Annotated in this window: 67 protein-coding genes and 2 riboswitches (1 of these 69 cut by a window edge); of the genes, 36 read left to right on the top strand and 31 right to left on the bottom strand. The window is 43.3% G+C overall.

What is annotated here, in order from left to right:
- The 7 genes from VF412_RS05315 to VF412_RS05285 form a co-directional block, all read right to left on the bottom strand.
- On the bottom strand, positions 1 to 63 hold the 5' end (the start) of the coding sequence (locus VF412_RS05315) for an HAD family hydrolase (RefSeq protein WP_331338175.1). It extends 393 nt beyond the left edge of the window; only the first 63 of its 456 coding nucleotides appear in the window; it begins with the start codon at positions 61 to 63; the stop codon falls past the left edge of the window.
- Position 64: 1 nt separating this feature from the next.
- Positions 65 to 628, bottom strand: coding sequence for a hypothetical protein (locus VF412_RS05310; RefSeq protein ID WP_331338174.1), 564 nt, complete (start codon positions 626 to 628; stop codon positions 65 to 67).
- Between the two features lie 41 nt (positions 629 to 669).
- Complete coding sequence (locus VF412_RS05305) at positions 670 to 1,587, bottom strand: metallophosphoesterase (protein ID WP_331338173.1); 918 nt, start codon at positions 1,585 to 1,587, stop codon at positions 670 to 672.
- Between the two features lie 75 nt (positions 1,588 to 1,662).
- Positions 1,663 to 2,274: a fused DSP-PTPase phosphatase/NAD kinase-like protein gene (locus VF412_RS05300; RefSeq protein ID WP_331338172.1), complete on the bottom strand. Its 612-nt coding sequence runs from the start codon at positions 2,272 to 2,274 to the stop codon at positions 1,663 to 1,665.
- Entirely contained in the window at positions 2,271 to 2,834 is a 564-nt protein-coding gene (locus VF412_RS05295) for a phosphatase PAP2 family protein (RefSeq protein ID WP_331338171.1), read from the bottom strand. Before VF412_RS05295 ends, VF412_RS05300 begins: the two co-directional genes overlap by 4 nt.
- 1 nt (position 2,835) lies before the next feature.
- Positions 2,836 to 3,375, bottom strand: a complete 540-nt coding sequence (locus VF412_RS05290) for an inorganic diphosphatase (RefSeq protein WP_331338170.1) — start codon at positions 3,373 to 3,375, stop codon at positions 2,836 to 2,838.
- A gap of 13 nt (positions 3,376 to 3,388) precedes the next feature.
- Complete coding sequence (locus VF412_RS05285; RefSeq protein ID WP_331338169.1) at positions 3,389 to 4,666, bottom strand: voltage-gated chloride channel family protein; 1,278 nt, start codon at positions 4,664 to 4,666, stop codon at positions 3,389 to 3,391.
- Positions 4,667 to 4,677: 11 nt separating this feature from the next.
- Positions 4,678 to 4,771: riboswitch (Fluoride riboswitch) on the bottom strand.
- 179 nt (positions 4,772 to 4,950) lie between these two features.
- A riboswitch (Fluoride riboswitch) is annotated at positions 4,951 to 5,014 on the top strand.
- Between the two features lie 33 nt (positions 5,015 to 5,047).
- On the opposite strand from VF412_RS05285, the gene VF412_RS05280 reads away from it, so the two are divergent.
- The 8 genes from VF412_RS05280 (at position 5,048) to VF412_RS05245 (ending at position 14,677) form a co-directional block, all read left to right on the top strand.
- A complete protein-coding gene (locus VF412_RS05280) occupies positions 5,048 to 5,869 on the top strand; it encodes a 1-acyl-sn-glycerol-3-phosphate acyltransferase (RefSeq protein ID WP_331338168.1) in 822 nt (273 codons plus the stop codon).
- Between the two features lie 72 nt (positions 5,870 to 5,941).
- Complete coding sequence (locus tag VF412_RS05275) at positions 5,942 to 7,420, top strand: MutS-related protein (protein ID WP_331338167.1); 1,479 nt, start codon at positions 5,942 to 5,944, stop codon at positions 7,418 to 7,420.
- Positions 7,395 to 8,969: a MutS-related protein gene (locus VF412_RS05270; RefSeq protein WP_331338166.1), complete on the top strand. Its 1,575-nt coding sequence runs from the start codon at positions 7,395 to 7,397 to the stop codon at positions 8,967 to 8,969. Before VF412_RS05275 ends, VF412_RS05270 begins: the two co-directional genes overlap by 26 nt.
- 218 nt (positions 8,970 to 9,187) lie before the next feature.
- Positions 9,188 to 10,576, top strand: a complete 1,389-nt coding sequence (locus tag VF412_RS05265; RefSeq protein ID WP_331338165.1) for a sigma-54 dependent transcriptional regulator — start codon at positions 9,188 to 9,190, stop codon at positions 10,574 to 10,576.
- Positions 10,576 to 10,827: a hypothetical protein gene (locus VF412_RS05260; RefSeq protein ID WP_331338164.1), complete on the top strand. Its 252-nt coding sequence runs from the start codon at positions 10,576 to 10,578 to the stop codon at positions 10,825 to 10,827. The genes VF412_RS05265 and VF412_RS05260 overlap by 1 nt, the downstream gene beginning before the upstream one ends.
- A gap of 12 nt (positions 10,828 to 10,839) precedes the next feature.
- Positions 10,840 to 12,375: an ABC transporter substrate-binding protein gene (locus VF412_RS05255; RefSeq protein ID WP_331338163.1), complete on the top strand. Its 1,536-nt coding sequence runs from the start codon at positions 10,840 to 10,842 to the stop codon at positions 12,373 to 12,375.
- On the top strand, positions 12,354 to 13,151 hold the full coding sequence (locus VF412_RS05250; protein WP_331338162.1) for a hypothetical protein: 798 nt from the start codon (positions 12,354 to 12,356) through the stop codon (positions 13,149 to 13,151). Before VF412_RS05255 ends, VF412_RS05250 begins: the two co-directional genes overlap by 22 nt.
- Positions 13,151 to 14,677: a HAMP domain-containing sensor histidine kinase gene (locus tag VF412_RS05245; protein ID WP_331338161.1), complete on the top strand. Its 1,527-nt coding sequence runs from the start codon at positions 13,151 to 13,153 to the stop codon at positions 14,675 to 14,677. Before VF412_RS05250 ends, VF412_RS05245 begins: the two co-directional genes overlap by 1 nt.
- 47 nt (positions 14,678 to 14,724) lie before the next feature.
- On the opposite strand, the gene VF412_RS05240 is transcribed toward VF412_RS05245, so the two are convergent.
- Genes VF412_RS05240 through VF412_RS05230 form a run of 3 tightly spaced genes read right to left on the bottom strand, consistent with a single transcriptional unit; the run spans position 14,725 to position 15,878 of the window.
- Positions 14,725 to 15,015, bottom strand: a complete 291-nt coding sequence (locus VF412_RS05240) for a helix-turn-helix transcriptional regulator (protein ID WP_331338160.1) — start codon at positions 15,013 to 15,015, stop codon at positions 14,725 to 14,727.
- Positions 15,002 to 15,379, bottom strand: a complete 378-nt coding sequence (locus VF412_RS05235; RefSeq protein WP_331338159.1) for a response regulator — start codon at positions 15,377 to 15,379, stop codon at positions 15,002 to 15,004. The genes VF412_RS05240 and VF412_RS05235 overlap by 14 nt, the downstream gene beginning before the upstream one ends.
- 43 nt (positions 15,380 to 15,422) lie before the next feature.
- Complete coding sequence (locus tag VF412_RS05230; protein WP_331338158.1) at positions 15,423 to 15,878, bottom strand: hypothetical protein; 456 nt, start codon at positions 15,876 to 15,878, stop codon at positions 15,423 to 15,425.
- A gap of 166 nt (positions 15,879 to 16,044) precedes the next feature.
- Between VF412_RS05230 and VF412_RS05225 the strand changes: the two genes are divergently transcribed.
- The 9 genes from VF412_RS05225 (at position 16,045) to VF412_RS05185 (ending at position 21,335) form a co-directional block, all read left to right on the top strand.
- Entirely contained in the window at positions 16,045 to 16,458 is a 414-nt protein-coding gene (locus VF412_RS05225; RefSeq protein WP_331338157.1) for a hypothetical protein, read from the top strand.
- 8 nt (positions 16,459 to 16,466) lie between these two features.
- Entirely contained in the window at positions 16,467 to 17,162 is a 696-nt protein-coding gene (locus tag VF412_RS05220) for a 2,3-bisphosphoglycerate-dependent phosphoglycerate mutase (RefSeq protein WP_331338156.1), read from the top strand.
- 135 nt (positions 17,163 to 17,297) lie between these two features.
- Positions 17,298 to 17,477 (top strand): hypothetical protein, encoded by a 180-nt coding sequence (locus tag VF412_RS05215; protein WP_331338155.1) that lies wholly within the window; start codon positions 17,298 to 17,300, stop codon positions 17,475 to 17,477.
- Positions 17,458 to 17,718, top strand: coding sequence for a hypothetical protein (locus VF412_RS05210; protein WP_331338154.1), 261 nt, complete (start codon positions 17,458 to 17,460; stop codon positions 17,716 to 17,718). Before VF412_RS05215 ends, VF412_RS05210 begins: the two co-directional genes overlap by 20 nt.
- A 481-nt stretch (positions 17,719 to 18,199) precedes the next feature.
- Positions 18,200 to 18,400, top strand: coding sequence for a hypothetical protein (locus VF412_RS05205; RefSeq protein WP_331338153.1), 201 nt, complete (start codon positions 18,200 to 18,202; stop codon positions 18,398 to 18,400).
- 15 nt (positions 18,401 to 18,415) lie between these two features.
- Complete coding sequence (locus tag VF412_RS05200) at positions 18,416 to 18,919, top strand: pyridoxamine 5'-phosphate oxidase family protein (protein ID WP_331338152.1); 504 nt, start codon at positions 18,416 to 18,418, stop codon at positions 18,917 to 18,919.
- 472 nt (positions 18,920 to 19,391) lie between these two features.
- Entirely contained in the window at positions 19,392 to 19,772 is a 381-nt protein-coding gene (locus VF412_RS05195; protein WP_331338151.1) for a hypothetical protein, read from the top strand.
- Positions 19,773 to 19,822: 50 nt separating this feature from the next.
- Positions 19,823 to 20,422 carry a hypothetical protein gene (locus tag VF412_RS05190; RefSeq protein WP_331338150.1) on the top strand — a complete coding sequence of 200 codons (600 nt, stop codon included), beginning with the start codon at positions 19,823 to 19,825 and terminating at the stop codon, positions 20,420 to 20,422.
- A gap of 10 nt (positions 20,423 to 20,432) precedes the next feature.
- Positions 20,433 to 21,335, top strand: coding sequence for a DUF3560 domain-containing protein (locus tag VF412_RS05185; protein ID WP_331338149.1), 903 nt, complete (start codon positions 20,433 to 20,435; stop codon positions 21,333 to 21,335).
- Between the two features lie 10 nt (positions 21,336 to 21,345).
- On the opposite strand, the gene VF412_RS05180 is transcribed toward VF412_RS05185, so the two are convergent.
- A complete protein-coding gene (locus tag VF412_RS05180; RefSeq protein ID WP_331338148.1) occupies positions 21,346 to 21,645 on the bottom strand; it encodes a hypothetical protein in 300 nt (99 codons plus the stop codon).
- A gap of 54 nt (positions 21,646 to 21,699) precedes the next feature.
- On the opposite strand from VF412_RS05180, the gene VF412_RS05175 reads away from it, so the two are divergent.
- Together VF412_RS05175 and VF412_RS05170 are read left to right on the top strand one after the other, a co-directional pair.
- Positions 21,700 to 22,473 (top strand): hypothetical protein, encoded by a 774-nt coding sequence (locus VF412_RS05175; RefSeq protein ID WP_331338147.1) that lies wholly within the window; start codon positions 21,700 to 21,702, stop codon positions 22,471 to 22,473.
- Positions 22,474 to 22,526: 53 nt separating this feature from the next.
- Positions 22,527 to 23,177, top strand: coding sequence for a hypothetical protein (locus VF412_RS05170; RefSeq protein ID WP_331338146.1), 651 nt, complete (start codon positions 22,527 to 22,529; stop codon positions 23,175 to 23,177).
- A 106-nt stretch (positions 23,178 to 23,283) separates the two neighbouring features.
- On the opposite strand, the gene VF412_RS05165 is transcribed toward VF412_RS05170, so the two are convergent.
- From VF412_RS05165 to VF412_RS05140, 6 genes are all read right to left on the bottom strand, one after another.
- The gene (locus VF412_RS05165; protein WP_331338145.1) at positions 23,284 to 23,652 is read right to left on the bottom strand and encodes a hypothetical protein; all 369 of its coding nucleotides are present in this window, start codon (positions 23,650 to 23,652) and stop codon (positions 23,284 to 23,286) included.
- A gap of 383 nt (positions 23,653 to 24,035) precedes the next feature.
- Complete coding sequence (locus tag VF412_RS05160) at positions 24,036 to 24,383, bottom strand: CZB domain-containing protein (protein WP_331338144.1); 348 nt, start codon at positions 24,381 to 24,383, stop codon at positions 24,036 to 24,038.
- Positions 24,384 to 24,410: 27 nt separating this feature from the next.
- On the bottom strand, positions 24,411 to 24,599 hold the full coding sequence (locus tag VF412_RS05155) for a YgaP-like transmembrane domain (RefSeq protein WP_331338143.1): 189 nt from the start codon (positions 24,597 to 24,599) through the stop codon (positions 24,411 to 24,413).
- A gap of 167 nt (positions 24,600 to 24,766) precedes the next feature.
- Complete coding sequence (locus VF412_RS05150) at positions 24,767 to 25,348, bottom strand: MarC family protein (protein WP_331338142.1); 582 nt, start codon at positions 25,346 to 25,348, stop codon at positions 24,767 to 24,769.
- Between the two features lie 40 nt (positions 25,349 to 25,388).
- Entirely contained in the window at positions 25,389 to 26,564 is a 1,176-nt protein-coding gene (chrA, locus tag VF412_RS05145) for a chromate efflux transporter (protein WP_331338141.1), read from the bottom strand.
- Positions 26,565 to 26,609: 45 nt separating this feature from the next.
- Positions 26,610 to 27,296 (bottom strand): hemerythrin domain-containing protein, encoded by a 687-nt coding sequence (locus tag VF412_RS05140; protein ID WP_331338140.1) that lies wholly within the window; start codon positions 27,294 to 27,296, stop codon positions 26,610 to 26,612.
- Positions 27,297 to 27,449: 153 nt separating this feature from the next.
- Here VF412_RS05140 and VF412_RS05135 point away from each other — a divergent pair, with 153 nt between their 5' ends.
- Both VF412_RS05135 and VF412_RS05130 read left to right on the top strand, forming a co-directional pair.
- Positions 27,450 to 28,007, top strand: coding sequence for a hypothetical protein (locus VF412_RS05135; protein ID WP_331338139.1), 558 nt, complete (start codon positions 27,450 to 27,452; stop codon positions 28,005 to 28,007).
- 115 nt (positions 28,008 to 28,122) lie between these two features.
- Positions 28,123 to 28,332: a hypothetical protein gene (locus tag VF412_RS05130; protein WP_331338138.1), complete on the top strand. Its 210-nt coding sequence runs from the start codon at positions 28,123 to 28,125 to the stop codon at positions 28,330 to 28,332.
- Here the strand turns inward: VF412_RS05130 and VF412_RS05125 are convergent.
- Entirely contained in the window at positions 28,322 to 28,705 is a 384-nt protein-coding gene (locus tag VF412_RS05125; protein ID WP_331338137.1) for a VOC family protein, read from the bottom strand. The genes VF412_RS05130 and VF412_RS05125 overlap by 11 nt on opposite strands.
- A gap of 15 nt (positions 28,706 to 28,720) precedes the next feature.
- Positions 28,721 to 29,857, bottom strand: a complete 1,137-nt coding sequence (locus VF412_RS05120) for an NADH:flavin oxidoreductase (RefSeq protein WP_331338136.1) — start codon at positions 29,855 to 29,857, stop codon at positions 28,721 to 28,723.
- 99 nt (positions 29,858 to 29,956) lie between these two features.
- Here VF412_RS05120 and VF412_RS05115 point away from each other — a divergent pair, with 99 nt between their 5' ends.
- Positions 29,957 to 31,633 (top strand): peptide ABC transporter substrate-binding protein, encoded by a 1,677-nt coding sequence (locus VF412_RS05115; RefSeq protein WP_331338135.1) that lies wholly within the window; start codon positions 29,957 to 29,959, stop codon positions 31,631 to 31,633.
- Between the two features lie 5 nt (positions 31,634 to 31,638).
- On the opposite strand, the gene VF412_RS05110 is transcribed toward VF412_RS05115, so the two are convergent.
- From VF412_RS05110 to VF412_RS05095, 4 genes are all read right to left on the bottom strand, one after another.
- Entirely contained in the window at positions 31,639 to 31,929 is a 291-nt protein-coding gene (locus VF412_RS05110; protein WP_331338134.1) for a KH domain-containing protein, read from the bottom strand.
- A gap of 106 nt (positions 31,930 to 32,035) precedes the next feature.
- Complete coding sequence (locus tag VF412_RS05105) at positions 32,036 to 32,608, bottom strand: hypothetical protein (RefSeq protein WP_331338133.1); 573 nt, start codon at positions 32,606 to 32,608, stop codon at positions 32,036 to 32,038.
- A 134-nt stretch (positions 32,609 to 32,742) separates the two neighbouring features.
- Positions 32,743 to 33,153 (bottom strand): hypothetical protein, encoded by a 411-nt coding sequence (locus VF412_RS05100; protein WP_331338132.1) that lies wholly within the window; start codon positions 33,151 to 33,153, stop codon positions 32,743 to 32,745.
- The gene (locus VF412_RS05095) at positions 33,150 to 33,530 is read right to left on the bottom strand and encodes a hypothetical protein (protein WP_331338131.1); all 381 of its coding nucleotides are present in this window, start codon (positions 33,528 to 33,530) and stop codon (positions 33,150 to 33,152) included. The genes VF412_RS05100 and VF412_RS05095 overlap by 4 nt, the downstream gene beginning before the upstream one ends.
- Before the next feature lie 226 nt (positions 33,531 to 33,756).
- Between VF412_RS05095 and VF412_RS05090 the strand changes: the two genes are divergently transcribed.
- Together VF412_RS05090 and VF412_RS05085 are read left to right on the top strand one after the other, a co-directional pair.
- Complete coding sequence (locus VF412_RS05090; protein ID WP_331338130.1) at positions 33,757 to 35,184, top strand: methyl-accepting chemotaxis protein; 1,428 nt, start codon at positions 33,757 to 33,759, stop codon at positions 35,182 to 35,184.
- 61 nt (positions 35,185 to 35,245) lie between these two features.
- Positions 35,246 to 35,953 (top strand): VC0807 family protein, encoded by a 708-nt coding sequence (locus VF412_RS05085; RefSeq protein WP_331338129.1) that lies wholly within the window; start codon positions 35,246 to 35,248, stop codon positions 35,951 to 35,953.
- Between the two features lie 5 nt (positions 35,954 to 35,958).
- On the opposite strand, the gene VF412_RS05080 is transcribed toward VF412_RS05085, so the two are convergent.
- Positions 35,959 to 36,681: a hypothetical protein gene (locus VF412_RS05080; protein WP_331338128.1), complete on the bottom strand. Its 723-nt coding sequence runs from the start codon at positions 36,679 to 36,681 to the stop codon at positions 35,959 to 35,961.
- A gap of 144 nt (positions 36,682 to 36,825) precedes the next feature.
- Between VF412_RS05080 and sohB the strand changes: the two genes are divergently transcribed.
- The 6 genes from sohB (at position 36,826) to VF412_RS05050 (ending at position 43,865) form a co-directional block, all read left to right on the top strand.
- The gene (gene sohB / locus VF412_RS05075) at positions 36,826 to 37,848 is read left to right on the top strand and encodes a protease SohB (RefSeq protein WP_331338127.1); all 1,023 of its coding nucleotides are present in this window, start codon (positions 36,826 to 36,828) and stop codon (positions 37,846 to 37,848) included.
- Positions 37,849 to 37,865: 17 nt separating this feature from the next.
- A complete protein-coding gene (locus tag VF412_RS05070; RefSeq protein WP_331338126.1) occupies positions 37,866 to 38,828 on the top strand; it encodes an ABC transporter ATP-binding protein in 963 nt (320 codons plus the stop codon).
- 12 nt (positions 38,829 to 38,840) lie between these two features.
- Entirely contained in the window at positions 38,841 to 39,827 is a 987-nt protein-coding gene (locus VF412_RS05065; protein WP_331338125.1) for a dipeptide ABC transporter ATP-binding protein, read from the top strand.
- Positions 39,828 to 39,850: 23 nt separating this feature from the next.
- Positions 39,851 to 41,542, top strand: coding sequence for a peptide ABC transporter substrate-binding protein (locus tag VF412_RS05060; RefSeq protein WP_331338124.1), 1,692 nt, complete (start codon positions 39,851 to 39,853; stop codon positions 41,540 to 41,542).
- A 129-nt stretch (positions 41,543 to 41,671) separates the two neighbouring features.
- Positions 41,672 to 42,643 carry an ABC transporter permease gene (locus VF412_RS05055; protein ID WP_331338123.1) on the top strand — a complete coding sequence of 324 codons (972 nt, stop codon included), beginning with the start codon at positions 41,672 to 41,674 and terminating at the stop codon, positions 42,641 to 42,643.
- Positions 42,644 to 42,650: 7 nt separating this feature from the next.
- Entirely contained in the window at positions 42,651 to 43,865 is a 1,215-nt protein-coding gene (locus VF412_RS05050; RefSeq protein ID WP_331338122.1) for an ABC transporter permease, read from the top strand.
- Between the two features lie 5 nt (positions 43,866 to 43,870).
- On the opposite strand, the gene VF412_RS05045 is transcribed toward VF412_RS05050, so the two are convergent.
- The gene (locus VF412_RS05045) at positions 43,871 to 44,722 is read right to left on the bottom strand and encodes a S1 family peptidase (protein WP_331338121.1); all 852 of its coding nucleotides are present in this window, start codon (positions 44,720 to 44,722) and stop codon (positions 43,871 to 43,873) included.
- 140 nt (positions 44,723 to 44,862) lie between these two features.
- Between VF412_RS05045 and VF412_RS05040 the strand changes: the two genes are divergently transcribed.
- Both VF412_RS05040 and tatA read left to right on the top strand, forming a co-directional pair.
- Positions 44,863 to 45,339: a hypothetical protein gene (locus VF412_RS05040; RefSeq protein ID WP_331338120.1), complete on the top strand. Its 477-nt coding sequence runs from the start codon at positions 44,863 to 44,865 to the stop codon at positions 45,337 to 45,339.
- A 103-nt stretch (positions 45,340 to 45,442) separates the two neighbouring features.
- Positions 45,443 to 45,694 carry a twin-arginine translocase TatA/TatE family subunit gene (tatA, locus tag VF412_RS05035; protein ID WP_331338119.1) on the top strand — a complete coding sequence of 84 codons (252 nt, stop codon included), beginning with the start codon at positions 45,443 to 45,445 and terminating at the stop codon, positions 45,692 to 45,694.
- Between the two features lie 143 nt (positions 45,695 to 45,837).
- On the opposite strand, the gene VF412_RS05030 is transcribed toward tatA, so the two are convergent.
- Genes VF412_RS05030 through greA form a run of 3 tightly spaced genes read right to left on the bottom strand, consistent with a single transcriptional unit; the run spans position 45,838 to position 49,128 of the window.
- Positions 45,838 to 46,617, bottom strand: a complete 780-nt coding sequence (locus VF412_RS05030; RefSeq protein ID WP_331338118.1) for a glycerophosphodiester phosphodiesterase — start codon at positions 46,615 to 46,617, stop codon at positions 45,838 to 45,840.
- Positions 46,617 to 48,587, bottom strand: a complete 1,971-nt coding sequence (locus VF412_RS05025) for a hypothetical protein (RefSeq protein WP_331338117.1) — start codon at positions 48,585 to 48,587, stop codon at positions 46,617 to 46,619. Before VF412_RS05025 ends, VF412_RS05030 begins: the two co-directional genes overlap by 1 nt.
- Positions 48,588 to 48,639: 52 nt before the next feature.
- Positions 48,640 to 49,128 (bottom strand): transcription elongation factor GreA, encoded by a 489-nt coding sequence (gene greA, locus VF412_RS05020; RefSeq protein ID WP_331338116.1) that lies wholly within the window; start codon positions 49,126 to 49,128, stop codon positions 48,640 to 48,642.
- A 137-nt stretch (positions 49,129 to 49,265) separates the two neighbouring features.
- On the opposite strand from greA, the gene VF412_RS05015 reads away from it, so the two are divergent.
- Positions 49,266 to 49,523: a (2Fe-2S)-binding protein gene (locus VF412_RS05015; protein ID WP_331338115.1), complete on the top strand. Its 258-nt coding sequence runs from the start codon at positions 49,266 to 49,268 to the stop codon at positions 49,521 to 49,523.
- Here VF412_RS05015 and VF412_RS05010 read toward each other — a convergent pair.
- The gene (locus tag VF412_RS05010; protein ID WP_331338114.1) at positions 49,515 to 49,952 is read right to left on the bottom strand and encodes a (2Fe-2S)-binding protein; all 438 of its coding nucleotides are present in this window, start codon (positions 49,950 to 49,952) and stop codon (positions 49,515 to 49,517) included. The genes VF412_RS05015 and VF412_RS05010 overlap by 9 nt on opposite strands.
- A 48-nt stretch (positions 49,953 to 50,000) precedes the next feature.
- Here VF412_RS05010 and VF412_RS05005 point away from each other — a divergent pair, with 48 nt between their 5' ends.
- Together VF412_RS05005 and gloB are read left to right on the top strand one after the other, a co-directional pair.
- Entirely contained in the window at positions 50,001 to 50,831 is an 831-nt protein-coding gene (locus VF412_RS05005) for a RimK family alpha-L-glutamate ligase (RefSeq protein ID WP_331338113.1), read from the top strand.
- Positions 50,815 to 51,570 (top strand): hydroxyacylglutathione hydrolase, encoded by a 756-nt coding sequence (gene gloB / locus VF412_RS05000; RefSeq protein ID WP_331338112.1) that lies wholly within the window; start codon positions 50,815 to 50,817, stop codon positions 51,568 to 51,570. Before VF412_RS05005 ends, gloB begins: the two co-directional genes overlap by 17 nt.
- A gap of 3 nt (positions 51,571 to 51,573) precedes the next feature.
- Here gloB and VF412_RS04995 read toward each other — a convergent pair whose 3' ends face one another.
- Both VF412_RS04995 and VF412_RS04990 read right to left on the bottom strand, forming a co-directional pair.
- Positions 51,574 to 52,941: a TIGR01777 family oxidoreductase gene (locus VF412_RS04995; protein WP_331338111.1), complete on the bottom strand. Its 1,368-nt coding sequence runs from the start codon at positions 52,939 to 52,941 to the stop codon at positions 51,574 to 51,576.
- A 14-nt stretch (positions 52,942 to 52,955) separates the two neighbouring features.
- Entirely contained in the window at positions 52,956 to 54,263 is a 1,308-nt protein-coding gene (locus VF412_RS04990) for a deoxyribodipyrimidine photo-lyase (RefSeq protein ID WP_331338110.1), read from the bottom strand.
- An 86-nt stretch (positions 54,264 to 54,349) separates the two neighbouring features.
- Between VF412_RS04990 and VF412_RS04985 the strand changes: the two genes are divergently transcribed.
- A partial coding sequence (locus tag VF412_RS04985; protein WP_331338109.1) for an AarF/ABC1/UbiB kinase family protein occupies positions 54,350 to 55,435 on the top strand: 1,086 nt, incomplete at its 3' end.

Below are 55,435 nucleotides of genomic sequence, written 5' to 3'. Positions count from 1 at the left end.
AAGAGTTCCGTTATAATCCATCACAACATCGTCTATTTCTTCGATGATTTCATATAGTGACACTTCATAACTCCTTGATCGTTTGAATCAGACTTAAAGGATGCCCTTTTAATATCTTGGCGAGTGAGACCAATTGTTCCTTTTCTTTTCCAAGCACCAATCTCTCGTTTAAAGTTTCTAAAAATTCATAGGTGTCATTCTTAGATAAATACGAAAGTGGAAGCTGGATATGCGGAACACTTGAGTATCTTAATCTCTCGTGCTCTTTGACTGGAATACCGTTCTCCTCAATTGCGATAAATACATATCCTCGGTCGGCAAGAAAACGTAAAAACTCTGACTTCTGATGGCTCATTCTAACGATGTCATCAAGGATTACAAATCTTCTAACATCTCTCGTAGGATACAACCGTTCATGACGAAATAGCTTTCTCTTAAGAGTGGCCGGAGGATCGTTCAACGAAAGCCTTTGAACGACGGGAGAGAAATCACGTACACTTTCAAGTGCAAGTCGCGTTTTTCCCATGCCGTAAGAGCCCGAGATAAGAACATGATTCCCTTTTTTTAGGCTTTCCCTAATTTCATTGAGTTCTTTTTTTCGACCACAAAATGAATAAATATGCTTCATTGTCGATTTCCAAACTATGCCCTAAAAGATCCGCTTCAGATCTACTCAGGTTGTAAAACTTTGTTAGATCCATCGGGAAAAATAATCTTAATCTGCGGATAGGCGGCCTGAAGTAATTGCGACGGATTAGTAAAAACTAGCAATGAACCCGGATGTGCCCCGGCTTCAGGAGCCATTCCATTATCTATCTTAATTAAACGTCCACCCATCTTTGCGGCTGATCTGCCTTTGATGCCAAAAGCTGACGGCTGATGTCCAAAAACAATTCCATAAAGACCATTGCCGTTCATTCGGTAAAGAATGGGATTTAAAGTAACCTCGCTCTTTTCCCAATCTTTTGCCTCTAGAATCGAAGTATCACCAATCAAAAAACCATCTGCATAGTTTTGCAATGTAGTTACCCGCTGAGCCTGTGTAACAAAGTCACTCCAATTCATGTTAGGATAAAACCCTGAATGACAGAATAGCCATTTCCCCATCTTTAGTGCGACGGGCTCGCTATGTAAAAAAACTCCTCTTGGCGTCTGAGTCGAAGTCAAATCCGTGACAGGAACATTCTGCACCTGCAATTCGCTGATCAACTCACTTGCCTTTTTATCGGCTTCAGGATTTGCCAAAAATTCTGCTTCGTGATTTCCAAGAGTATGAATGAGTAGGCCGCCAGCTTCCGAGGCTTGCGATTGAAGTTTGATCCATAAGTCCATGACTTCAAGACTTTTAGGACCTTTATCAATCGAATCACCAGTCACAACAAAAAGTGTATTTCCAGCTATCCAGTTATTTTGACGATCAATCACCTGACCTGCTCTCAACAGCCCAACAAGCCGGTCATACATCCCATGCACATCGCTTATGACAATAACCTGCGAATACTTTGTGGACTCGCCAAGTTCAACAACACCAGGATTTGCTATAACACTTTGTGGGTCTCGATTAGCAAATCTTCCCTGCAAAGCCAAACTCGCACAATCTGCCGCGAAGACAAGATTCACAATTATAGTACATGCAATTACGTACTTTTTCACAACCCACCACTAGTCCTTTTTATTGCACGTCGAACGATGCTCCACGAAATTCGGATATTGACAAGGTTCATAAGCTAACGAAGCCCACTCTCTGCCCTGATACACTCGAATGAACTCATCCATAGCTGGATGAAACGATTCGAAGTGCAAATACTTAGGCGACAACTGCTCTAGAGCCTTTGTCTTAGGCAATTTCATTTCTTCTATTTGATACAGAGCCGAAACCATGCCCGTGCGATCCGCGCCACTTCGACAATGAATTAAAATCGGCTTCGGAGCGCTATGGAGAAGATCTAAAAGTTCGTTAAGATCTTCCTTGCTAGGAAAATAGTCCATCTCTAAAGCGAAAGAATGCAGTGGCACCTTTAGCCTTTTAAGAGTGGTCTCTTCCGGCTCTTCATCAAAGATTGCGGGTGGATTGCCACGCAAACTAATGACAGTCTTGATTCCATATTCTCTGACGACATCCTCTAATTCAAATTTGCTAAGTTGAGCAGACCGATAGAAACTACCTTTATCTACCTCATAGAAATTCTTCGTAAATCGGAAAATCGACGTATAATAAAAAACACCACCTAATAAACCCGCAACTAACGGCCAAATAATTCTAGCGATTTTCATTGGGCCTTCGCTTTCACTTCGATTGGCTTTTGCTTTAAAACTCGATACTGCAAATAACCAATGTAGATCGCAATTCCGATTAGGATTCCTAAGATAACACCGCCAATAACATCGAGCGGATAATGATCAATAAGATATATTCTAGAAATCGCAACTAAGATGACAGACGGAATTGTCCAAATAGCATTTCGTTTATTATAAAGACAAAGCACCACAGCCACCGCCGCAACATTCGTGCAGTGGGAGCTTACAAAGCCCCAACATTTACTCATAGTGCAAGTAGCATCATGGACGAAGTTTGGCCGTGGCCTTTCAACGAAGAACTTTACAACACGACGACTAAAAAGATCTCCGCAGATCACAGCAAGAATACTCAGAACTGTCGGCGTTAAAAGCTTTCTCCAGCCAAACTCAATGCCCAGAGTAAGAGCAAACAAAAACAAAAGTGGGAAGGATTCTTTTTGATCAGACCAGAACTTAAAAAATTCATATAACATTCCGGTGTGGGGCAAACTTCTCGCCCATGTCATGATCGCTTCTTCCCAAGCATAAACTTCCATATTACTTCCTTAAGGTTTCGCGTCTTTCCTGATAGTCAGAAAGAGCCTTCTTTAAAATCACGAGAGCATCGGGCTTATCTTTAAATCCTTCGACAGAGACTTTTTTATTTTCAAGTCCCTTATAGATTTCAAAGAAGTTCTGAATCTCTTTTAGTGTATGTGATGCTAAGTCGTTAATTGATTGTATCTCTGCCATCTCTGGATCATCGGCATGAACCGCGATGATCTTATCGTCGATATCACCTTGATCTATCATGCGCATAAACCCGATAGGTCGGGCCTTCATGATAGAGAGAGGATAAACTTCGGCCTGACCTAAAACCAAAATATCGAGTGGATCTTTATCATCCGAATAGCTTTGTGGAATGAAGCCATAATTCGCCGGATAGTGAACGGAACTATAAAGAACACGGTCCACTTTGAGGAGTCCCGTTTTTTTATCAAGCTCGAACTTTGTTTTCGAGAATCTCGGAATTTCAATAATCGCGTTAATGACTTCAGGTGCTTTTTCACCGACTTCAACGTCATGCCAAGGGTTCATATCAATTCCTCCTTTAAGTGGTTGTTTCTCTGTCTCTGGTTGAAATCACACGATGCAATTTAAAGACTTTCAGAAGTTGGTCTTTTTTCGAGTAGATAATTTTCTGATTTTTGTAAATACCCAGATGTCCCGTAAGGTAATATGCAACCCAGCAACTAATGAACATATAGGGTGCCGTCTGCCATCCGAAGATTTCACAACCCATAATCGCACAAGCTATTGGTGTATTTGCAGCAGCTCCAAATACCGTGACAAAACCAAGAGCCGTGATAAGTGGCATAGAGATCGCTAGGAATTGCGATAAGAAACTGCCTAAAGACGTGCCAATAAAGACAAGAGGCACAAACTCACCGCCCTTAAATCCTGAACCAATTGTTAACGAAGTAAAAAATATTTTTAGTACCGGATCATACCAGTGGCTTGCTTCGGTAAAAGAGTGTTGAATAAATGGAATACCAAGACCGACATAATTGTAAGAGCCTTCCAGCCCATACAGAATCACCAACAAAATACCTGCAAGCAAAGGTCGCAACATTGGATTTTTAACGTACTTCTTTTGAAGCTTCTCGATGAAGTGCGTGAATTGCACAAAAAGATTGGCGGTTATTCCAAAGGCCGCTCCAGCTAAAATGACAGCTCCAAAAGTCACAGGATTGAATACGACATTAGCGACATATTCAAAATGAGAGTGAGGCGCTCCTAGCCAGACACAAGTATAATAAGCGACGAAGGAAGCCACAAAACATTCAAACAGCGCAAACAATCGAAGTCTTCCTATCTGAATCACTTCAAGACCGAAGATTGTTCCAGCAAGAGGAGCACCAATAGCTGCGGCAAAGCCAGCACCGGCCCCCGCAATGAGAAGAATCTTTCTCTCTTCGGCTTCGATATGAAAGATATTTGAAAGTTGATCTGCAAGGGTAGATCCCATTTGGACAGCGGTTCCTTCACGGCCTGCCGAGCCGCCAAAGAAGTGTGTGATGACGGTTCCGAGCAAGACAAAAGGTGCCATCCTAAAAGGGATGATATGTTGAGGGTTATGGATCTCTTCTAGAATGAGTCCCGTTCCCCCTTCCGAACGCTTGCCGTAATGGTGGTAACAGAATCCTATGAATAGGCCCGCCAAAGGAAGAAGCCAGATAATCCAAGGATTGTGATCCCGATAATTGGTTGCCCAATTGAGTGAGATCAAAAAAATAGCGGCGGCTACGCCTGATAAGATACCGATGATGACACTATAAAAAGACCATCTTACATATCGTCTAAAAATTTGTTGTGGTGATTTGCGCACGAACTCCTACTTTCTGTGTAGGAGTCATTAGCTAGTCTTCGCTGCATTCCGAGAATCGGAACCGGGACTTTGCGGTTAAAGGCGGAACCCATCGCCTTGCTTTAAAGCTATTGAATCCCCATTTGTTTGTCAATTTTTTGAGTCAATTTTGCCTAAAATTGGGCAAAAACACAGTTATTCGACCATTTTAACGCGACCACTGCCATTTCGAACGATTTCTCAGCTTTTGATCCATTATTACCAGAAATACATTTGAGTTTATACGCTCTTACGTTCTACCATTTACGTCTGAGGGTGATGGAGTTCCACCGATAACCGCCATTTCCGGCTGATGACTCCTACGTTGGGCGTTGAATTACAACGTCATTGTAGGAGTACGCTATGAGTCTGTCAGGTGGTAGTCAGCATCATCTAAGCGGCAAATCCAAATTGCTGTTATCCAGCGGTTCACTTGCCTCACCTTCAATATTTTCTAAAGCCTTCATTTACAAACACTTCCCTCATCTTTGCCTCTCAGCGCTGGAAAAATATTTTCGTGTTGAAGTTGAAGGAATAGAAAACATTCCACGACAAGGAAGTGGAATTCTGCTGCCCAATCATTCAGGCTACCTTGGAGTCGATGCACTCATCTTACAACATTGGATCTATAAAAATAAAAAACGCATCCCAAGAATTCTTCTCCATAAATTCTGGTACAAGGGGAATGTTTTAAATCTTCATGCCAATCGCTTCGGCTTTGTCAAAGCAAGCTACAGAGCAGGGCTGCGCACCCTTCTCAGAAAAAGATTGATGATTATTTTTCCAGAAGGAGAACGAGGGAATTTCAAACCTATTAACGAGAAATATTCCTTACAAACCTTTAGAACAGGTTTTGCGAGAATGGCCCTCGAAACTGACGCTCCTATTATTCCAATCATTATTATCGGAGCCGAAGAAAGTCATATTAACATCGGACAGCTCTCAATTATGGGACAGCTACTACCTCTTCCCTTGAATACGTTCCCGCTACCTGCGAAATGGAAAATTAGAATTTTAAAACCAATTCCGCTGAAAGAACTCTGCGGCGAAGAGACCAATGGGCAAGTCAACTGCGATGAGATCGCTAAGAATTTAAGATTACTAATGCAAGAAACCTTAAAGCTTGAACTAGCAGATAGGAAGTACATCTATTTCCCATCAGACCCTACGGGCAGAAAGGCTTGAATAACTATGTCATTTCAAAGTATCTTATTTCCGAAAGAACTTATCTCTTCAGAAATTGCATCTTCTGAGATTTTGATTGACCTAAATCTCGATCAAGTCATATCAGCAATTACTGCAAAACAATCTCCTGATCTTGTTTCCCTATTCAGTACACCCGTCTCGAATTTTGAAACAATCAAGTACCGGCAAGACATTATGCGGGAACTCGAAGATGACAATCTTATGGAGATCATCAAGAACTTCTCACACGATTTAAGATGGGCATTGCAATTAATTGAGACATCGCAGAAGTCCTACTTTAAGCATGAACAAGAACAAACTTTTTTGGAGTCTGTCTTAGTCTATTGCAGCTCTATCAATTCTCTGCAAGAATCAATTAAAAACTCTGACTTAAAATCCCTTGGACTCATCACTCTCCGTGACTTTTTAGAAGCGTACACCAAAGAGGCTACCTTCCAAAGACTTTTGGCTGATTCAACAGCTCTCAAAAATAGATATTCTACAATCCGATACAACATTGTCATAAAAGGCAGCAGCATCACCGTTCGAGAAAACAAGAACGAACCTGACTACACTCCTGTTATAGAAAAAACTTTTGAAAAATTCAGGCAAGGCGCGGTTAAAGACTATTCAGCAAAAATCTCCCCAGGTGGCAGCATGGATCATATAAATTCTGCCATCCTCGACCGAGTATCACTGCTATTCCCTGAGATCTTTAAAGAGATGACGGAGTTTAAAAAGAATCATGCGGACTTCACAAACGCTTTCATTTTACAGTTCGAAAAAGATGTACAATTCTACATCTCGTTTCTTGCCTACATCAAACCTTTACGCCATCACGGACTAAAATTCTGTTATCCCAATATTTTAACGTCGAGCAAAGCCGTCAAAGGAAAAGAAACATTTGATATTGCACTCGCAAGCAAATCTGTAACGGAAAAGAAAAAGGTCATCGTCAATGATTTCTATCTTCAAGGCCCCGAGCGGATCTTCATTGTCTCAGGGCCAAATCACGGCGGAAAGACTACGTTTGCTCGGATGTTTGGTCAACTTCACTTTCTGGCCTGTCTTGGTTGCCCAGTACCGGGAATAGAATCCGATCTATTCCTTTTCGATAAACTCTTTACTCATTTTGAGCGTAAAGAAGATATTCGAAATCTTCGAGGCAAGCTTCAAGACGATCTGGTCCGAATAAAAGAGATACTTACTCAATCAACTACAAATAGCATCGTTATACTCAACGAGATTTTCTCATCAACATCTCTGCAAGATTCAATTTTTCTGAGTAAGATGATTCTTCAACAGATTTCGGATCTCGATATGATCGCAGTCTGCGTGACCTTTATTGATGAACTCGCTTCTTTCAACGAGAAGACTGTGAGCATGGTCAGTCAAGTAGATCCAAAAGATCCTGCAATACGAACGTTCAAATTACAAAGACAGCCCGCAACTGGAATCGCCTACGCTCTTTCAGTCGCGGAAAAACACGGTGTCACCTATCAACAACTTATGAAACGGATTGGTTATGAAAGTCTTTCTTCTTCACCGTAACCAGGATTTTAATCCCAAAGCAGAACGCCCGTGGAATGAGTTTTCACTGGCAACAGATCTTGAGCTTGGAACGATCTTCAATGCGATGGCAGGAGAAGACAAGTATATGGACCGCGTTGTTCAGAACGTCTTCTTTACTGGCTTTAATAACTCCACTGAAACGATCTTTTATCGTCAGGAGATCCTAAAAGATTGTTTGATAAATCCTTCGGTTGTTCGAGAAATATATCAACTCACTGTAGATACCGCTGAGGAAGAAAGAAAGCATTGGTGGTTAGACCTTAGTAAAACGCCAACCGGCGTACTCGTGGAATCAATCGATATTCTCGATATGCTCACCAACATGCTTCGAAAACTTCGTCAAATTTCAGAAGTCAATGAAGGTAAATTTAACTCTGAAGGATTCAAACGATTCTTTTCAATGATTCAAGCAGAAGTCGGAGAAAACTATCTACAAGAGGTGAGTAAAGACATTGACGAACTGAGATTTCGCCGGGGACTTCTTTTTAGCGCTGATCTGAAAGTAGAGGAAATTGACCCCAATTATATATTACGACAACCGCCAGGAAGAAAAAGCTGGTGGAGAGAATGGCTTCAGGAAAGAAGTAGCACAGCCTATACCTATCATCTCGATCCTCGAGATGAGGCTGGTGCAACCATTTTAGGAAATCTCAAAGACCGTGGCCTTAACCGTGTGGCGAATGCTCTTGGACAGGCTTCAGAACATGTCAGAAACTTTCTTCATGTGCTACGCGAAGAACTTGCGTTCTACGTTGGCTGCTTAAACCTCCATGAAAAGCTCTCGGCAAAAGGTGCCACAGTATGCTTTCCAGCGGCAATGCCCGCTACAGATCGATACCACGAATTTAAAGAGCTGCGTGACACTTCTTTGGTTTTAACTATGAACCAGCAGGTCGTAGGCAATATCGTCAATGCCAATAACAAGAACCTCATCATAATCACAGGTGCAAATCAAGGCGGCAAATCCAGTTTTCTTCGCAGTATTGGAGTTGCGCAAATCATGATGCAAAGTGGTTGTTTCGTTACCGCCGACGAATTTAGAGCTGAAATTTGCCCGGCACTCTTTACGCACTATAAACGTGAAGAAGACGCGACAATGACTCAAGGTAAATTCGATGAAGAGCTAGTCCGAATGAATGATATCGTGAAGCATATCAAGATTAACTCCATAGTTCTTTTCAATGAGTCCTTCGCGGCTACCAATGCCAGGGAAGGTGCCGAAATCGCAAGGCAGATCACCACCGCGCTTCTCGAAAAGAAAATGAAGGTGTTTTTCGTTTCTCACATTTATGAGTTCACACATCCCTTCTTCGTCGATGCAAAGGAAACGACTACTTTCCTGCGAGCCGAAAGAGAAGTAAATGGTACGAGATCCTTTCAACTCGTCGAGAAAGAACCATTGGAAACTAGCTATGGTGCGGACCTATACGCAGAAGTATTCGCCGACATAACTATAGCGAGCAACCCTTCAGACAATTGTAAAAATCACCCCGACCAAACCGAAAATGGGATCTCAAATGAATTATAACCACCGCTAAGGCGAGCGTGGCACTTTTTCGCCACGGCATTACCTACAAAAACGGCGGCCCTTCAATAGCTTAGAACGAAGGGCTAGAGCATCCCCAAAACCTTTGAATTTTTTATATATCGGGTTCGTCCCCTACCGAATATAGCGGTTCAAAATATAAACAACGAGCAGATTAAGAATGGCATTGCTTTTGAAACCTTTTACACACGGAGAATCGGATGAAGTTGAACGTACTGGTAATTGACGATGACCCCCTCATAAGAAACTCTTTGAAGCTAACCCTTCAAGATGCAGGTTATTTTGTGAAAACGGTCTCAAGTGGCGCAGAGGGAGTGGCACTTATAAGGCAGAATATCCTTCCGTTTTCTCTTGTTATCGTTGATTACCACATGCCGGAGGAAAAGGGCTCAGCAATCATAAACCAAATACAAGAGATAAATGAAAAGCTGCCTCTTATGGTATTTTCTGGAGACAAGTCCGATGAGGTTTATGACGAAGTTCTTACGTCCGGCGCACTAACAGTTTTAATAAAAGGATCTGATGAATCGAGAATTATACCGACAGCTCAAAGATTGATTCGGGAATACGAAAGATGGACTAAACTTTATAAGCCAGCTTCAAATACCAGTAATAATATAATGATTCAAAGTGTGGGAATGGTAGGCGAATCAGATCATTTGGCAGATGTAGCAAATCTAATTTTAAAGTTTGCTCCACTTGAGCAATCTGTTTTGATTCGAGGAGAAAATGGTACTGGAAAAGAAAAAGTTGCGATTGGTATTCACGAAAATTCAAAAAGAAGTCGATCACCTTATATAGCCATAAACTGTGCCGCCATCCCTAAAGATCTTGTCGAGTCTGAACTGTTCGGCAGCGAAAAGGGCGCATATACAGGGGCGATACAACGCAAAGGAAAGTTTCAAGCAGCACAAGGCGGAACAATCTTCTTAGATGAGATCGGTGATATGCCAGCCCCATCTCAGGCAACCCTTCTAAGGGTATTGCAGGAAAAAGAAGTAACACCAGTCGGCGGCACTCAACCAGTCAAACTAAATGTAAGAGTGGTAGCTGCGACGAATGCTGATCTTGAAGCAAAGATTAAAGACGGCTCGTTTCGACAAGATTTATTTTATCGTCTCAATGCCCTACAAATTAATCTGATTCCACTCAGAGACAGACCCGAAGATATTCCTCCGCTCGTGCAACATTTCCTTTCAATCATTAATAAAGAAAATGACACCAATAAAACTATCTTAGCTTCCACGGTAAAAGCTCTTCAAAGAATGCCTTGGTATGGAAACGTTCGAGAACTTTATGGAGCAATTGCACAAATGCACGCGCTTTCCCCTTCCGAGGTCTTAAGAGAAACTTTTGTTCAAAATGATGAGAACAAAGATGGCACGGAAAATGTAGAAGACATTTTTGACTATGATGTTTTTATTTACACAAAGGAGCAAAAGGAAAAAGAAATCATACTTAGAGCATTAAAAAACTCTTCTAACCTGGTGCAAACAGCGAAGATCCTAAACATCCCCAGAAGCACACTTAGAAGTCGCATGAAGGCTTTGAACATTGAAAATCCATTTTCCGAAAGGGAGGAAAAATAATGAAGAAATTAATCCTTATGTCCGTTGCATTTCTTATTGGTGGAAGCGCATACGCGCAGCAAGCAGCAGAGGTCTCAGATCAAAAACTTATTGAAGCAGTGATGACATTGGTGCGCGCCAACGCAGTTAAGGTCGAAGGCCCTGAGATGAAAGTAGACCAGAACCTAGTAGATAACTTGGTCAAATCAGGAATACTTAAAAACGACAAGTCCAAAGTATCCGTTATTTGCGGCGATGTTATTAAAGACTAATGAAGTAATAAAATGAAAAAGGTAGTAACCTTAACTCTATTAATAATTTTCGGGAGCCTTCTTATTATGTCGCATCAATTGAACAAAAATAGCAACAATTCTCTGCGTGTGGCGTTTCCATCATTCAATAGAGGTATAGATTACGATCCTGTTTCAATTCACTTAGCCTATGAATACATTTTTTTGGAGAACATTTATTCTCCATTGGTTGAAATCAGTCCAAAAGACGGCGGCATCACGGAAGGTGTCGCATCGAAGATGAGCTGGCATGGCGATGACCTCCATTTAGAAATAAGAGAAAATATGAAAACAGCAAGTGGCCGATCAATCACTGCTGATGATGTGATATTTTCTTTGAAGCGTCTTCTGATTTTATCAGGAAATACCCACGGAAATTTCGAAGATCTGGTTTGCCCCGGAGTCAAATTAAAAGACGTAGAAGATAACTGTCCTGGAATCTCAAAAAAGGGAAATACTGTAATCTTGAGCGCGTCGAAGAGAAAATCTTTTTTACTTCCGATGCTTGGAGCGATTGATTTTGCTGTCATTCCCAAACATGCCGTTGATCCAAAAACTCTGAAGATAGTAGACTACTCTGAAACAAGTGGTCCCTATTACGTCAAGAGTGCTACAGATGGAAGAATCCAACTGGCTGCCAATCCAAATCACTACCACTTCTCAAAAGAGATTGCTTCGAGTGTTGAGTTAATTCCTTTCGACCGATCAAAAGCAAACGCGGCATTACAGTTGTTCGAGAACAACGTCGTCGATCACATTATGACCACGAACTCAACTCCTATAGAAGATTTAATCACTTATGCTCGACAACATAAGGACACTACAAACCTTCACGTTACCATGAACATCAGAAATATAATTTTGGTCTTTACAGAAAGAGGCATCAAAGAAATCTCTCAATCTGAGAGAGAAAATATCGGACGCGGGATTAAATCGCAATTTACCGATATTTATCACGGTAAACCCGGATACGATCCGTCCTTCGATTTTTTTTCAAGTCTTGCAGACGGAGGGCTCTCGCAATCACAACAAGAAACTATTTCGCACAAGTATCAGGATCAGCCGGTACAAAATAGCACTTCTTTCGATATAGCTCTCTTAAAGAGTGGCGATATCACTCTTTGGAAAAATGCAGTTAAAAAAATTGCGCCAAATGCAAATTGTATTCAAGATATCAGAATACCGGATCTTTCGACTTATAATAATAACGAAAAGATCCCCCACGCATTCATCATTGCAACCGACTCAAGTTATTTTGAAGATATCAGTTTAATATCATACTCTTTAAATGCAGGCTACTTTGGCTTAACCAAAGAAAAAAGAAAAGAATGGCTTGCGCACTACATGGGTCTCGAAAGTAAAACGGACCGACTAGCCCTCTTAAGACAACTACACTTTGAATTTCTAAATGATGCGGTTCTTGTCCCTCTGGTCATTTCACCATTTGTTGCACTAGCAACAAAAAAATGGACGATGGAATTATCTCAACTCTATGCAAACAACCAACTATGGCTGCTGAAACACCAATAACCCACTGGGTCTTCACTCATAGAGAAATTCTAAAACCTGAAATGGTTGATCTTTCTTGGCCGAAAGATTTTGGACTCGATTTATGTGATGTTGAGTCTGCCATTTTCTGGAACGGCAGAAAATATATTGGTCGAGGAGCATCTGAAAACCTGTCGATAGCTGTCGAGAAAGCCTGCTCTGAGGCCCTAGAAAGACTCGCTTGTCACTATAACGGGGTTTCAACCACAGGAGCTGCGGCTCATTCTAATCCGAAGCTAGCAGAAGACAATGCAGTATTAGAGGCCAAGGAGCGCTATGCTTTAAATTGGTACTTAGATAAAAAAGTAACCCCATTGATATTGAGTCAGTTAGAAATCAATATTCCCATCTACAAATTGCCACGAGGGACATCGGTTCAACGATTTAATTTAATAAACTCATCAGAAGGGAATTCGTGTATCAGTATCTTCAAAACGGATACACAGTATTTTCTCGGACTGTCCGTTGCGCGGACTTTATCGGAAGCAGTTTCAAAATCAGACCTAGAAGCACTGAGAAACGTTTCTGCATACATTGGCGATAGCCACACTTTTTCGGAAGCCATCAAAAACTCTGGAGACTTGTGGTGTTGTGACAACAATTTTATCGAAAATCTTTTATCAGGTGCTCCGATGCAAGTCCCCAATTCGATACCAGAAATCAATTTTCACACAAAAACGCTCGACCTTCCCTCTGATGCCATTTTTAAAAATGCTCCAATTCATGTTCTTAGAGCTGAAACAACGGTGGAGGCCTAATGCAGTCCTTCGAGAAAACTATAGCAAAGGTACATAAAACCCAAGCTCTATTCTTATCAACAATTCTAATCGTGTTCCTTGCCGCTTCAATCGTGATCAACTATCTTTGGATTAGGGATTTCGCTTATGAATACGCCAACTTTATTCACCGACATGCGCGCGCAAACGACATGCGAGAAGTAGGTGTTACGATTCAAGAAACCAGTCAACGATACTTCACGGCTTTAATTTTCAAAACTTCTCGCCCTGGAGGATCTTTTACATTTCCGCCTTCTGAAGCATTTTCATCAAGTCAAAGCTTCTTCTCCCCGATTACTACTGGAAGAATAGCGGTGTCTATCGACAGAGATGGTGACGATGAGCAAATTACATTCTTTTACAACCGTTTTAGACTTATTTCGTATGCTGTGGGACTTTGGCTCCTATCGCTTTTAATTTCAATCCCTCAGACGCGCATTTTAAAAAGAAAAATGGCGGCGGACTATGCCAAGCAATTAGAAATTGAAAAAGCTATGGCAACGGACCAAGTATCTAGTAAAGTAAGACATAATATACGAACGCCGCTATCGGCCCTTATTAGTCTATCTAACCGCACTGTTTTTTCCAATGAAGATGAAGCAGCACTTTTTCAAAGTGTAATAAGCCAAATTCGTACTTTGATTTCTGATTTAGACACAAAAAAGACAACATCTTTGGAGGCTGAAGCTAGTTCAATAATTCCTTGCTTACATCAAGCAATTGGTGAAGCGAGACTTACTCTTCCCGAAGGTGCTCAAATTTTTGAATCTATCGATGAATCAAACAATTCGAATGTGGCTTTCATTCATCATGAACTTCGTTCGATGTTAGGTAATTTGATAAATAATGCTATTGAAGCAAATGCAACAGCTATTAATGTTGAACTTTCCGATCGAGGCACCGTTCTGCTTTTAAAAATAACGGATAACGGCTCAGGAATACCTAGCGAGTTGATTGACAAGGTTACTCAGAAAGGCTTCAGTCACGGAAAGATGAATGGTTCAGGATTGGGCTTGCATCACGCTCTTGAACAAATGACAAGCTGGAACGGAAGATTAAAAATTGAATCTAAAAATGGAAAAGGTACGACAATCCAACTACTGTTTCCAGTGGTCTCACGTTCAGATCTATATGTAGAAAACATTAACCTTTCTAATGATGATACGGTAATTGTAATCGACGATCAGCCTGCCATCCACAGAATGTGGAAACTTCGCTTAAATGAGCTTCATTTCGCTGGAAAAATAGAGGGATTTTTTTCTGTTGATGAGGCGAAGGATTTTCTTTCGAAGAATAGCCATAACAAAGTACACCTCTTTGTTGACTATGATTTAGGCGAAAATGAGGCGCGCGGAGTGACCATTTTTAAATTCATCAAAGACTTCAAATTTGCTGCAATGGTTACTGGTCATTTTGACGATGAAGAAGTCAGAACGTTTTGTCGTAAAAATAAGATCGGTCTACTTCCTAAGACGATGTTGCCTACTGTACCTATTTCTATAGGATAAATTTACTGTTAGAGAAAATGCCGAGCCTGCTGTAGCCGAATTTTCGGCTACTTCTTTTTATTTCCCCAAAACTTTCTTGTCATATCTTCCGTAATTTCAGCAATCTCGGAGCGAAGGACAATATCAAATATTTCATCCGCCGATACACCAAGAATTTCAGCAATTTTTTTGAGAGCTGAAACAGGTGGGCGAGCAATTGCACGCTCCCAGTTACTGATAAACTGTGGACTTCCATAACCAAGCTCGTCGGCGATATCGCCTTGTGATAACCCAGCAGCAAGTCTTTTCTCTTTTATGTACTTTGCTAATTCCATCTTATCTACCTTAACCGTGCTCACTTTTAATCTCCAATAGCTTTTCTATTTCTGTCACAAGTTTTTTTGGATGTGCTTTGCTAATTACCGCCTTCAAAGATCCCTTTAATTTACTCGGCAAATCTCGTGGAGATGACGTAAAGAAAATAAATGGCGTCTTTGAATTCACCTTCTCAAGTTCATCCAATAGGAACGGACCGTCTCCTTCGCTCATTTCGACATCACAAATTATCAAGTCGAACACCTCTGTCTCTAGAATTTTAAGTGCTTCTTGCCCAGAGTGTGCAAAAGTTTGGTGGAAATGCTGTTCGCCGAAATGTCTCTTTAAAAGCGCTGATAATAGACGATGAACATCTTTGTTGTCGTCTACAAGTAGAATTCGGTTCATGCTTACCCTCCTCTGTTTGAAGAAACGTGCAGCTTCAGAGTGGTTATTTTGAGGACTTTGCTTTTAGCTCAAGCTTCTTCTCAGTTTCTACAAGGGCCTCTTTTGTCGTATCGTCTAAACCGGCAAATGCCACAATCGCCGCTCTTGTCTTTAAATCATCTGCGCCAAGCGTATATTGCTTCGTGTATTGGTGACGAATTACTTCTTTGTTTTTGCTATCTTTCGGGTCTGGAAGCTTGATGATGATCTTTAAGTTTTCATAATCCAAAAAGGTCTCTTCATGCTCGATAACCTCACCCAGCTCTGATGCAAAAGACACTTTGAACCCCTCAAAGAAATAGCCATTCTTTCCGCTCTTTCCTCTGTTGCTCAGAATCCTGACAACTCCCCTTAATCCATATTGCAATTCATCTTCTGAGTGCAGGACCCCTCTCAGCGCTTCTCCGAGATCAGGAATTTCTGGAACCGTTGGGGCAGTAGGTTTTCTATCTTTTGCCATAACTCTCCATTTTCAACGACAACCAATAAAAGGTACGCTCCGTAATAAAGTACTATATGTATTACAGTACGCTCCGTATGTCCAGAAGATAAAAGCCCCTAAAATTCAAACAGTTAGACTAGCTCCGAATTAAGTGCTACGGTGACAATAGAGTGGGGACAAACGCTTGAAAGAACAGTATTCAAAACAGATTAGAGCCGCCTTTACGGAGACATTAGGAACCATGTATCCTGATGCCAAGTCTCTTCGAAAAGCTGCGGCAGAACTAGGTCTATCTTTTGAGGCTGCTCGTCACGCTAGAGACTATGGAAAAGGTAGCGTTGAGACTCTTATGGGGCTCCTCATGCACGGATTGAATATTGCTCCAAATTCGCTTCAAAAAAATCTTCCCAAAGTTCTTAAGATGTTCGACAAACCCGGTGCCTTAAACACTTTCGAAAGTTTGCTTCAACAGGCTATCGAAAACTACGGTCAAAATGAAATCATCGCTTGGATTCGATTGCTGAATGCCCGTCATGAGATTGAGAAGGAACTAGGACTTATTAAAAAGCCTGGCCGCCGCCCAAGATCGCCAAAATAAGCATTAATATGCGACAGCTCATCCTACTACGTCATGGGCAGAGTCAGTGGAACCAAGAAAATCGATTCACTGGTTGGTCGAACGTGCCGCTGACTGAATTAGGAATTCAAGAAGCTCACCAAGCCGGACAGATTATTAAACGATCTGACTTAACAATTAGTCTCATCTACAGCTCCGTCCTCGAAAGATGTGTTGAAACCAGCAAGATCATTCTAGAGGAGTTACAAGATCCTAAAATCCAGCTCATTACTACCTGGGAACTTAATGAACGCAGCTACGGAGCCCTAGAGGGCCTCAGTAAAGAGCAAATAGCGACTAAGTATGGTGAAGGGACTGTCAATGATTGGCGGCGCTCCTACGAGCTTCGTCCGCCGCAATTAGATACCAAAGATCCACGCAATCCAGCGAACAACTCTCAATATAAGGACGTTCCTAAAGAATTACTTCCAACGGGCGAGTCACTGGAAGATACAGAGGTACGAATCAGAAAATTTTGGGCTCGCGTCGTTCTGCCTGAGATAGCAAAGAAAAACAATGTGCTCGTTATATCTCACGGCAACAGCCTGCGAGTCTTTTCAAAGATATTAGAGAACCTTTCTATTGAATCCTTGGCGAAGCTTGAGATTCCAACGGGACAACCAATACTCTACAGCTTTGATGAAAACCTAGATCTCGTCGGCCCCCCTGAGTATCTAAAATATTAGCTCTCCCCACACATGCCTATTACTCAGGCACCAAAGTTTAAATTTACATATAATTTACATATTTTATTTGACGAAAGAATTGAAACTTTCTATTTCTGAAAAAGGAGGAGCAACTAACAAACTATGGAGGTTGCCGTGGGCGCATTCAAGGAAACAGAAATTCTGAAATTAGATCAACTCTTTGCAGAGGAAAGTGCTGAAGCCTTAAAACAAGGGACATTATTTCATTTAACGACTGAACAAACAGAGACAACTGAAACTGTTAGATCGCCGTCAATGATTGAAGAGCTCGCAAATGTCACCCAAGCGAGCTGATACTTATCGAAAGCCCGATCTCCCAATCTGGAAATGTGAAAAGCGAACAGCACCAAAAGGATCTGATGCCATTTGGTTTGTCGAGGCTGACGATCTTCGTGCAGCGATAGGAACGTCACCGAACTCAGATGAGGTCATCCGCAAAAAAATGGGTAGAGGTTATCATCACCTTGAACGTGCATTAGAGGGCGAACGACTTACTATGTATGAGGTAAGCCATATTGAGTATGGAATAACATAACAATCGGGACGTTTAACTACGTCCCGATACTGTTGTTAGAAAACAAAAAGGATATAGCGATTTAAATTGCGCAAACAAAAATTTAAAATCGTTCAAAGCTGAGATTTGCACAGCAGCAAAATGATTCAGCACAATCTTTTATTTTAGTTTTTCACAATCAAAAGTTATGATTGTCCTATGAGCGCAAAAGAATTCTTCACAATATGCTTTCTAATTTTCGCGATTATCGTAGTTCATAACTTTACTCCCGCCTTTCACTAATAAGTGAAGTCATAAAAAATGGCTCACCTTGTGGCGAGCCAAATGATAGTTTTCACTGCGATCACTAAAATCATAGTGATCCAAATTCTTTTCACTCCAAAGATGAGTCTGTAATCCTTCATTTGAAAGCGAAAATTCATTTCAATTGTTATGTAATTTTGATCTTGATTCATAAGCACCTCCTTGCACCCAAAGCGGAGCGCAAGTGAAGGAGGCGATTATGAATCAGAACTGCCTTACAAAAAATGGATTTTCTAAAACCTCATCGACGATCAAAAATTTGATTCGTCTGTTAATGAACAAGCCATCGCTCGGCTTCTGTCTCTATTATCGAAAGATCCGAAAACTTCTTCTCAATTATTTCTTTCGTGCAAAACCACAACTTGCAGGCTTCTCAGAGTGGGGCGAATCTTATAGATAACAAAGGGGGTTCAAAGTGGAAAGAGAGCCTTATGTTGAATTTACTCCTGAAATGGAGAAACTAGATCATCTTATTAAAGGCATTCCTGTCGCAATGATGACTACTATCACTACGGATGGGAAATTACAAAGCTTCCCACTTTTGAATCAAGATATAGAATTTGATGGGAGTCTCTGGTTTCTAATTTCTAAAAATTCACCATTCTTGCAAGAGATGCAAAAAAATACTGACATCAACCTATCTTACTCTGGGAATGGCAAGTACATTTCAATCACCGGGACAGTCGAGTTTATTAAAAACCGAGACATGGTTCGAGAAATTTGGTTGAAGCCACATGAGACTTGGTTTCCAGAAGGCCCCAGCGATCCGAACATTCAACTTCTGAAAGTCAATGTTCGCTCGGCGGAATATTGGGAGGAGCACACCTCTCCTGTTTATAAAATAATTGATTTTGTCAGGACTGCCACTGGAAAACCTGCTCAAAAGGAAAATCACGGTTCTCTCGATTTAAAGCACTGAACTATTGCCTAACTTGCCCTGAGCTTCACAATGGCTAAAGTAATAAAAGACTCTAATCTTTAGAAAGCATTTTCTCAAAGACCAACTTCTCCAATTACGGAATTTCATCCAGAACACCTCCGAAGTAAGAATTTGCGTCTTCGTCCGTAACTTGGAGCACTCAAACCTAATTCACAAGAATCTTGTCCGGGTTTTCTAAATCCATTTCTCCAATTTAAAAAGTATTTTGCTTGGGACGGTCGCTCCGCCTCCATGCCTTTTCCTCCCTTCGCAGAAGCTGCGCCAAGGGCCTCTGGCCTTTTTCTTGTCACAGCTTCTGCCGCTACCGCACCTCTCGGGTGCTCTCGCGTGGCGGTCGGGGCATTACGTCTACTCTCCCTCTTATCTCTCTCTTCGGGGCCTTCAGGGTTTCTGAAAGGCCCACTCGATAGAGAGGGAAAAACGCAAAAAACAATTTTAAAAGGAGAAAAATATGAAAAACGAAAACCAAACACAAGAAACTTCTAAAGTTCAAGGCTTCATCGCTAACACACAAGTTTACCTGAATAAAGAACGCGAAACTATCACTCACCGCCTCGGCGATGATCTGAGAATTGAAATGCCCGTAAATCTCTACAAACAGATTTTAGGAATTCCATTCGAAAAGAAAACATTCTCTAAAGAAGAAGCAGAGTCTACTTCTCGTAGAAATGTCTTCGGTTTAGTTGCTCGTCCCGCAATTTACCTTAGCAAAGATGGTCAATATCTGATCCACCGAGTTCTCGGCATCAGAGTTTCAAAACACATCAACTACTACAAGCAAATCTTGGGTGCTGAATATCAACCAAAGGCTTCTCAAAGCCTTCCTGCCTAAATAACAGGGCCTCGCAAGAGGCCCTTTCTCTTTAAAGAAAGGATTAATTTATGGAACCAAATCACGACATTCTTGCTTTCATTGAAGCGTTAATCACTCATTCGATAGATCCAAAAAACTTCTCTCAATTTAAAAATCACAATAGTGATTACTACTCCTTCAGAATAACCTTTAAAAATGGTCTGAAGTTTTGGATTGATAGCGATGATCTCAATAAAGTCAAACTCATCAAAAAGTTAATTCAATTCAATTTGAGAGTTCAATATCAAGAAGAAAGTCAGTTCAGATGCCTTCTTCATCTTCAAAAGGGACAAAAATATACTCTCATTACTCAGAGCGAACTCGGTATCGGTGCCGCCGTCATCCAATTTACAATGGAAGATATTTTACTCGGCCCTTGGGCTCAGTATTGGGACGCCGTAGGAATTATCTGCAAAAAGAAATCTGCTCGATCCTTCATCAAGCTCATGTTCTACGGAAACAAATCCTTTGCAATTTTTCACGGCTGGGTTTCTGTAAAAAACGATCTTTGGGAAGAGTCAGAAAATTCACCAATCAAAAGATCAAAGTATAGCTCATTCGATGAACGTTATTTAACAGATGCAATCGCCTCTGTTGGCAAACCACCACTTTATTCAATTATTTTTTAAGGAGATTACAATGAGTACTCAAGAAATCGCTTCGCAAAATCAAAACTCTCTCTCTGCACACGGAATTCGTGTGCAAGAGAAAATGACAACGCCTTCTCGTCCTGGTAAAAAGCCGCGACCTGTTTGGATTGCAACGGGAAATATTTTTGGTCTCGAAACCTTCTTCCGAGATATCGGCGGAAAAAAGTTTCGTGGACAATGGTCTTTCTTCGAAAATCCAGAAAGCTCTATTCTAGAGCGATTGTCTTCAGCAGGACGAGAATCCTTTGCCGAACAGATCGAAAGTCAATGCTCTCGCAAAGAGGAAAAAGCTGCTCGTTATGATCAATATGCCGAGAATGCGGAAAAACGCGCAGAAGTCGCCTATAATAATGCTTCAAAGATCGGCTCGATGATTCCGCTAGGCCAACCAATTCTTGTCGGCCATCACTCTGAGAAACGCCATAGACGCGATATAGAGCGAATCGACAATAATATGCGTAAGTCAGTCGAAGAATCCAAGAAATCTGAATACCTCTCTTCAAAAGCTTCAACTCTGCGCTATCATGCAAATCGCACAGAAAATCGTCGTTATGTCGGAAATCGTGTAAAAGAAGCAAAGTCTGAAGTTAACAAACTTCGCAAGTGGGTCACTGAAACCGATCCTCGCCTTCTCCACTCTCAGGAAAAGCTAGCGTTCTGGCAAAACCGACTCGCTGAAATCGACAACTCCCTTGCAGAAAAGGGAGAACTAGTTCCTTCCGCTGAGACTATCAGTGTTGGATCTTTAATTTACTTCATTGGTTCGTGGTATCCAGTTATTCGAGTGAACAAGAAGACTGTCACAATTTCTCACTGGCATGGCATTGAAACTATGACTTGGAAAGTGGACTATACGGAAATTAAGAAATTCAAATCAAAAGAGCCCTCTTAGGGGCTCTTTTTTATAGATCAATATCTCTGCTAATCGCGACTCTTCGAGCTGATGCTGGAAGCTGCGGCTGAGACTCAGAAGACTCATTGGAAAACTCATCACTATTTTCAGCGGACACAATATCAAAGTCGTATCGAGTTGAATCCCCAGCACGTTGAGGACTTCCCACTTGATACAACTGATATGTTTCCCAACCATTTTCAGCGGCACGAGTAGCCGCAATATCAATAGCCCTCTCTTGGATTTCCTCTAAAGAAAGCTCTAACTGGTCATTGATATGAAACGCATCGTGTTTAGTTTGGTCTGCCATACTTGCCTTATATGCGATTTAGGTGCCACAATCAAACATCTGAGGATGAGTATAATGCCTACGGCGAGTAATTTTTACACAAATCGGGCCGATCTGTCGCAATTTTTGATACACCTTACAAAAGACGGCGCCTATGAGAATTGGGTCCAAGTCACCGCAAATGGACTGGTCGGATACGACGCCTCCGGCTATACAACCGTAGCCGCACGGCCATCGCTTATCGACATTATCAATACCAAGAAAATCGAAGCACGCAGCCCCTTTGGCTATTTTAAGCTTAGGATCAATCGCTACCGTCCCTCTTACCAAAGAGTCTTCGTCAACGGCGGTGCGGACCCCGCCTGGATAAAATCGGTCTGCTTTTCCGAAACGCCGCTAAAAGAGCTTCGCAACTTTTATCAAACGACAGTGCATAAGAGAAACGCATATAAGAAGTACGGCCTAGCGTTTTGGCAAGATAACGTTCGCAATGTAGGCGGTAATCCAATTTTTTATGTCGATAGCCGTAAGACAACTTATCTACAATCACTGAATCAATCTCAGCAAAGCCATTTTATCCCCCTGATGCACTTGTGCGAAACATTTGGGCCTCCAGTTTTACTGACAGGTGGCTATTCTGACTTCAGATGGGAACGCGAATGGCGTAAGCTAGATAGCTACAACTTCGACTGGCATGATGTCGCATTCGGGATATGCCCAGATGAGGAAATCCCCTTCTTCGAAGGCTTAGCCTCGAATCGGGTTGTTTTCCTAGATCCCGATTGGGATGAGCCCACTCTTAGGCAATATCTCTCCGGCAAAGCTCCTCATTTATTAGCGCATTTATAGATCGAAAAAACAAAATATAGACTTTTTCATTGATGCCTATTATTTAGGCACACATGAGCATCTATTCAGGCCCGTGGGCACAAGTCGCCTATAGAACATTGCAGCCTTTGAGCAAAGCAAAACATCCACTCCAAGCGATGCTTGATGAGTGGTTTTACAATGGAAATCTCATCGAATACTCAACCGCAAATGAAACATGCGGTCTCTGTGGGCATGAGCATTTGAAATTTCATTTTGGGATCACAAACTCAAAAACAGAAAACGAACTTTTTGTTGGCTCTGAGTGCATCGGCAAATTCGACTTAAGCGGTATCGGCGAAAATGGCGAATACTTAGACCCAGAAAAAACGAAGCAAAAAGTGAAAAGAGACCGAGACAACCTGATCAAAGATAATAAGAAAAAGAGAGCATTACAGTGTCTCATTTTACTTTCAAGATCAGATACACAATTCGATTTTCAAAAGACAGTAAATAACTTCGAGGAGAAAAGCAGTTTTTCTCCCAATCAGTTAGCACTTATTTTTTCGAGATTTAGCGCTCATAAAATTAAATACAAGGCGTCTGACTTCAAAGTCTCTCTACGACGAGATCGTAATAAGTTGCAACTTGCAGGAATGAACGAGCGCAAATTTTTACTAATCAGAGATGCGCTCTCTCCGTCACAAAGAGCTTATTACTGGGATCGCATACCACAAAGAATATAAATTCAGGTGGCTACTGCGTCGATGGACTGCCACAGTTCAAACTTGAACTGTGGCTCCTTAGTGAATCCCGATAAGTTCCTTATCGGGATTTCTTTTTAGAACATCCTTACATATTTAATTCCACAACCTCTGTTGGAATCTGCTCGGATAAGAAGTCGATATAAGCGGCAGTCATCTGAAAATCTGTAAACTCTGCCTTTGAAATCGGACCACGAGTGGCAATATACTTTTGCCTCATTTGCTCTTTCCGATCATCACTACTTAAGGATTTTTCTTGAAGCATTTGGATATGCGCTGGTTGAATCAATGTCATGGCCAGTTCGAGCAATTCGGAAAGACGAACGTTCCGTCCATAGCCTTTCTTATTCACTGTTTTCAAAATCTCTTTTGCATTCTTTTTGGCTGTGAGACTGATACGGATAGACGCGGATTTTGCATCAGTCTTTACTGGAGTTTTAGAGCTTTTCTCTTTCATAAAATTTACCTTTCGCGCTTCGGGTGACATAGCACCCACTTCGAATTAATAAACATCACCTCCAGCCAGCGAAGCTCTGGCGTGGGTGACATGAAAACCTATGTCACCCATGTCACCCAATTTGCGTGAAAAGCCATGAAACCGAGTGAAAAACTCGTGAATCAGGATGACATGGAATGAATTAGGAAGTGCGCGAAAAGACTCTATTAATTCGTTATCTTATTGAGATCACTTGTAAATTTAAAACTGCCTTTTATACATCCGGAAGTTCTGGCATATTGTTCTTAATTAGATGAAAAGGGCCCACCTTACAAGCGCCGAAACTGCGGTGTCACCCTTTGTCACCTATCCGTATTCTTGCCGACATGAACGACCGCAAACTCTTAAGCCTTTCGTTTCATGCTCATGATCGCAGTGACAACAGCACTCGAAGCATTCGAGAACTCACTTTTCGCTCCCAAAGCGGTCTCATCGCTGACGGATTCACCCTTATCGGCTTTTCTAACGACGTCGGCGGCACATTTATGGAACTTAGCGTGCTCGACTTTCAGAGTTTTAAACTCAGGCAAGCTGCTGAACTTAGAGCCCTCACCATGAATCCATTTTCCCAAATCACATTTATGATCTTGTTGAATTTCATCCGGCTTCAGGGACCCATCCGGTTTTCTTAAGTAAGCTGAGAGTTTCATCTTCCACGAGCTGTGCGCTCTAATTGCCTCATCAAAATCCATACAGAAAATCCTTTTGTTAATTGAGTTCTATTTCAATGGACAGGTTGCAAATCCAAATACTCGATACAAAGGACAGAACCCCATGAGACCCGTGAGAAGTAGAACCAAACCGACGAGGCCCCATAATGTCTGCGGTCCTATAAAGACAAGACTCAGTAGTCCTAATCCGAGGATGATACGAAAAATGCGATCGACCTTACCTTCATTTGTTTTCATTTTTTTGCTCCTATGCGTTTTAGTCAGAGCAAACCACAGACCAGCCTTAACAAACGTATAACGCTTTAAAATCGTAGAGTTGGGTCATTTTGTCATAGGCCGTAACATCTTGTCTCAGCTTATTAATTTGAGACATCCAGGATGCATGCGTCCCCAAACTCCGCCTACTAAAAATTTGCGATATTACTTCGAATAATTTTGATAGCGATAGCAATCAACAAAACTCCGAAGAACTTCCTTAAGAATAAAATTCCTGAAGCACCTAGAACGCGTTCAATTTTCGCTGACAGCCTCAAAACAATAAATAACAAAACTAAGTTGATCAAAATCGCCGTGACGATATTGATCTTAGAAAACTCATGGCTGAGCGAAATTAACGATGTCATACTTCCCGCTCCGGCGTACAGCGGAAACGCCAACGGCACGATAGCAGATTTTCGAGCTTGGAATCCGTCGTTTTTGAAAATCTGAATTCCAATTAACATTTCCGAGCCGATCAAAAACAAGACAAACCCGCCCGCCATGGCGAAAGAACTGTAATCAATTCGGAAGGCCTCAAGAATAAATTCTCCCAAAAACAGATACAACATAAGCAAAATGCCAGTAGCGATCGTCACACCGACATAATTGATCGACTCGACGGTTCTTTTAAAATTGATAACGATAGGAATGGAACCCACGATATCCAAGATGGAAAAGAGAATCACTGTGACCGATAGAATTTCTTTAAAATCGAATACGTTATTCATAACTACCTACGCGAAAACAACATAATATCGAGGAAACAATTCACCAAAACAAAGCGCCCAAGACGGCCCCCGCCAAGACAACACTCCAGGACGGCGCCCTCCAAAATACGAGTGCAACAAAGGCTGCAATAGCCAGACAAAAATCCTTGGCGCTAACAATACCACTCGTCCAGACAGGATGATAAAAGGCCCCTAATAGAATGCCAACAACAGAGGCATTCACTCCTAACATTGCGTAACGCATGTTTTTAAAATCTCGCAATTTTTCCCAGTAAGGTAGTGTGCCGAAGACCAAAAGGAAGGCAGGCAAAAACGCTGCACATAAACAAAGAAGACCTCCGGACCAACCGTTGGGTGCTTGAGAAGAGACCGCACCAAGATAGGAAGTAAAAGTAAACAAAGGCCCCGGAACCGCCTGAGCGGCCCCATACCCCGCCATAAAAAGATTATTAGAAACCAATCCCGTGGGCACAACCTGAGCTTGCAATAACGGCAGAACAACATGTCCCCCGCCAAAAACCAGAGCCCCTGCTCTGAAAAATCCATCAAACATTTTTAAAGAGGAACTGTTCAAGGCCGCGGCTACGATCGGCAGTCCAAAAAGCAATCCCACCAATAAAGTCAGAAAGAAAGCGCCCCATTTTTTTGAAAGACGAATATCTAAAGGACGCGAAGGCAGTGTCGGAATTTTTCTAAGAAATAAAATTCCTGCAAGGCCACCAAGAACTATAACTCCGACTTGCATCCAGCCGCCGGGAAGCAGGCTCACCAGAACACAGCTTAAGCCGGCCATCGTGATTCTCTCTTTGTCAGGACATAGTTTTACACTCATACCCCAAATGGCTTGAGCCACAACCGCTACTGCAATCACTTTCAAAGCATGAAGCCAGCCAATATCGGCACTCACTGCAAAATCGGAAATACCGAGTCCAAAAAGAATTAATAAAATCGCTGACGGCAGAGTAAATCCCAACCAAGCAGCCAAAGCGCCTAAAATCCCGCCACGATTCAATCCAAGAGCAATCCCCACCTGACTGCTGGCTGGTCCCGGCAAAAATTGGCAAAGAGCCACCAAATCCGCATAGGCATGTTCTTCAATCCATTTTCGCCGATTGACGAATTCGTCATGGAAATAACTCAGATGAGCGACGGGCCCACCGAAAGATGTGCACCCTAAACGCAAGAAAACCCAGAAAACTTCAAATAGATTCTTCACAGGAAGGACTATAATAGTTCTCTAAGGTCTTGGCGAATGTTTTTGTTAGGGCGGAGTGAATTTTGAAAGATCATAAATGCCGTAGGCCCTCTCGAGTTCTGATATTTGCTGTACGACGCCCTCAAATCCCTCTTTTCCGAAAAGTTTGTGTTCACGATCTTCAAACTTCTCTCCCAGTTCTTCATACTCTTTCTTGCTCAACATCTCATGAAAGGCAGGAAATAAAACCGTGTCTTCTCGACTTTCATGAGGACGATACATTCGCACGAAAGATCGAAGTGACGAGACAAGTTTTGCTTTGTCGGATTCATTCTTAAGGGTGCTTTGAACAGAAAGTTTTTCGATATTCACCGTCAGTTTGCGACCTGCCTCGTGCTGAGCCTCTAACACCGTGACAAGATCCACGAGCTTACCGGCTTTTTTCATTCGTGGAAAAATATACTCTTCTTCGAGTTTTTCATGATAGTTCTCGATGAAATTGCGAATGATGGAGGCTGACTTCTTAATGACATCGAGATCCACCGATGGAGTTTCAATCCGTCGCAATCCCTCTTCATAAATCAGTAGAATTCTGTTAAGTCCGCCATGCTCACGCATAAGATCTTCTGCGGGGCCGACATCTTCTTTGCCTGTCTCCTTCGCCAGGATCGCGTTGGGAAGCAGAACAGCGAGCCCCGTTGCGCCTCCCATAAAAAGCAAACCTCGACGCTCTTTTGAAAATGAATTTTCCATCCCGGATCCCTTTCTTTAAATTCTGCCGACAGAATGACTCATAAACGCAAATCGATCAGGGGTTATAAAGGCTTCTTGTTAGCTTGCAAGAAAAGCCATGTCTTTTATCCGCTGCTATTGACGAGATCCTTTCTTGTTTCAAAATCAAAGGTCATGAATATCTATGAAGCGATTCGCCGAGATCATGCAATCATCTTTTCCTGGGCACAACGTCTTGGAGAAACCTTAGATCATGATCTAGTCACGCGTCAGTTCCTAGTCGGACAGCTCACGTACATCTTTGAGGATCTTTCGCGCCTTCAATACTTGGCATTCTATCTTCCCTTACGCTTGGCAACGCCCTACCCCGACCCCACAGTTGATTCAGTAGAAAACCACAAAGAGCTCAACGAGCTTCTTATGATTTTAAAAACGGTGCTTAAAAACGACCTGTGGTTTGAATGTCTTTCCGACTTTCAACGCATTTTAGAAAATCACATCGCACAAGAGCAGACTTTCCTATTTTTCGTTGCACAAGAGCATTTTAGCGACACAGATTCTGAAGAGATCGGCAACTGCTACGAATTTTTAAAACAACAAGGCTTGCGCTGCGCTCTGGACGCAAGAAACCTGGATCAGGCTCTGCAATTGCTCCCATCACGATTCGCCAAGCCGTTGAGAAAAGTCTTTTTCGATGAACGGGCTTCTGATTCTGGCGCTAGAAGCGCATAATATGAACGAAGCTCATGAGCCTTCAGTCTAGAAAAACCCGTTAGACACAAAATCTTCCAACGAGTGGCAGCTTTTCAATTAATTTTAAATCTCTACCATTCATTGGAGATTCTGGATGATGAAGCTTTTGATCAGCATTAAAGATCACGTTATTAAATTTAATGATTTTCTCAAAAAAATGGAACAGATGCCTCTACGCCGCTTTCACGGCGACTTTTACGAGGAAGAAGAAGATAAAAAACCAGCGAAACGTGCACCACGAAAAAACAATGTCAGCGTTGAAGATCTTCGTCCCCAACGCCCGACGGACGAATCTAATAATTAGAGACTTCGATTAAATTTTGATCGGGATCTCTAAAATAGACCGAGCGAATCTTACCCAGAGCTCCCGTACGTTCAACAGGCCCCTCCGTAATTTCCACTTTGCATTCCTTGAGCCACTTCATAACTTCCTCCAACGGTTTCTCAGAAATCAGGCAAATATCCATGGCGCCCGTTGTTGGGTGCAACGCTTTTGGTTCAAACTCCTTACCTTTTTGATGGAGGTTGATTTTCTGTTTTCCAAAAACCAAAGCCCTGCGCCCCTGCCCGAATGATTCTTCTTTCATTCCCAGAACTCGAGTATAGAACTCGACCGTCTTATCGATATCAGCCACTGTGAAAACAATGTGATCAACTCTTTGAATGAGATCTTTCATCTCCAGAAGCCCTTTTTAGTATAATTTCCCTAAGTCGCTTCGGTTGAAACCTTTCAACTCGGAAGAGCGACCTGCTTTAATTTTTTGAACCCAATCAGGATCAGCCAGAAGAGCGCGTCCCACAGCGATCAAATCAAACTCACCCTTATCAAAACGTTTTACCACGTCTTCAAGGCCACGAGCTTCAGAACCTTCTCCACGGAATGCAGCAGTGAATTCACCAGATAGCCCCACGGAACCAACCGAGATCGTCGCTTTGCCCGTGATCTTTTTTGCCCACCCCGCAAAATTCAAATCAGAACCTTCGAATTCGGGCTCCCAGAAACGACGTTGCGAGCAGTGGAAAATATCAACACCTGCATCTGCTAAAGGCTGTAGCCACTCTTCCATCTCGCGTGGAGTTTTTGCCAATTTAAAATTATAATCGTCGGGTTTCCATTGCGATAAGCGTAAGATCACGGGATAGTCCTCACCGACAGCCTTACGAACCGCTTTCACTGTTTCTACGGCAAAACGTGCACGCTCTTTTAAAGAATGTCCACCGTAACCATCCGTGCGGGTGTTCGTGACTTGCCACATAAATTGATCGATCAAATATCCATGGGCTCCATGAATTTCAACGGCATCAAAACCAAGACGTTTTGAATCTTTCGCCGCTTGTGCAAAAGCATCAATAGTTGCTTCAATGTCCGCTATTGTCATCGCGACACCATTCACTTTACCGGAGCCTGTTCTATTAGAAGGTCCTTCAAATGGTTTTGCCGGAGTCCAACCGTGGCGACCATTCGGCTGAACGCCCATGTGCCAAATCTGCGGAGCCATCGCACCACCGGACTGATGAACTTGCTCGATCACATACTTCCAGCCGTGTAAAGCGGCCTCCCCATAAAAATGCGGAATATCTTTTTCATTCGAAGAAGCCACGCGATTGATCACAGTACCTTCCGAAAGAATCAATCCCACTTCACCTTGAGCCCGACGCTTGTAATAAGCCGCCACCTCAGAGGTTGGAATACCATTTGGTGAAAAGACTCTTGTCATCGGAGCCATAACAAAACGGTTTCTTAGTTTTAAAGTTTTTAATTCGAAAGGTTTAAACAGACTGTTCGCATCACTCACAGGAAGACCTCCGTGAAAAGTTAATGCTGCCATTCTGATCCTGAAAAAGCCATCGGCCAAGCTTTGACCTCGCGAGTTGGACCTTTCGCGTTCGAGCTTTATTATGGGCCCAAAAGTGTGTAACCTTGAGATATGAAATTCACTCTGCAAAATGTCTTGCTATTTTTATTTCTGGGTTTAGGTTTGGCGGCACAAGCTGCAGGAAAAAACGAATTGAGTATCGCTTTAAATGCAGAGTTCGATACCATCAATCCGATCGTCAACACCATGATGACAGGCACCATGGTTGATGACGCCGTCTTACGCCCCATGGTGATGTTGACTCCGGAAGGTCATCCAAAACCTGTCCTTATCAAAGAAATCCCTTCGTTAGAAAATAAAAAAGCCACCTTCATTCAAGATGCCCAAGGAAAGCATCTTAAAACTGAATTTGAATTTCTTCCTGAAGCACACTGGGGTGACGGCACACCCGTGACATGTAACGACTTGAAAGCGGCGTGGAGAATCGGCAGCGATCCGATGGTGGCAACCCCTAATCGCGATGATTATAAAAATATTCAGAGCATCACGGTGGATAGTAAAAACCCCAAGAAATGTACGTTGATTTTTAAAAAACCGTTTTATGATTTCTATTTAAACTTACCTCGTCCCTTGCCTGCTCATCTCGAACTTCCCGTTTTAGAGGCTAACAAAAATAAAGCCCAAGGATACGAACACAATTCCCTCTACGTCACAGATGTTCGCAACGTGGGACTTTACAACGGACCTTATCGTGTCAGCGAAATTAAATTTGGCAGTCACATCATTCTCGTCCCAAATGAAACGTTTTATGGTGAAAAACCTTACTTTAAGAAAATCATCTTCCGCTTCATTTTAAATTCGACAGCTATGGAGGCGAATCTTCTCAGCGGCAACGTTCAGATGATTTCTTCTTCCGGATTGAGTTTTGATCAGGCCTTGGCTTTTGAAAAAAAAGTGAAGGCGCAGAATCTTCCCTATGAAGTTCAGTTCGTCCCTGGCGTCATGTACTCTCACATTGACGTCAATTTAGATGATCCTATTTTAAGCGATAAGAAAGTTCGGCAGGCTTTAGCCTATTCCTTCAATCGTGATGATTTAGTGAAGGCCTTCTTTGATAACCGCCAACCTCCGGCTTATCATTTCTCTACAAAATTTGACGATTGGTTCACAGACAACCCCAAAGACATCACGATCTATACCTTCAGCCGCCATAAGGCCGAGAAACTTTTAGATGAGGCCGGATGGAAAATGAATGCCGATGGCTATCGTCGAAAGGACGGTAAGAAATTAACTCTGACACTTTCAGGAGTCACCGATACAAAGCTTAATGAAATGCTTGCCGTGTATCTGCAAAATCAATGGAAACAAGTCGGCGTTGAACTTCAAATCAGAAACTATCCCGCGCGGGTTTTCTTTTCAGATATCCTTCGTCATCGTCAATTTCAGTTGGCGCTGTTGACCTGGGTGAACCCGCCAAACATTGTAGATTACAATAGTCTTCACTCATCAATGATTCCTTCAGCAACTAATGGCTGGGCTGGCCATAATCGCTCAGGCTGGAAGAATGCTGAGGTTGATAAATGGATTTCACAAGCTCAACAAGAATTTGATACAAACAAACGCGTTGAGCTTATGCACAAAGTCCTTAAGCAATACACGGAAGATCTTCCCTCACTGCCCGCTTATTATCGCTCGAACAATTGCGTGATTCCCAAGGGTCTTAAGGGTTATCAGATGTCGGGACATAACTATACAGAATTTCTACAAGTGGAAAAGTGGCATTACTGATTCAACTATATCACAAGATCCACAATCGCACGAATTCCGTTAGCTCCTCCCATAGCAGAGACAAGACTGCGAATGGCGTTGATATTTCTTCCGCCTTGTCCGATAACTCGGGCCTTGCTACCAACCGGCATCTCGATCGAGTATACTGTCGTGTGCTCCCCGACGATATATTTCACATTGATAATACCGTCACAATGAGACATCTCACGAAGAAGCAATTGTAAAATTGCTGCGATGCGATCTCTTAATTCAGGACTTTCAAAACTCTCTACAGATTTTAATGACTCTTCACTCATATGATCAGTGTCACTTTCAGACATTATCATACGCAACCATTTGTCGGACTTCTTGCTATCAAAGCGCTCCGTGAAGATCGCCCAGATTTTATTCTGAGCTTTATAACTAATTATCCCACTGGACTTCAAATGTTCCGTTTTTACAGAAGATACCAGCAAGCGCGGACTCGCTGGCTTCTCCAACATCAACTACGCTATTAATATTAATAGTGTCATTAGCGCTTTGCACTTGAGTCGTTACCTGCACCACTGGCGTTTTATATCTTACAATAAAGCCTAAAGCATTCACGCTGCAGGAAATCTTATTTCCTTTGTTCGTGACCGAAGATTTCATCGAGACGCCGTCATTCAATTTCAAATTATAAGTCGCATAATTGTTATTGGTTTTTCCCTCCACAACACCCGCCGCGATCTGCACATTTCCTTGCTGAACCATGACGTCGCTGCCATTGGCCGGAACCATAATTTGAACGTCATTTGGAACACTCATATATACAGACTTTGAAAGAGGCGTAGATAGCATTGTGCCATACAAAATTGTTCCCGCCTGATTGGTCATTCCGCCCACTGATAAGCAGTAACCAGAAGCTGCCTGACAGTCATCAGCATGCGCTTGATTCATCTGTACGAACTGCAAAAGACCCATTGATACCAGCGTTCCCAAAACGAGCTTCTTCATAAACTTTTCCTTTTTCATTTATTTCGCGAGTTGAACTCTCAGGGATTCAGCAAGAGACATACCCGATTAACAAATGTGTATTTCTTCTTGAGAAGGGCCACCGAGAAAAAAAGATAAGGATGTATAAATAGTGATCACCGCGGAGGAGAGGCCGGAGACTCATTCACCGGCTCCTGAAAAGACCAGCGGGTCAGCCCATAAATAATGCCGCTGGAAAGAAAAGAGGCCGTTTCAACGCTGCCCTTAAGAGCCCGAATCATTGGAATTAAAAGCAGAAAGAAAAATGAAAAAAGCAGACTTGCGGCAAGAACTCGCTTCCACCCTAAATTAGATTTATCAGTCATCCCCACAAGGCTTGATCCTAAGAAAGCGGCCTGCATCATCGTATTGAATGGATGATGAATTGGCCACGTCAATCCTATAAAAAGCAAGGTCGCAAGACATGCCGCCCGTACAGTTGTAAAACCTAGATAGTGGATCATGAGAAAGGTGCCGACGGCTCCGACGGCACCGGAAGCAACAATCAGAAAGTAGTCAAAAATCACAACCACCTCCTGGCACCGTAGGCCAGAACTCCCGAAATCAAAGCGATGATTCCAATTCGCAGTCCCATATTCACAAAAAACATTCTTAAGAAGAAATAAATCCCCACACCGCAAAGTGAAATCCATAAAATTTGCTCTGGGTCGAATTGCACAACACGAAATCCCACAGCAAGCAAAGCTCCCCCAAGTACACTTGCATGCACGTGGCTTTTTTCAATTTTTCTAGATTCAGGCAGCAAGGTTCCAATAAATCCTGTCAGCGCCGCCGATGTGATGGCAGTCAACTCCCATCGAGCTTGTAGAAAAAAACATAGATAACATCCACCTAGTAAAAAGAAAAACTTCAACAAAAGAATTTCGAGATGCTTCCACGTCATCGTAACAAACCTCTGGTTTTTAATTTACCATTACCGACGAGCCTCACAGAAGCGGCCAGCTCAAATAACAAGGTTTGTACTCAGGACCGAAATCTCGAAAATGAATTCATTCTTATTTCTCATCATGCGACAGAGGTGTGGGTTTATGCTTACAAACTTGCAACCATGTTAAGTTCCCGTAAAACCATACCGAAATTTAAATCATACTTAAGCTACAGGGTGAATCATGGATATATTTAAAACTCTCAAGGCTCGTTTATTATTAATTTGCGGGATTCTTTCCTTGGCTTTAATAATTGTCGGAGCCACGGGGTACGTCACTCTCAAATTTGTTTCCGAATATTACAACCACGTGACAACAATTAATCTTCCAAACGCAAGCTCTCTCCAGGATATGTCTGCAGCAACCGGCGTCGCGACACCACAGATGGTGAGAATGGGATACACAGACTTAAGTGCGCAGGAAATTGATCACTTAGTCAAAAAATATTCGGCAGCAGTAGATATGTACAACAAGGCAGATAAGATCTATCAAGATGTTCCATTCGTTGAGGGCGAAAGCAAGCTCTATGACGAAGTTGCCAAGAACTGGAAAGATGCCAACGTTGCCGCTGCAAAAATTATTGAATCTCGACGAGTCGGCGATATAAAAACAGCCCGCGATTTGCTCGACGGCGCCTATCGCATTGCCTATGATGCTCATGGAAAAGCTTTGGGCGTTTTAATGGACTTTCAAGACAGCCAGGCGAAACTCTGGGGAAAGAAAGCTCAAGATACAAAAACTCAGGCTCAGCAATATTTAATTGTGATTTCGGTCTTAGGTTTTCTATTGGGTGCGGTGGCCGCCTATGCCCTTGCCTCCAGATTGCAAACAGATTTACGCTTGATCGCTGACTCCGTGGAAGAATCAAAAGACAGCGTTGAACAAGCCAGCGAACAGTTAAGCGCTGCAAGCCAACAGCTTGCCAATAGCTCGACTGAAGCTGCGGCATCTCTTGAGGAAACGGTCGCCTCGATCGAGGAATTATCTAGCATGGTCAGGGTCAACTCGACCAATGCTGAGCAAGCAAGCTCATTATCAAGAAAAAGCGAAGAGACGGCTTTGAAAGGCAATCAAGAGATTTCGCAATTGATCTCGGCCATGTCAGATATTAACTCTTCTTCAAAAAAAATTCGCGAGATCACGAACGTCATCGATGACATCGCATTTCAAACCAATTTGCTAGCTTTGAATGCCGCCGTTGAAGCTGCCCGCGCCGGGGAGCAAGGAAAAGGCTTCTCCGTCGTAGCTGAAGCCGTGCGGAGTCTTGCACAACGGTCCGCTCAAGCCGCTAAAGAAATTTCGGGACTCATCACCGACTCCGTTGAAAAAGTCGAAAAGGGAGCCGAGATTGCCGATCGCAGTGGCGAATCTTTAAAAGAGATCGTTCAATCTGTAAAAGTTGTGTCAACCTTAAATGCGGAGATTTCTACGGCCTCAACCGAACAATCTACGGGCATCGCACAAATCTCAACTTCAATGAATCAACTCGATCAAGCGACTCAAGTCAACGCAGCGTCTGCGGAAGAAGCGGCGGCCTCCTCTGAAATGCTCTTGAAACAGGCACGCAATTTGAGTGACCAAGTGCAAAACCTCAAGGCCATCGTGGGTTAAATCCCGATTCATCTTTGTAAAGTAGTTGCATTTTGCAACGAAGCCTACAAGGATGCTACCTATGTCGACGCAAGAGATGAAACAAGAAAACAGCTGGATGAATCTGATCTTTAATATCATTCTTCCAGTTTTGATCCTGAATAAATTAACAAAGTACCTTGGCCCTTTGAATGCCCTGCTCTTGGCTTTGGCGTTCCCACTCTGTTATGGCATTTACGATCTTATCAAACGTAAAAAAGTGAATGCATTTTCGGCATTAGGTTTGATCAACGTGAGCGTGACAGGGGGTTTGGCTCTTTTGGGTATCCACGGTTTTTGGTTCGCCGTAAAAGAGGCCGCCTTCCCGACTCTTGTGGGTCTCTTCGTTTTTGGATCCGCATTTTCCAAAAAACCGTTTATTGAATCTATTTTCTTAAATCCTGGCGTGATGAAGGTAGATTTGCTGGAAGAAAAACTGAAGCTCCATGACAAGCAAGGCGAATTCCATCAACATTTAAGAAAAGCTACTATGTGGCTATCCCTATCGTTTGTATTCAGCGCCATTTGCAATTTTTTACTAGCTCGTCATATCTTCACAAACATCAACGCCGATTTAACAAGTGAAGCAAAATCCATTTTACTCAACGAGCAAATCGCAAAAATGACAACATGGTCCATGACCATCATTATGGTTCCATCCATTTTATTCCTCTTGGGAATCTTTTGGTACCTAATGCGCGGAGTAAAAGAATACAGCGGTCTCACAACCGACGACCTCATGAAGGAATAACCGACTTAGAATTCTCCAGAGCCTTCTTCATTGAATGGCATTGGTGGCGGTGGAGGTGCTGTAAAATCACCGGAACCGTTATCAAATCCGCCGCCAAACGTATCATTACCAAAACCTGGCGGTGGCGGAGGAGGTGGTGGTGGCACATCACCGAAATCTTCTGGCAAATTCGGAGCCGGCACATAGCCGCCACTGCTTCCTGAACCACCGAAATCGTCAAATGTTGGCGGAGGTGGGAAACCGGTGTTGCTGCCAGAGCTTGAGCCACCGCCGAAACGGCCCCCTCCGACACTTCCCACTTTTGTTTTAGCTCCAAAGATGGCACGTTTTCGATAATCATAACGCGGACGTAACTCATCAAGCCCCAATTCATGGGCCTCTGTCGGAAGATGCTTCTGCTCCCGATCCACTTGCTCTTTGTGACTTTGCGCCAGATAGTCGCGACGATTTTTATCGTACTCGTCAGCTAACTTTTTCTTGTCCGCCGCATCAGCCCTAAATTCTGGGCCGTCGTCAGTCATTTCTTTTTCTTTTTTGGATTTTTTAAAGCCATCAAGTTCGCGCTGACGCTGATTTTCCCACTGCTCGGCTTCTTCGAGATAGGCACGTTCCCCTTGGGTTCTGGCTTTATCAAACTGAGAGTCCTCACTTTGATGCTCAGCGAAACCACGCAGGCGCTCTTCTTCTGCGCCCGCAGCGAAACTTCGCTGAGCCAGCGTAGAGAGCAATAGAAGAAATATGAGTTTTCTAGGAAGAATCATCCAGGCTCAGTCTAACAGGAGTGAGTATTTTTTTTGAGCAAACAAAAAAGATGCTCGACCTTTGGCTAATTCCTGAATACTTTAATCCCCTGTTTCACCCTCAGGAGTCGTATGGACGCAATGCAAAGCATCGGAGTTTTCGCAGCAGAAACATTCCTCATCCTTTTTGCCATCATCGTGGTGATCCTTGTGATCGCGATGATCGCCGCAAAAGCTGCAGGTCAAAAATCTGAAATCGAAGTGGAACTCTTGCACAAGAAATACAAGAACTTCCGCAATCTTCTTAAAGCTCACACTTTGACAAAAACTGAGCGCAAAGAAATGAAGAAAAAGCTGAAAGCCGAACACAAAGAAAATGAAGGCAAGTCTCGCACTCAAGAGAAAAAAATCTTTGTCATCGATTTCGAGGGCGACGTAAAGGCGTCTGCTGTTGAAAATTTGCGTGAAGAGATCACGGCGGTTCTAACGTCTGCAACCCCACAGGATGAAGTGGTGGTGCGCATTGAAAGCCCTGGCGGCGTGGTTCATGGTTATGGACTTGCGGCAGCTCAATTAATTCGTCTTCGTGATAAAAGTATTCCTTTAACTGTTTGCGTGGATAAAGTTGCAGCCAGCGGCGGTTACATGATGTCTGTGACAGCTAACAAAATCATGTCTGCCCCATTTGCGATCGTGGGCTCTATTGGTGTCGTGGCTCAAGTTCCAAATCTTCACCGCATCTTGAAAAAACACGACGTGGATGTGAAAGAATACACAGCCGGCGAATACAAACGCACCGTGAGCTTGCTGGGTGAAATCACTCCAAAAGGCGAAGAGAAATTTAAACAACAACTTGAAGAAACCCACGTATTGTTCAAAACATTCGTACAAAAATTCCGCCCTCACTTAAATCTAGAGCAAGTGGCAACGGGTGAATACTGGTACGGCGAACAAGCGATCGCTTTGGGCTTGGTGGATGAAATTCGCACAAGCGACGATTACTTGATGTCTTTGGCGGAGAAACATCAAATTATTAAAGTAACTTATCAACAACACGAAAGCATCAGTGACAAACTGACTGGCATCATCGGAAAGGCCATTAAAAAAGGAACTCTTTCCATCGTCGAGGACCTTGAAACTCGACGCTTTCTTTAATTGAAGGAATTTAAGAAGTGCAAAATCTTGTTGAAGTAAAGAATCTTGAAACAACCTTCAATACGAAGGCTGGACCTTTCAAAGCTGTGAACAACATCAGCTACGAAATCGAAAAAGGTAAAACTTTGGGTATCGTAGGTGAATCCGGCTGTGGAAAGTCAGTGACGTCTTATTCCTTGATGCGTTTGATTCAATCTCCAGGTCAAGTGACTGGCGGCCAAGTTCTATTGAACGGCCGTGATCTTTTGAAATTGAATGAATCACAAATGGAAGATGTTCGCGGTGGCGAAATGGCCATGATCTTCCAAGAGCCTATGACAGCTCTCAACCCTGTTTTGACCATCGGATTCCAGATGGACGAACAGATTATGAAACACAAAAAATGTTCTCAGAAGGAATCTAAAGAGCGCGCCATCGAAATGTTGCGCTTGGTAGGTATTCCTTCTCCAGAAGAGCGATACAACTCGTACCCTCACCAACTTTCGGGCGGTATGAGACAACGTGCGATGATCGCCATGGCTTTGTCTTGCGATCCTAAATTCCTGATTGCTGACGAACCAACAACAGCTTTGGACGTAACAATCCAAGCTCAGATCTTGGAGCTCATCCAAAATTTGCAAGAAAAGTTCAACATGACTGTGCAGTTTATTACTCATGACTTAGGCGTGATCTCTGAGATCTCGGACCGCGTGATGGTGATGTACGGCGGTCAAACTTGCGAACAAGCAGAGACTCAAGATCTTTTCTTGAATCCTCATCACCCGTACACAGCGGCTTTGATCGCGTCTCGCCCTAAATTTGGTGAGCGTGTGAAACGTCTGGCGACGATCGAAGGCAGCGTTCCTGCTCCTCACGAACTGCCAAAAGGTTGTCCGTTTGTGAATCGTTGCCCTCGCGCAGTGGCTGAGTGTCCTGCAGTTAAACCACAACTTCTTGAAGTTTCTCCGGGCCACAAAGTGGCTTGCTTCAACCCACTATAAAGGATGAATGAGATGAACGAAATCATTCTTGAAGCAAAGAATATTAAAAAGCACTTCCCTATTAAAAAAGGTCTTTTCATGCGCCAAGTAGCAAGCGTGAAGGCCGTTGACGATGTCTCTTTGACGGTTCGCAAAGGCGAGACCCTTGGTCTTGTGGGCGAGTCTGGTTGCGGCAAATCAACATTGGGTCGCACTTTGATTCGTCTTTATGAACCCACATCTGGCGAGATCGCATTCGACGGTCAAGATTTCCTTAAACTAAAAGGTGAATCTTTGCGTTTGAAACGCAAGAACATGCAGATGATCTTCCAAGATCCTTATGCTTCTTTGGATCCGCGCATGACTGTAGGTCAAGCCATTCGTCAACCTATGGACATTCACAATGTCGGTACTTCTGCCGAGCGTACAGCTCGTGTTTTAGAACTGATCGAACTTGTGGGGCTTCGTAAGTCTGCGGTAAACCGTTACCCTCATGAATTTTCTGGCGGTCAACGTCAACGCATCAGCATTGCTCGCGCGATTGCTTTGAATCCAGAGTTGATTATCTGTGATGAGCCCGTGAGCGCTTTGGACGTTTCTATCCAAGCTCAGATCCTCAACTTGCTTGAAGATCTTCAAGAAAAGTTGGGTCTTACCTATATTTTTATTTCTCATGACCTTTCTGTGATTGAGCATGTTTGTGATCGTATCGCTGTGATGTACTTGGGCAAAATCGTTGAAGTCGCAAGTCGCGATGAACTTTTCGCGAACCCACAACATCCGTACACACAAGCTTTGATCGGTGCAATCCCTCGCGTAGGTGCCGGCAAAAAGAAAATGAAGAAATCATTGGGCGGCGAAGTTCCAAGTCCAATCAACCCACCGTCTGGTTGTTCGTTCCATACACGTTGTCCTTATAAAATGGATATCTGCGTATCGAAAACACCGGTGCTTGAAGGCACTGACTCGCACAAAAAAGCGTGCTGGTTGGAAAAAGCACCAAGTATGAAAGCGGAATAATTTTAAGAATCAACAAGGAGTATATGATGTTGAATACATTTGCGAAGGGATTGCTTGCAGTAGTGGCTCTAGGCCTCGGCACTCAAGCCATCGCTGCACCGACGAATGCTGAACTTAAAATCGGTATTTCTCAAGAATTCGAGACAATGAATCCATTGATCATGACAATGTCTGCATCTGCATACATGTATCGTATGGTGGGTCGTTCTCTTGTGAATCTAACTGCGGATGGCAAGTGGGTTCCGCAATTGGCAAAAGACATTCCGTCTATTGAAAAAGGCACTGCTAAAATCGTTGACCATGGCGGCAAAAAGAAAATCGTTGCGACTTGGGAAATCATCGACGGCGCTAAATGGGGCGACGGCAAACCTTTGATCTGCCAAGATTTCATCACAGCTCACGATATCGCTATCGCACCAACAGTGACTGTCGGTGAAAAAGAAAGCTGGACGCAAGTTGAAAAGATCGAAGTCGACCCAAAAAATCCTAAAAAATGTACTTTCACTTACGACAAAGCAAAGTGGGATTTCTACCAACTTGCTCAGTTTTTCCCAGTGCCAACTCACTTGGAAAAAGCAATCTTTGATAAATACGGTAAACAAAAAGAAGGTTACGAGAAAAACTCTAACTATGTTCGCAATCCGACAAACCCGGGTCTTTACAATGGACCTTACGTGATCAGCGAAGTTAAACTGAGCTCTCACGTAGCGTTTGCTCCGAACAAATTCTTCTATGGCAAACAACCAAATATCAAAAAGATCATCGTAAAATTGATTCCAAATACTGGAACAATGGAAGCGAATCTTCGTTCTGGCACAATTGATATGATTTCTGTCCTTGGTTTGGATTTCGACCAAGCTCTTGCTTTCGATAAAAAAGTAAAAGCAGAAGGTCTTCCTTACGAAACAGTTTTCGTTCCTTCTGTGACTTACGAACACATCGACCTGAATTTGGACAATCCAATTCTGAAAGATGTGCGTGTTCGCAAAGCTCTTCTTTTGTCTATCAATCGCGAAGACCTTGTAAAAGCTCTTTTCGAAGGAAAACAAGAAGTGGCAATCCACTTCCTTTCTCCTAAAGATGCTTGGTTCACAAAAGATCCTAAAGTGATCACTTTGTACCCTTACTCTAAACGTAATGCTGGAAAACTTTTGGATGAAGCTGGCTGGAAAATGGGTGCGGATGGTTATCGTTCTAAAGATGGCAAACGTTTGTCATTGGTATTCCAAACAACTGCGGGCAACAAAACTCGTGAGCTAGTTCAGGTTTATCTGCAAAACCAATGGAAACAAGCCGGTATCGAAGTGAATATCAAAAACGAGCCTGCTCGTGTGTTCTTCGGTGATACTATGACTCATCGTAAATTCGGTGCGCTGGCATTGTTTGCGTGGGTTTCTAGCCCAGAGAACAGCCCCCGCTCGAACGTTTCATCAAAAGCTATTCCAACACAAAAGAACAGCTGGTCTGGCCAAAACTTCATGGGTTGGTCAAATGCAAATGTCGACAAAGCACTTGATGCGTTGGATCTTGAGTTCAATGCAAAAAAACGTGCCGAAGACGTAGCGACTATTTTGAAATACTACACTGAAGACGTGCCAGTATTGCCATTGTACTTCCGCTCTGACATCTCTGTAGTTCCTAAAGGAATGAAAAACTACAGAATGACAGGTCACCAATTCTACGAAACAAACAACGTAGAGGACTGGAGCCTGTAGGCGGGTCTGCACTCCTGCTTTGCAGGAGTAAGAAAGTCTAATCTCGGCTTCGGCCGAGATACTTTGACGGCTTCAGCGAAAGCTGGAGCCATTGTTTGAATTGATTCTGTATTTTTGAATGAGGTTACCGTGACTACATTTATCGCCCGCCGCATTTTGCAAACTCTCGCTGTGATAGTTGTTCTATCATTCGTGGTCTTTTACATGATGAGCTTAATGCCCGGAGATCCGGTGGACATGATGGTCGCCTCAAACCCTAAGATCACCTCTGAAGACGTGGCTCGTTTGAAAGCTCTTTACGGTTTAGATCAGCCGATCTACAAACGCTACGGAAGCTGGATGGGATCGTTGCTAACCGGAGACCTTGGTTACAGCCGTACTTACCGTGTTCCTGTTCAAGAACTTCTTGGCCCACGCCTTTGGAATACGTTCATTCTTTCTTTCTTATCTTTGGTAATCTCTATTATCATCGCTGTTCCCTTGGGAGTCCTGTCTGCTCTCAAGCCAGGTAGTAAGATAGACACCACCGTCAGCCTCCTGTCCTTCGCGGGGATTTCGATTCCTTCGTTCTGGCTGGCCATCGTTTTGATTATTATTTTTGCTGTTAAATTCCCTTTCCTTCCAGCTGGTGGGACACAAACAATTGATGTGGGCGACATGGGCTTCTGGGCTGACACTTGGGATCGTATGAAATACCTCGTCCTTCCTGTAGCTTCTTTGTCCATTCAACAGATTGGTCGTTTTTCACGATTCACTCGCTCAGCCATGGCCGAGGCAATGCGCCACGATTTCATTCGCACAGCACGCGCCAAAGGTCTTTCAACTCAAACAGTGATCTGGCAACACGGCTTTAGAAATGCATTGATCCCACTGATCACAATCTTGGCTGTGAGCATTTCAAGTTTGTTCTCGGGCGCTCTTTTGACCGAGACTGTGTTCGCTTACCAAGGCGTCGGTAAACTTGTTTATGACTCTATTATTGGTAACGACTACAACGTGGCGATGATTGCACTTGTCATCTCTGTTACCAGCGTTTTGATTATGAACTTAGTCGCAGATATCTCTTACGGATTCGCAGATCCGCGAATTGCATATAAGTAGGTCGCCCGTGTCGGAAATTACTATGTCTGAAGTTGAAGTCACCTCGCACCTTTCTGAAAAAGAGAGAGCGGAACTAGAAAAAGCGCAACCGATGTGGAAGATGGTCCTTTCACAATTCATGGACCACAAGCCTGCGGTCGTCAGCGCATTCATTATCATTTTCCTTTTGTTGGTTTCTATTTTTGCAAATCAAATTCAATCCATCACGGATTTGGATCCGGACGCGCAAAACGTAGCAAACCGCTATTTGGCTCCGATGACTCACGCGGAAGCGGGTCCCGATGTGCGCGAGACTGAAGTCGAAAGATACATCAACGCTCATCCCGATGAGGCTTCAAAGATTCAAACGGCTTTGCTTGCAAAAGGCATTGTCACATCTGCAGATCCAAAAGATGCCATCTATGATCTTGCAAACAAAGAAATGCCAGAAGCCATCAAGTCTTTAAAATCTTTGGATATGCCAGAAGCTAAAGAACTGATTTCAACATTCAAAGGATTTGACACATACCACCTCTTCGGAACCGACGAGCTAGGTCGTGATGTTTTCATTCGCCTTGTTTATGGGACCCGTATCTCGATGGGTGTAGGTATTCTAGTCGCCATTGCCTCTGCCCTTATCGGTCTTTTGATCGGCAGTGTGGCGGGCTTCTATGGCGGAGTTGTCGACTCGGTCTTAATGCGTGTCACAGACGGTTTGTTGGCTTTGCCGATGATTCCAGTTTTGATCGTGATCGCAGCAGTTGATTTGACGAAGCTCCCGGCCTTAAAAGCTTTCATATCAACATCCAACGAAAGTGTCGTGAAGATGATCATCATTCTTTGCTTGTTTTCATGGATGACAGTGGCATTGCTTGTGCGTGGAAGTATTCTTTCTTTGCGTGAACGTGAATTCGTTCTAGCAGCTCGCACTTTGGGTGCGAAAGACAGCACGATCATCGTTCGTCATATGTTCCCGAACGTGATTGCACCAATGCTTGTTTCTATTACTTTGGGTGTGGGCGAATCGATCTTGTTTGAATCTGCCTTAAGCTTCTTGGGTCTTGGTATCATGCCACCGACACCAAGTTGGGGTAATATGATCAACAATGCACAAGAGTTGATCTATCAAGCTCCGTTCTTGGCCATCCTTCCAGGTGTGATGATCATTATCACAACTGTGAGCTTCAACTATTTGGGTGATGGTCTTCAAGACGCTATCGATCCAAAATCAATGCGTCGCTAATAATTTTACGGTTTATCTAGAAGCTGGATCTGTGTGATGATCCAGCTTTTGTAAGCAGCAAGACGTGTATAAATCGTGTAACCGACACATTCAAATTTAGGATCCGACTTTAATTCCGAACGACTGTCGATTGCTAGCAATTGAATTCCTTCAGAAGAAACCACATAGGCAGGCCCTCCGGAGTCCCCATGGCAAGAGGCTTTTCCTTGAGTCGTATCCAAAAGAATCTCTGACGAACTCCATGCACTGTCTTTTAAAGTCACCGCCGCTTGTCGCAAGCTATCACTTCGCACTTGCTGAACTCCATTGGTGAATCCAAAACCCGCAATATAAACAGGACTGCCATTCGCCGGAAGATTTTGAGTCATAGCAATAGGATGATAACCCGCCGGCAAATCGCCCGAGATTTTCAATAGAGCAATATCATGCCAGTCCTTTTCAGGCCTCACACCATCAACCAGCCATCCATCGGCAATAGCACTGGTTTCAACCATGCGCAGATTATCTGAATTACTCTTTAGATCTTCGAAGAACTGGAAAATGTTTTGAGGAATTGTGGAAGAGAAATAAATATAATTTTGCTCATTCGCCCCAGCCACACAATGAGCCGCTGTTAAAACGACGTGATTAGCGATCACATTGCCCGTACAGGTCGTAATAGTTTGATTGCTTGCAGTCACTTTATAAACTTGCACAGTGCTAGCAGCAATAGGATCTGCCACCGTGACCTCCACGCCGCCTACGATGGCAGAAGCCTTGTTCGGCGAAGATACTTGCAGGGACATTTCTGACGAACATCCCAATAGAATAAGAGCACTTAACAGCAGCCACTTCATGTTGGCACCAGTTAGCGTCATGAGCACCGGCCTTGCAATAGGAACTGACAATTGGCTGTTCACCCCTGAAAAAAGGTGAACCCTTCCCCTGCCGGGAAGGCCCTATATTGGATTCGAGTCGGCATAGAACTTGTTAATAACTCCGCTGATAGGGGTATCTTATGAAAACGGTATTTTCATTTATTGCTATGATCTTGTTTACTACGAATGCGTTTCCGCAAACTTCGTATGAACTGACTTGCCGCGCGAAAGCGAAGGAGCTTGCAGCTCAGACTTACGCTTCCTGCGTCACAGAGTCCCGCAATGCTCAGGTCGAACAGATCAGAACAAACTACCAAAAAGAATTGGCGGCTCTAAAATCCAAATACGATAAAGAGCTCAAGAAAATGGCGGGTCCAAATTCAGCAGCTCACTCCTCAAAAAAGACAGCTAAAAACGCCTCTAAGGCTCAAAATAGCCAGGCTGTAGCAACTCAGCTCCCAGTGAAAGCTGGCGGAACATCTGACGCAACTCCTGTTCAGACTGTCTCAGAAGGATCTAAAGTCGTAGCCGTGGGTACTGACAAAGGTTCGGAAAACATCGAAAAAGAGGCTTCTGACGCAGATCAGGTCGAAATTATTGAAACTCCGGCAGAATAAGCCAGACAGGCATTGATTTTCCTCTCGGACCGTCATAAAACGTGTAAACTATTTAAGTTACTAAGAGTTACTGTTTTAAGTAACTGCTACTGGGAGGAAATCCGTGGGTGAGTTTAGCCTAACACATCTTTTACTTCTTGCTTTGATCTTCTTGATCTTCTTCGGTCCAAGCCGTTTGCCACAATTAGGTCAATCTTTGGGTAAAGCCATCCGTGGTTTTAAACAAGGTTTGAACGAGATCGATGTTGATGCAAAAGACATCAAAGATACTCACCAACAAGTATCTCACCAAAATCAGCAACAAGGTCAAAACGTAGCTCAAGCTCAAAAAACGACTGAGACACACAACTCTTAGTTCTGACCTTCAATTTTGCTTAAAATTAAGAACCTTCATGGGCTTTGCTTATGAAGGTTTTCTTTTTTCTGACATCTGCTCATCGCCGACAGTTGGAAAATTTAAACGCAGATAGACTCGCCGAACCTCGGCCTCAACCCAGGTTAATGAAGAGTGTCCGAGATAATGCTTAAAGCCCCATGATCTAAAAGTTTGCGGGCTTTTTCTGCCTCGTTCACTGTCCAGAATGCCACGGGAATTTTTCTTTTTCTAAAGTGTTCCAGCTCTTCCAAAGAGACATAATTGTGATCTAAATGCAGAACATTTAAATTCACATAAGGCGCTAACAACAAAAGTTTTAAATAAAATCTATTTGCGGGATCTTTTTCTCGGGTTGCAAGCAGCGCGCGAGGTACTTCTGGCAAAAGTTTACTTAAGCGATAAATCGCCAGCGGATTAAAACTTGAAAACAAAATGCGCTTTTGAGCTTGGTGTTTTTTAATTAACATTGCCACCGCAACTTCAAGTTCGCTTTCAAAAGCTTTACCAGTTTTAAGTTCGATATTTAAAAACTGTGGAATTTCCTTACTAAGAAGAACTTCCTCCAACGTAGGAATGTCTGCAAGCTTTGCTAACTCAGAAGCGGTGAGGCTTTCAACTTTCTGATCCACGTGACCAATGCGCTTGAGATCATCGTCGTGAAATACAACAACTTGCTTGTCACTGGAAAGACGCACATCCATTTCAATCATTTGCAGACCACGATCCTTCGCTGCTTTAAACGAAGCCATGGTATTTTCCTGCGCTCCACCTTTCCAGTAACCACGATGCCCTTGGTATGTCGGTGGCCGCATTCCACCTTCAGGCCATGATTGAGCCTTCCAGAAAAAGTGACTGGCAACAAGATAGATAACGGCGATGGCAACAACGACAAGAGCAATCATTATTTCCTCACGCGATGCGAGTTTTCATTCTCAAGAGTCAGTACTGGCTGTTCGCGATTTCCGTCCAGAGAATATCTCTTAACGGTCTTACCATCGCGAACCTGCACGCTTCCTTTCAGTTGACCGAGCTCGTCCCACGCCCCATCCACTGAGAATTTGTGATCTTTACCCATTTTCCCCTGGAAGTTTCTCCACTGAAGATGCTTTAAGTCTTTGAAGTGAAACTGGCCGTTCATATCTTGAATATCCAAAGCTTGATCTACCCACCACTCAGGCTGAGTGATCTGGCGCATGACAACAGCCCCTGGCGATTGCAAACCCACTTTCAAGTTTTGAACTTTCGTATTCATAAGAATTTCATTTTTAGAGTAGTCAAATTCACCGCGAGTTTTTCCAAACTCCATGCCTTCGATATTCATGTTGTCGATGCGTAAAAGTCCTTTTAAGTAGCTCAAATTTCCGTTCTCGACTTTAGCGTCAGCGTTAACACTGGCAAGCCCCACCTCCCCGCCATTCGTCATCAGCTTTTGAATTGCCGGGGCAAAAGTGATTTCATCAATATGAGCTTTCAGATCCACGGTTTTAAAGTCGCGATCTGCTTTCATCTTCACGTTGCCCAAGAACGTACCGTTGCGCGGTTCAACACGATTTACCTGGAAGGTCCAAAAGTCTCCTTGCAAATCGATATCACCCAGCATGCGATCAATCACTTGCAACTCGCGCTGGCCTTTATTTGAGAAAATAAATTCTAGTCCGGTGTGCTCACCTGCCAAATGAATCGAATTTTCAGACTTAATTTCTGCGCGCCCGGAAAAACTTCCCAGATCACCCAAGATCTTGTGACTTTGATTGCGATTCAGGAAATTGAGTAACTGATTCACGCGCATTTTTTTAACATCAATCCCAATAGGACGATATTTCAACGGATCAAGACTTGTGAACGTGATCTGCTCGGAATACATCTCGCCCAAATCCCCTTCGACCAGGAAATTTTTAACTTCAAGAGGAGCTTCTCTCAACTTCTGCGCATCCGCTGTCATGCGAGCATTTGCGGAAATCCATACCTGCTTCCCATTCAAATCTTTAGAAACAAGATTGTACTTCTGCAAAAGCGACAAGACCTGACTAAGCGGAATATGTTTCAAGTCAGTCTCAATATTCAACAAATGATCGGCGATAGTGTAATTCGCGATCATACTGTAGTGCCCTTCGCGCCAGTTTCCAAAAAAATGACTTTGCACCTGTTGTTCAGGGGACTCTTTGTATTCAATGAAAAGATTCGCGTGAGAAAGATAATCCCCGACACTTTCATCTTTCAATAAGTGAGTTTTCGCTGTGACCTCGATCACCTTCGGTTCAAATGATTTCACTTTCACAACGAAATCCAGAAGCTCTGAAGGGTATTGCGGATATTCATTCAAGACGATTTTAAAGTCGCGAATGGAGAGCTCATTGACGGCATTTTGATATTTCTCGGCTTGCTGGTTTTGCGACAGCGTCACCAAAGGTGCAGGAGCAGGCTTTTCTTCTTTCGCCTCTTCCTGTTTACGCTCGCAATCTTTGATGTTGCCACGCAAAGTGAGGGTGACGTTGTCAGCCTCTACCGCTTTAATCAGAGAGTGACCTGTTACTAAACCCCAAATAGAAATCGGCAGGCGCAATTCATCGATTTGCAAAATCGGCGACATCCAACAAGCTTGATCAGATTCCATTTCGGCATTTTTAATGACCACGGAAAAACGCGGCAAGATGCCATCGGAAAGACTGACTTGCGCATCATCAAAACGGACTTTGATGTCCTTATGAATATGACCCGCGGCTTTTTCGATTTGCGCTGAAACTCGCGACGGAGACAGAACTGATTTAACGATGTAGCCGATAAAGAATGACAAGATAAGTCCAATAATAAGGACCCGCATGCCAGGTTGTTCTGTGACGAGATATTTATCAGAGCGAAGTCGACGATCCATAGCTTATTGTGACTGTGAAAGCTATGGACCGACAATGTCTTTTAAAAGATTTTTACTTATATTGAAGGGACAAGATTTCGAATTCCTTGTCGCCTTTTGGACTTTGAACTGTGACTGTGTCACCTACTTTTTTGCCGATCATGGCACGAGCCAAAGGTGAAAGGACAGAGATCATGCCTTTTTTAACGTCAGCTTCATCAACGCCAACGATTTGATAAGCGATCTCTTCTTCCGTTTCTGTATCAACGGCTGTGACGTGTGCACCAAAGACCACACGGTCAGATTTAATAGCTGACACATCAATCACATCTGCACCGGCAATTTTGCCTTGAATTTCAGCAATACGACCTTCGATCATAGCTTGACGCTCTTTTGCGGCTTCATATTCCGCATTCTCAGAGATATCACCCTGAGCACGAGCTTCTTCAATGGCCAAAATAACCGAAGGTCTTTCCTCTAACAAAAGCTTCTTAAGCTCTGCATCAAGCATCGCTTTTCCGCGAATTGTCATAGGAAGTTTGTCATTAGCGCCATTAGACATGTTTGTCTCCACTGTTAGAAGGACATTTCTTTTACCGGATTCCCTGAAACTTATCAACTCGCGAAGGGTTGGCGCAGAACACCCCGCGTTAAGCCTGGTGCATTGCATTGAAATAGCCAAAAGCGTATCATAGATCCATGGGAGCGAAAAAAAAGTCCGAAATTATTTGTCGATGCAACAATGTGTCCCGCGAGACCATTGAGCAAGCTATTCGTGACGGCGCCCAGACCATGAATGATATTTTCGACACAACCAGTGCCGGTGTAGGCCCTTGCGGAGGATCCTGCCGCCGTAAAATTGGTCCTTTTCTTGAGCATTACTTAAAAACCGGCCAATTCCCCGAAAAAATGGTGGAAGATCTGACCGGTAAAGATGACACGAAAAAATCAGGCTGATTGTTTGTTCAGACGATAGTCTATGATTTTCTGAACATTCGGACGACATGTTCCACAGGCTGTACTTGCCGAAGTCTGACGAGTCACGATCTCAGGAGTGTGCGCCCCCGCAATGATCGCTTGATCAATCATCTGAGTCGAAATCGTTCTGCAATGACAAACTTCATCTTCCTCGTAAGGAAATTTCCATTCACCGCGAAGTTTCAAAATCATTTCACGCAAAAGAATCGCACCGTGATCCTGAGTTTCTGGCAAAGGCCATTTCGATGGATCCACGCCAAAATTGCGCTTCATCGCTTGCATCATATCCATAAATTCAGTACAGCCCACCATGGACACCTTCAACACAGGACCTGGAGTACGCAGATCTTCACCTGCACACTCTACTTCTAAGAAATCACGGCCCTCGAGTTCGACTTTGATCTTCATATAAGCTAAAATCATAATTCATACGCTCTTTCAGCCCAAGGCCAGATCATGCGAATACTCATATTGAGTCGGAAATTTGAAATCTATAGCACCCGTCGCTTGGTCGAGGAATTTTCGCATGCAGGACACTCTGTCTTCCTGTGGGATCCGGGATGGCCTACGGAAAAACTTCGAGGCTGCTTTGATGTTCTTATTCCCCGCTTAGGAAGCTTTCATTTTGAAGAAGCCTTAGAGTCGGTGGAAATGCTTTCGTCTCGCTGTGGAGTTGTTGTGAACACTCTAGAGGCCTATCGCAAGGCTCGCAATAAGTGGTCTTCCTATATTGCATTTCTCGAGGGAAAAATACCCACACCCTTTTCTCAGCTTGTCTCAAATGGAGACGCTGTTTTATGGAGCCGGGCCTTCCCTTGTATTGTAAAAGAACTTGAATCAGCCAAAGGTGAAGGCGTTTTTTTGGCTCGCTCTACAGACGAGCTTTTACAAATTGCTTCACGTATAAGCCCCTCTTCCGAGTATCTCGTTCAAGAAGCATTTCCCGAAAGCTTTGGCGAAGATGTTCGGATATTTGTGGTAGGTGGTAAAATTATTGCTTCGATGAAACGAAAATCAACGAAAGATTTTCGTAGCAACTTGGCTCAGGGCGGGATCGGAGAGTTTTGTACGATCACCGAAGCAGAAGCGGCTCTTGCCTTAAATGCAGCCTCTGTTCTGGGATTGCAAATTGCGGGTGTCGATATTTTGCGAACCCACAAAGGAAGTCTCATTCTGGAGGCAAACCCCTGCCCCGGTCTTGAAGGTATTGAAAAATACACATCAGTCAATGTGGCCCATGCTATCATCAAGTTCATAGAGGAGCACCACCATGGCCATGCGCCCTAGGGTTGAATTAATACCCATCTTTGAGGATAACTATGTCTTTATGCTGATCGATGATGAGCGTAAAGAAGTCGTTGCCGTGGACCCCGGCGAAACCGCTGCTGTAAGTAAATATCTTGAAGACAATAGTTTAAAACTTGCGGGTATCTTGCTCACTCACCATCACAATGATCACATTGGTGGGGTTAAAGGTTTGATTGGAAAACACCCAGCCCCGGTCTATGCACCTCAAAAAAATCAGAACCAAATCAACTCTGCCGATCACTGGGTGAAAGAGGGCGATACTATTTCCGTGGGTCCCTTTGAGTTTTCCGTTTTAGAATTGCCCGGGCATACGTTGGGGCATGTGGCTTTTTGGAATGACACCTACAAATGGCTTTTTTCCGGAGATGTTCTTTTTGGACTTGGCTGCGGCAGACTCTTCGAAGGAACTTACGAACAAATGTACAACAGTCTTCAACGTATTAAAGAATTGCCTGCCGAAACACTGATCTATTGCACTCATGAATATACCGAGACTAATCTGCAATTCTGTAAAATGCTTTGCAATTTAGATAATTCCCCCATCACTGGCGATGACGAAGACCTGGAACTTTATGAAAATGAACTTATGAATCGTCGCGACATTGGACTCCCCTCCGTTCCCTTGAAGTTATCCATAGAACGAAAGGTAAATCCTTTTTTACTTGCCCACTCAGTGAATCAATTCGCTTATCTACGAGATTTAAGAAACAAACAATAGCGTCTATTGCTTGCTGTCCTCATGGGACATCTGCGCGATATAATTACGACGGAACTTAAAAATTTCTTCGACATCTTTTTTAACGAAACTTCCAGCCACAAGCCAGCCCACATAGCCTAAAGGCAGACGGTAACGAACACGGTCCACCATCAAGGTTCCGCCACAGAATGGTCTAAATTCGTGAGTATGATGCCAAAGGCGATAAGGTCCTTTAAGTTGATTATCTACGAATTTAAATGGTGGCTGCCACTCATCTATTTCTGTTTTCCATTTCGCCGGAACGCCGTGGATTTTTAAATTATAATCAATCAGCGTACCTTGTTCGATTTGCTTTGTAGAAACTGCCTCTACATGAAAATTCAAAGTCGGTGGCGTGATTTGTTCAAGATTGTGAGGATCACGGAAGAACGGAAAAATCTTTTCAGGTGGTGCTTCGACGAACTGTTCCGCATAGAAGATTTCCTCCCCGTTTTTATAGGGCAGACAGATTTCTCTTAACGCGGGCTCGAGCTCATTGTAGGCAAAATGATAACCGAGAGATTCAGCTTTCTCGGCGCTGCCGCGAATAGAACTTACGATAGTTTCAGCGGCTTCACCGTAAAGAGTTTTGATGGCAAGCTTTGGCACTGGAAGTGCCAAAGGCTTTCCCAAACTTTCAGCTAAAGATTTTGAGAATTCTTTATTTGTCGCCGGCAAGGGGGCCGCACCATTGATCGGACCTGTCACATGATCATTCTCAAGAGCAAAAACAAAAAGTCCCACAATGTCCTTGATGTGAATCCAACTCATCCACTGTTTGCCGTCACCAAGTATTCCGCCAATACCGGCCTTGAATGGAAACATCATTTGCTCTAGAGCCCCGCCTTGAGGGGCCAGAACGATTCCAGTACGGATCATCGACACACGACCTGGGGCTTTTTGTGTCTCAGCCTCCCAATCCACGGTCACGGCGGCCAGAAAATCCTTTCCTGCTTCATGGTCCTCACGGCAAATCTCATCGCCGCAATCGCCATAATAACCAATGGCTGAACCACCTACGAATGTTTTTAGATTTTTTGAAAGACTTTGAATTAAATGACGAGTTCCTATCACTCGTGAATCATGGATTCTCTTTTTCAATTCTGGATTCCATCTTGGTCCCACTACCGGCTCACCCATGAGGTTGATCACCGCTTCAATTTTTTGCATGCGTTCGTCACGGAGTGGTTCTTTGGAAAGATCCCCTTGAATCACTTCACAAGGAAAAGGAAGGGACTCTTTAGCCTTTTTCTGGTTGCGTGAAATTGCGAAAATTTTATGCCCTTTTCCAGCTAAAACTTTTCCCACTTCTTTGCCAATAAGACCTGTCGCGCCTGTGATCAGAATATTCATAGCCATCCTCGATATTACTTTTTCAGAGCTTTTGTAAATGCCTGCAAACAACGTCCCCGTGCTTCGTTATGATCTACGATAGGGGCTGGATATTTGCTGGTATTCAGTTCAGGAATCCATTTGCCGATGTACTCTCCGTCAGGATCAAATTTTTTTGCTTGAGTCATGGGATTAAAGATTCGGAAATACGGAGCCGCATCACAGCCCGATCCCGCAGCCCATTGCCAATTCCCATTATTTGATGACAGATCGAAATCTAAAAGTTTTTTCGCGAAGTAACGCTCTCCTTCGTACCAATGAATCAGCAGATGCTTACACAGGAAGCTTGCAACTGCCATGCGCACGCGGTTGTGCATGAAGCCTGTGGCATTGAGTTCTCTCATCCCGGCGTCAACAAGGGGGTATCCAGTCATTCCTTCGCGCCATCGATCGAAGTCACTTTTGGATTTACGCCACGCAATTTTATCGTATTCAGGGCGAAAGCTTGTTGTTTCAACATGTGGGTAGTGCCACAGGATTTGCATAAAGAAATCTCGCCAAATCAACTCGCTCAACCATGTTTCGGAATATTTTTGTGCAGTACGAGCCATTTCGCGAATACTCACCGTGCCGAATCTAAGATGCAAACCCAAATGAGATGTTCCACCTTCAATAGCCGGGAAATTTCGATGCTCCTCATATCCTTTCAACATTTTCATAGAAAGATCTTTGGATGGGAATTCAATGGACGTTCTTGAAAACCCAAGCTCCTTCAATGCTGGCATTTTCTCGTGAGGGGAAGTCTTATGATACGAAGACAGGTAGTTCTCATTCGGGTAAGACCTCAAATAAAATGGCGTTAGATTTTCAAGGACCTTTCGTTTGTAGGGAGTAAAAACAGTATAGGCCTTTTCCGTGCCCGTCAGGATTTCGTCCTTCTCAAAAAGCGTTTGATCTTTGAACGTCTTAAACTCAACGCCTTGGCTTTTTGCAAGCTTCTCGATGGCTTCGTCACGTTTTCGGGCATAAGGTTCGTAATCGTGATTTGTATAAATCGCCTCGATCTTATGGCTTTGTATAAGTTCTTTGAAAATCTCTATGGGTTTTCCATGACGCACCCACAGATCACTATGCCCTTTTTGCAGCTGATTTTTGATGTCTGACACTGTGTCATGAATAAATGTGACCCGCGCATCTTGAGGATCATCAAGCCTCTGTAAGATATCGGAATCGAAAATGAAAATAGGTTGAACGTGTTTGCGTTCCTTCAGTGCATGATATAGCCCTGCATTATCAGAAAGTCGCAAATCTCGGCGGAACCAAAACAGTGTTAATTTTGTCATATACGAAGTCTAGTTGCAGTTCACCGAAATGGCGAGCATACTTTTGTGGTGTATCATTGCTTACAGGTAAGGTAAACGAGTTGTCCATGGACGAGAAAAAATCTGTCAAAAAGCAAAGTCCACAAAAAGGTCTTAATAAGATCAAGTCCTCGGTTCTTTCGCGAAGTCTTTCTATCGCTAAACTAACTGTGCAAACCGGCGCCTCCATCGCTCAGCATGGAATTACGACGGCTTTAAAAAGTAAAGAGGACAAAGAAGCTATTTGGAAGAAGCTTTTGCAAAGCCAGGCCTCTTTAATCAGTTCTGAATTGGGTGAACTTAAAGGAAGTCTCATGAAAGCAGGACAGATGCTTTCTATGTACGGCGAACACTTCTTGCCTCGCGAAGCCAATGAACTCTTAAAGTCATTGCAGTCAGACTCCCCACCATTGACTTGGGCTGCTATCGAACCCACTTTGCGCAAAAATTTACCTGCAGAAAAATTGGATGAACTTGAAATTGAAAAGGAGGCTTTAGCTTCTGCTTCGATGGGACAAGTTCATCGAGCGCGCATCAGACGAACTGGCGAAAGCATTGTTCTTAAAATCCAATATCCCAACGTGGATCGCGCCATTGATAGCGACCTGAAGGCTATCCGTACTTTGCTTGGCACTTTAAAACTGCTTCCGAAGGATTTTAATTTGAATCCTCTTTTTGAAGAAGTGCGTGAGATGCTGGTTCAAGAAACCAATTATGAATTGGAAGCTCAGCTGACGGAAGAGTATTACACCCGGTTGCAAAACGACCCTCGTTTTATCGTTCCCCGCGTGCATCGTGAATTTTCTGGTCCTAAGATTTTGGCAACGTCTTTTGAACGTGGACTTCGGGTGGATGACTCGCTGATTCAAAGTCTTCCTCAGGAGCGCCGCAATCGTCTGGCTTTGAACTTCTTAGATTTGTATTTCAAAGAGGTCTTCGACTGGGGTGTCGTGCAAACGGATCCTCATAGTGGCAACTATCGCATTCGTATTGACCCCCAAGGTCGAGATCAATTAGTGCTTTTTGATTTTGGAGCAACTCGCACCTATCCGGAAAATTTCTTAACCCCTTATCGCCGCATGATCAAAGGTGCTTTGTATAATAATCGCGACATCTTTACACAAGCTGCTTTGGATCTGCGCTTTATCGAAAAT

Source organism: Bdellovibrio sp. (assembly GCF_036384735.1).
GTDB lineage: Bacteria > Bdellovibrionota > Bdellovibrionia > Bdellovibrionales > Bdellovibrionaceae > Bdellovibrio.
Note: the sequence above shows the minus strand (reverse complement) of the source record. Positions and strands in the feature narration are given on the sequence as shown.

Excerpts from the sequence above, each read along its gene's own strand:
- VF412_RS05155 (WP_331338143.1), bottom strand. The coding sequence starts at position 24,599 with ATGAAAACAAATGAAGGTAAGGTCGATCGCATTTTTCGTATCATCCTC.
- VF412_RS05120 (WP_331338136.1), bottom strand. The coding sequence starts at position 29,857 with ATGGCAGCATTAACTTTTCACGGAGGTCTTCCTGTGAGTGATGCGAAC.
- VF412_RS05060 (WP_331338124.1), top strand. The coding sequence starts at position 39,851 with ATGATGTTGAATACATTTGCGAAGGGATTGCTTGCAGTAGTGGCTCTA.
- VF412_RS04990 (WP_331338110.1), bottom strand. The coding sequence starts at position 54,263 with ATGACAAAATTAACACTGTTTTGGTTCCGCCGAGATTTGCGACTTTCT.
- VF412_RS05195 (WP_331338151.1), top strand. The coding sequence starts at position 19,392 with ATGAAAAACGAAAACCAAACACAAGAAACTTCTAAAGTTCAAGGCTTC.
- VF412_RS05290 (WP_331338170.1), bottom strand. The coding sequence starts at position 3,375 with ATGAACCCTTGGCATGACGTTGAAGTCGGTGAAAAAGCACCTGAAGTC.
- VF412_RS05185 (WP_331338149.1), top strand. The coding sequence starts at position 20,433 with ATGAGTACTCAAGAAATCGCTTCGCAAAATCAAAACTCTCTCTCTGCA.
- VF412_RS05170 (WP_331338146.1), top strand. The coding sequence starts at position 22,527 with ATGAGCATCTATTCAGGCCCGTGGGCACAAGTCGCCTATAGAACATTG.
- VF412_RS05210 (WP_331338154.1), top strand. The coding sequence starts at position 17,458 with ATGTCACCCAAGCGAGCTGATACTTATCGAAAGCCCGATCTCCCAATC.
- VF412_RS05130 (WP_331338138.1), top strand. The coding sequence starts at position 28,123 with ATGATGAAGCTTTTGATCAGCATTAAAGATCACGTTATTAAATTTAAT.
- VF412_RS05150 (WP_331338142.1), bottom strand. The coding sequence starts at position 25,348 with ATGAATAACGTATTCGATTTTAAAGAAATTCTATCGGTCACAGTGATT.
- VF412_RS05190 (WP_331338150.1), top strand. The coding sequence starts at position 19,823 with ATGGAACCAAATCACGACATTCTTGCTTTCATTGAAGCGTTAATCACT.
- gloB (WP_331338112.1), top strand. The coding sequence starts at position 50,815 with ATGGCCATGCGCCCTAGGGTTGAATTAATACCCATCTTTGAGGATAAC.
- VF412_RS05300 (WP_331338172.1), bottom strand. The coding sequence starts at position 2,274 with ATGAAAATCGCTAGAATTATTTGGCCGTTAGTTGCGGGTTTATTAGGT.
- VF412_RS05010 (WP_331338114.1), bottom strand. The coding sequence starts at position 49,952 with ATGAAGATCAAAGTCGAACTCGAGGGCCGTGATTTCTTAGAAGTAGAG.
- VF412_RS05030 (WP_331338118.1), bottom strand. The coding sequence starts at position 46,617 with ATGATTGCTCTTGTCGTTGTTGCCATCGCCGTTATCTATCTTGTTGCC.
- VF412_RS05065 (WP_331338125.1), top strand. The coding sequence starts at position 38,841 with ATGAACGAAATCATTCTTGAAGCAAAGAATATTAAAAAGCACTTCCCT.
- VF412_RS05205 (WP_331338153.1), top strand. The coding sequence starts at position 18,200 with ATGAATCAGAACTGCCTTACAAAAAATGGATTTTCTAAAACCTCATCG.
- VF412_RS04995 (WP_331338111.1), bottom strand. The coding sequence starts at position 52,941 with ATGAATATTCTGATCACAGGCGCGACAGGTCTTATTGGCAAAGAAGTG.
- VF412_RS05250 (WP_331338162.1), top strand. The coding sequence starts at position 12,354 with ATGGCTGCTGAAACACCAATAACCCACTGGGTCTTCACTCATAGAGAA.
- VF412_RS05005 (WP_331338113.1), top strand. The coding sequence starts at position 50,001 with ATGCGAATACTCATATTGAGTCGGAAATTTGAAATCTATAGCACCCGT.
- VF412_RS05165 (WP_331338145.1), bottom strand. The coding sequence starts at position 23,652 with ATGAAAGAGAAAAGCTCTAAAACTCCAGTAAAGACTGATGCAAAATCC.
- VF412_RS05095 (WP_331338131.1), bottom strand. The coding sequence starts at position 33,530 with ATGACGTGGAAGCATCTCGAAATTCTTTTGTTGAAGTTTTTCTTTTTA.
- VF412_RS05140 (WP_331338140.1), bottom strand. The coding sequence starts at position 27,296 with ATGGAAAATTCATTTTCAAAAGAGCGTCGAGGTTTGCTTTTTATGGGA.
- VF412_RS05015 (WP_331338115.1), top strand. The coding sequence starts at position 49,266 with ATGGGAGCGAAAAAAAAGTCCGAAATTATTTGTCGATGCAACAATGTG.
- VF412_RS05180 (WP_331338148.1), bottom strand. The coding sequence starts at position 21,645 with ATGGCAGACCAAACTAAACACGATGCGTTTCATATCAATGACCAGTTA.
- VF412_RS05025 (WP_331338117.1), bottom strand. The coding sequence starts at position 48,587 with ATGGATCGTCGACTTCGCTCTGATAAATATCTCGTCACAGAACAACCT.
- VF412_RS05135 (WP_331338139.1), top strand. The coding sequence starts at position 27,450 with ATGAATATCTATGAAGCGATTCGCCGAGATCATGCAATCATCTTTTCC.
- VF412_RS05235 (WP_331338159.1), bottom strand. The coding sequence starts at position 15,379 with ATGAACCGAATTCTACTTGTAGACGACAACAAAGATGTTCATCGTCTA.
- VF412_RS05245 (WP_331338161.1), top strand. The coding sequence starts at position 13,151 with ATGCAGTCCTTCGAGAAAACTATAGCAAAGGTACATAAAACCCAAGCT.
- VF412_RS05040 (WP_331338120.1), top strand. The coding sequence starts at position 44,863 with ATGAAAACGGTATTTTCATTTATTGCTATGATCTTGTTTACTACGAAT.
- VF412_RS05125 (WP_331338137.1), bottom strand. The coding sequence starts at position 28,705 with ATGAAAGATCTCATTCAAAGAGTTGATCACATTGTTTTCACAGTGGCT.
- VF412_RS05280 (WP_331338168.1), top strand. The coding sequence starts at position 5,048 with ATGAGTCTGTCAGGTGGTAGTCAGCATCATCTAAGCGGCAAATCCAAA.
- sohB (WP_331338127.1), top strand. The coding sequence starts at position 36,826 with ATGGACGCAATGCAAAGCATCGGAGTTTTCGCAGCAGAAACATTCCTC.
- VF412_RS05270 (WP_331338166.1), top strand. The coding sequence starts at position 7,395 with ATGAAAGTCTTTCTTCTTCACCGTAACCAGGATTTTAATCCCAAAGCA.
- VF412_RS05105 (WP_331338133.1), bottom strand. The coding sequence starts at position 32,608 with ATGAAGAAGCTCGTTTTGGGAACGCTGGTATCAATGGGTCTTTTGCAG.
- VF412_RS05265 (WP_331338165.1), top strand. The coding sequence starts at position 9,188 with ATGAAGTTGAACGTACTGGTAATTGACGATGACCCCCTCATAAGAAAC.
- VF412_RS05230 (WP_331338158.1), bottom strand. The coding sequence starts at position 15,878 with ATGGCAAAAGATAGAAAACCTACTGCCCCAACGGTTCCAGAAATTCCT.
- VF412_RS05045 (WP_331338121.1), bottom strand. The coding sequence starts at position 44,722 with ATGACGCTAACTGGTGCCAACATGAAGTGGCTGCTGTTAAGTGCTCTT.
- VF412_RS05175 (WP_331338147.1), top strand. The coding sequence starts at position 21,700 with ATGCCTACGGCGAGTAATTTTTACACAAATCGGGCCGATCTGTCGCAA.
- VF412_RS05255 (WP_331338163.1), top strand. The coding sequence starts at position 10,840 with ATGAAAAAGGTAGTAACCTTAACTCTATTAATAATTTTCGGGAGCCTT.
- VF412_RS05310 (WP_331338174.1), bottom strand. The coding sequence starts at position 628 with ATGAAGCATATTTATTCATTTTGTGGTCGAAAAAAAGAACTCAATGAA.
- VF412_RS05085 (WP_331338129.1), top strand. The coding sequence starts at position 35,246 with ATGTCGACGCAAGAGATGAAACAAGAAAACAGCTGGATGAATCTGATC.
- VF412_RS05220 (WP_331338156.1), top strand. The coding sequence starts at position 16,467 with ATGCGACAGCTCATCCTACTACGTCATGGGCAGAGTCAGTGGAACCAA.
- VF412_RS05110 (WP_331338134.1), bottom strand. The coding sequence starts at position 31,929 with ATGAGTGAAGAGTCATTAAAATCTGTAGAGAGTTTTGAAAGTCCTGAA.
- greA (WP_331338116.1), bottom strand. The coding sequence starts at position 49,128 with ATGTCTAATGGCGCTAATGACAAACTTCCTATGACAATTCGCGGAAAA.
- VF412_RS05115 (WP_331338135.1), top strand. The coding sequence starts at position 29,957 with ATGAAATTCACTCTGCAAAATGTCTTGCTATTTTTATTTCTGGGTTTA.
- VF412_RS05295 (WP_331338171.1), bottom strand. The coding sequence starts at position 2,834 with ATGGAAGTTTATGCTTGGGAAGAAGCGATCATGACATGGGCGAGAAGT.
- VF412_RS05260 (WP_331338164.1), top strand. The coding sequence starts at position 10,576 with ATGAAGAAATTAATCCTTATGTCCGTTGCATTTCTTATTGGTGGAAGC.
- VF412_RS05090 (WP_331338130.1), top strand. The coding sequence starts at position 33,757 with ATGGATATATTTAAAACTCTCAAGGCTCGTTTATTATTAATTTGCGGG.
- VF412_RS05160 (WP_331338144.1), bottom strand. The coding sequence starts at position 24,383 with ATGGATTTTGATGAGGCAATTAGAGCGCACAGCTCGTGGAAGATGAAA.